We start from the raw sequence: 57,671 nt of genomic DNA, 5'->3' as shown, positions 1-57,671 counted from the left end.
GTTACTCAAACGAACAGATATCCAAGTGTTTGGAAGAGACGGTAAATTAAAGATGATTATCGAGTGCAAAGCGCCCTATATTCCGCTTAGTCAACAAGTTTTTAGTCAGGTAGCGCAGTATAACCAAGTATTAAAAGCAGAGTTTTTAACAATTACTAACGGAATGGTATATCATTGTTGTAAAACAGATTGGGAAAATATGAATCTTGAGTTTCTAAAAGATTTACCCTTATTTGTCTAAAATTTCATGTTTCTATAATTTCATTCATCATTCACATCATTACCTTTGTGAAAAAAACCTTCATCATGGCATCAAAAAATATCTTGTCCATTGTACTTTTCTTCGCTCTGACAGCTTCTTTTGCTCAGAAACCAAAAACTCAAACAACGTCAGTAACTTTAGCAAAACCCAAATTAGTAGTAGGTATTGTAGTAGACCAGATGCGTTATGACTATTTATATCGCTATTATGATAAATATTCTGCGGGTGGTTTCAAAAGATTAATGAATGAAGGGTTTAACTGTCGAAACAACCATTACGACTATGCTCCGACCGTTACAGCGGCAGGTCATGCAGCTATTTTTACAGGTTCTGTTCCAGCAGTTGATGGTATCGTAGGGAATGAATGGTATGACCAAAAATATAATCGTACAGTATATTGCGTGGAGGACTCAACGGTAAAAACAGTAGGAGCGGACTCTAAAGCAGGATTGATGTCTCCGAAAAACTTATTAGTTTCAACCATTACCGACCAATTAAAAATTGCCAATGCATATCAATCAAAAACGATAGGTGTTTCATTGAAAGACAGAGGGGCAATCTTACCAGCTGGACATACAGCCAATGCTGCTTATTGGTTTGATTCTAAAGACGGTTCATGGATTACATCTACCTTCTATATGAATGATTTACCACAATGGGCGAAAGATTTTAATGCTAAAAAAATGCCATTAAAATACATGGCCGAGGGCTGGAAAACACTTTTGCCAATTGAACAATATACAGAGAGTTCAATCGATAATCAGCCTTTTGAAAGTAAATTGGCTGGTGAAACTAGTCCAGTTTTCCCACATGAATTAGTAGGTAGAGCAGGTGTAAATCTATTAGAAGTGCTTAGATCAACGCCTTTTGGAAATACCCTGACGAAAGATTTTGCTTTGGCAGCGTTAGCAAACGAAAACCTAGGGAAAGGTGCTAAAACCGACTTCTTAACAGTTAGTTTTTCGTCAACAGATTACGTAGGGCATTCATTCGGACCCAATTCGATAGAAGCAGAAGATACTTATTTGAGATTAGACAAGGATATTGCTGAAATCTTAACGACTTTAGATAAAACACTTGGTAAGAACAATTATTTAGTATTTTTAAGTGCAGATCATGGTGTAGCAGATATTCCGGGGTTTTGGCAAGCCAATAAATTACCTGCGGGGATATATGAGCGTTCAAAAGCAACAACTGAAATAAAAGCGGCATTGAAAGTGGCTTTTGGCGAAGGCGATTTTATAAAAGCAGAGGACAATTCTCAATTATATTTGAATCATGCTTTATTAAGCGAAAAGAAATTATCATTTTCACAAGTATATGAAGTAGTAAGAGAAACTTTGTTGAAGCATGATGAAGTAGCTGATGTTGTTGACTTCCATAACATCGGGAATAGCACATTGCCAGACTATCAGCTGAAATTCATCAAGAATGGCTACAATACCAAACGTAGTGGTGATATTTCAGTCGTGTTAAACCCAAGTTGGTTTAGTGGCTATAAAACAGGCACGACACACGGCACCCCTTATCGATACGATACACACGTACCATTATTGTTTTTTGGCTGGGGTGTAAAGGCTGGAGAAACCACTACAAGAACCAATATTTCTGATATTGCACCAACCGTAGCAGATATACTAAGCATTCTTGAACCTAATGGCAGTGTTGGAGGTGTAATTTTGGGTGTAAAACAATAAAAAATGTTTTTGAACAAAAATGGCACACTTTTAGTTAGTTTAGTTTGTAGAATTTGATGAAAATAAACTAAATTACCAATCTAAATAAAAAATACAAAAACGTATGAAGATAGCAGTAGTCGGAACTGGATATGTAGGCTTAGTAACAGGCACTTGTTTTGCAGAGACAGGAAATCAGGTTGTTTGCGTAGACATAGATGCAAAGAAAATTGAAAAGATGAAAAATGGTATCATTCCTATTTATGAGCCAGGTCTTGATGTTTTGTTTAATAGGAATACAGCAGAAGGTCGTTTGAAATTCACGACTGATTTAGCCGAAGGAATCAAAGATGCCAAAGTGATTTTCTTAGCATTACCAACACCTCCAGGTGAAGATGGTTCTGCCGATTTAAAGTACATTTTAAAAGTTGCTAATGATTTAGGTCCGATTTTAGACCAATACGTAGTTGTAATTGATAAAAGTACAGTACCTGTAGGAACAGCAGAGAAAGTACATGCTGCTATTGCTAAAAATGCTTCAGTAGATTTGTTTGATGTAGTATCAAATCCAGAATTCTTACGTGAAGGTGTTGCTGTAGAAGACTTTATGAAACCCGACCGTGTAGTAATCGGTACGAGTTCAGAAAAGGCTAAAGCAGTAATGACAAAATTATATGCTCCGTTAGTACGCCAAGGTAACCCTGTTATTTTCATGGACGAACGTTCAGCAGAGATGACTAAATATGCAGCTAATGCATTCTTGGCAACTAAGATTACGTTTATGAACGAAATTGCTAACCTATGCGAAATGGTAGGAGCAAACGTAGATGATATTCGTAGAGGAATCGGTACGGATTCAAGAATTGGTAAGCGTTTCTTATTCGCAGGAATTGGTTATGGCGGAAGCTGTTTTCCTAAAGATGTTCAGGCTTTAGAGAAAACTTCAAAAGACTCGGGTTATGACTTCCAAATCTTAAAAGCCGTAATGACCGTAAATGAAGACCAAAAGACAAGGTTGATACCGCATATCAAAGCACATTTTGGTGGAGATTTGAAAGGAAAAGTATTTGGGATGTGGGGCTTAGCCTTTAAACCATATACTGATGATATTCGTGAAGCACCAGCTTTATACAACATCAAAGAATTGTTAGCAGAAGGAGCCATTATCAAAGCTTTTGACCCAGAAGCAATGGAGAACGTGAAGGGAGTAATTGGTGATACGATTACTTACACCAAAGGTCCTTATGAAGCGATCAAAGATGTAGATGCGTTATTGATTATGACAGAATGGCCACAGTTCCGTACGCCAGAATTTGAGATTATGGAAGTGTTGTTGAAGGATAAAGTAATCTTCGATGGTCGTAATTTGTATGAATTAGACCAGATGAAAGAATTAGGATATACTTACTATTCAATTGGTAGAGATACAGTAAAATAATTGTGATTGAGTGAGTTGTGATTGAGTGATTTTTTAGAAAATTAATGCTTTGTATAAAATCACTCAATCACTAATTCACAAATCACTAACTATATAAAAATATGAAACGAGTATTAATAACAGGTGGAGCAGGGTTTTTGGGTTCACACCTTTGTGATAGATTTATCAAAGAAGGATTCCATGTAATAGCCATGGATAATTTGATTACAGGTGATTTGAAGAATATCGAGCACTTGTTCAAATTGCCGAATTTTGAATTTTATCACCATGATGTTTCTAAATTTATCCATGTTCCGGGTGAATTAGATTATATCCTTCACTTTGCTTCTCCAGCCTCTCCGATTGACTATTTGAAAATCCCTATCCAAACATTAAAGGTTGGTTCATTGGGTATTCATAATTGTTTAGGATTAGCCAGAGTAAAGAATGCAAGAGTCTTGATTGCTTCTACTTCTGAAGTATACGGCGACCCTACAGTTCACCCACAACCAGAAGAATACTGGGGAAATGTGAATCCAGTAGGCCCTCGTGGTGTTTATGACGAAGCTAAGCGTTTCCAAGAAGCAATGACGATGGCATACCATACTTTTCATGGTTTAGAAACCAGAATTGTACGTATATTCAATACTTATGGGCCAAGAATGCGTCTGAATGATGGACGTGTATTGCCTGCATTCATTGGACAAGCTTTAAGAGGAGAAGATTTGACAATGTTTGGAGATGGTTCGCAAACTAGAGCATTCTGTTACGTAGATGATTTAGTAGAAGGAATTTACCGTTTGTTGCTAAGCAGTTATGCACAGCCAGTAAACATCGGTAATCCTGATGAAATCACTATCAAAGAATTTGGTGAAGAAATCATCAAATTGACAGGTACTGAACAGAAATTAATCTCGTTACCATTACCAACTGATGACCCTAAGCAACGTAAACCAGATATTACAAAAGCAAAGGCTATCTTAGGTTGGGAACCAAAAGTGAGTCGTTCAGAGGGCTTGAAGATTACCTATGAATATTTCAAATCTTTATCTAAAGAGGATTTATTCAAAATGGCAAATCACAGAGAATTCGAAAAGAAATAAACATAAAAAAGCCTCAAACGTTAGTTTGAGGCTTTTTATTACCATCTGATTAAAGCTGAACCCCAAGTAAAGCCACTACCAAAGGCAGCCAGACAAATTAAGTCTCCATCCTTTACTCGCCCAGTTTCCCATGCCTCGCAAAGGGCTATTGGAATAGAAGCTGCCGTAGTATTGCCATATTTTTGGATATTGTTCATTACTTTATCTTCCGAAAGACCCATCTGTTGACGGACGTATTCTGAAATTCTTAAATTAGCTTGATGCGGTACTAATAAATCTATCTCGTTTGGTTGAAGTCCGTTTTTATCTAAGGCCTCACGAATTACTTCTGGAAAACGCACAATGGCGTGCTTGAAAACAGCATTGCCGTTCATGATAACATCACCTGAGTTTTTATCATTTATTAGATTGTCAAAGAATCTGCCACCACTGCTACTACTGCTTGGTTCTTTTACATATAAATCCTCGGCATATCTGCCATCAGCGTGTAAATGCGTTGAAAGTATTCTATGGTTTTCATCCTCTGTGGCTTGTAATACTACCGCACCCGCTCCATCACCAAAAATTACTGCCACACCTCTGCCTTCGTTAGTTGGGTTCAAGAAAGTAGATTGTACCTCAGCACCAATCACTAAGATGTTTTTATACATCCCCGAGCGAATGAATTGATCAGCAGTCGATAAGGCATAAATAAAACCAGAACATTGGTCGCGTATATCTAATACCCCCACACTTTGTATCCCTAATTCTCTTTGCATCACAAATCCAGGGCCTGGGAAATAATAATCGGGCGTGATGGTAGCATACACGATAAAATCAATCTCTTCTGGCGTAATTCCAGCCCGTTCTATGGCTATTTTGGCCGCTTCAGTGGCCATTGAAGCATTGGTATCTTTGCCAGCTGTAAAATATCTACGTTCTTTAATGCCAGTACGTTCGGTAATCCAAGCGTCGGAAGTATCCATTAAAGTTTCTAAATATTGATTGCTGATAATATTTTCAGGTACGTAATGTCCGATACCTACGATTCTTGAGTAAATCATAAACAAATTTTTAAATGCAAGGCAAAATTATGAATTTTCGTGAAAATGTTAGATTATTTCCAGAAAATGAATTGATGTTTTAATAAAAGCAAATATGATGCCCAACAAAAAAGTGTCACCTAAGTTTTCCTTAAATGACACTCTGTTATAAAAGTCTAAACAAGAATTATACTGAAAAACTTTCGCCACATCCACAAGTACGGGTAGCATTCGGGTTTTTGAATTGAAAACCTTTACCGTTCAAGCCGTCTGAAAAGTCAAGTTCTGTACCTGCTAAGTATAAAATCGATTTTTTATCAACCATAATTTTTACTCCTTTGTCTTCAAACACCATATCAGTTGTTTGTGGTTGAGATGCAAAATCAAGATTATACATTAATCCAGAACACCCTCCGCCTTCCACAGCAACTCTAACGTTAAAGTCGCTCGTAAGTCCTTCTTTCTGACGCAATTCTATGATTTTGTTGGCTGCTATTTCTGTGATGGTTACCATATCTTTATGAAAATTATATCCTATTTTAATCTTTATAACGGCAAAGTTAATCGGAAAGTTCATAGAAAGCATGCTGTATTGAATCCAATATTGAGATAAAATACAATTTATTTCAAAGGCAAATGTACTTCTGCCATCATACAACGAGCAGACCCTCCGCCATTTCCTTCTATCATCGATAAGTCAAAATGGTGAATGGTGGTGTAATCTTCGAGTGTAGCAATTTGCTTAGGCGTTAATGAATAATAAGCTGCGTCAGACATTACTAAGATTTTATCACCTTGTACGCTCCTTATTTCCAACATATTACCAGCGAAGTTGTTCATCTGTTCCAACGATATTTCTATGATTCTTTTACCATGTTGCTCCAAGGCATTTCGTAAAGTAAGTCGTTCATCTAAATTTTTGACAGCATCTAAACACACCACCGAAAACATATCGCCTACGCACATCAATACATTGGTATGATAAATCTGTTTTCCATTTCCATCTACTGCTTCAAAAGCTACTACTTGATAATTCGTTTTAACACTAAATTCTGATAATACATCCTGATTGGTTCTCGGTGAAATACAGGCATAAGCAATCTTATTCTTGCGGTCGAGTACCATTGAACCTGTTCCCTCTAAGAATTTATCGTCCTCTTCAAAAGAAGATAAATCGATTCTTTTGTTTACATAAAATTTCTCTTGAAGGCTATCAATAATATCGTCTCTGCGTTCTAAACGCCTGTTTTCAGCCTGCATGGGATACAAAATAACCGTACCGTCGCTATGAAATGAAATCCAATTATTAGGAAAAATAGAATCAGGCGTATGCGGGGTTGTGGTATCCTCCACAACAATGATATCTACACCAGCTTTTCGGAGCTGTGCCACCATTTCGTCAAATTCTTTCAGGGCAATTGCTTGTGAAGTTGCTTGTGTTTCTTTGCCAAAAGCTTGGTTTTGAAAAGCATTGGATGTGGCAGTTTGTTCATTAAAACCAAAACGAACAGGACGAATCATTAAAATATGAGCAGTAGTCTGATTTTGCATGGCTTAATAAATTTACGATGATAGTTCACTTCTTAAAATAGGCATCGACATACAATGCGAGCCACCCCTTGCTCTAGATAACTCAGCCGATGGAAGCATAATAAAGGTATTTTGAACCGTTTCGGGCAAACGCTTTCCTGATTCAAAATCATTTAATAAATCCTCCATTTTGATGGTTTCAAACCCCATTTCTCTGAAAGCCTCAAGGGTTTTATCATTCCTATCATAGCCAATGACTACCCCTTCTTTCACAGCAAGTAAATTACAAGAGTCTGTCCATTGTTCTCGGGCACCAAAAGGAAATTCATTATTACCAGAATAGATAAACTTCACATCTAATGGCTGAACACCAAGGTCGTAAATAGAAATTTCGGTTAATAATTCCTCTAAGCTAGCTATTTCACGAGGTTCATGTGCCTCTCCACGACGGAACTGAACAATATGTACTTGTTCAGCTTTTTTTGAGGGTAGTAAACCTGCTTTAATCAACACCTCATCTTCTGCTTGAAGTTGTGGTTTTGCCAACGAACCCAACAATACCCACATATTGCGTTTTACTTGCGTAAAAACCGTATCAATGTGCATATAATCACGTTTGTTCGGAATCTTTACCAACGTGATTTTATCTACTATTTTCTTTTCAAACAGAATTTTAATGACTTGTTTGGCTGCATTTACAGTCGTTCTTTCTGAGATACCAATCAATAAATGGTTTTTTGCGACCATCATTACATCGCCACCTTCTAGCGTCGTTTGGGCTTCGTTGGCTTCGTATTCTGGTAACAAGAAAAGCGTTTCGTTATCGGGTATTTCGATAAGATTTTTACGAACATTTTCAAAAATAGGATGATTGAAAAAGATATATTGAACCAGTAAGGCCTCGCGGGTACGCGCTTGTTTTTTAGGACGATTCAGTAAAATATGATTGTTGATGGTAATGCCAATATCACGTGTAAAAATAAAATTAGGAATAGGTGGGAAAAGCATTTCTCCAGATGGCGTACTACCCGAAATCAACGTTTTTGCTAATTCGATAGGAGGGAGGTTGTAAAGCTCATCATGCGTACTATACCATTCTTTCTCTATCGCACAGGCCGCCGCTACCAGTTTCATCCTTACTAAATTGTCCTCTAAAATATCCGATAATAATTTTTGAAGTTCTATTACTTTATCTGAATTGAAATAATCGGGATGGTCGGGTTTGAAGAAATTACGGTCTTTATCTGCATCAATAGTAGCTAACTTTCCTTTGATTTTATCAGGGTCAAGAAAATAGAGGAGGGTTTTTACATAAAAATCATATTCCTGACGACGCATCGTATCTAAATGCACAATGTCTTCAAAAAGCCAGTCTTGTGCTTTTGAAGGGACAACTTTCCCTAAACCGCTGTCTGGACTATGAATGAGCAATCGCCTAAGTGTGCCTACTTCAGAAGAAACTTGGATGAGATTTTCCATAAAAAAATGATTAATAAAATCTGATTTCTCGCAAGTACTTATAATTTTTCAGCAATGTCAAGCCTGTTTTGAAAGGTAATTTTGAAAACATACCCTATTGAATTTAAACCCTGTTTTTAATCAATAATTTTTTTAGAAAATAATATGGGTTTTGAAGCCTTCATCTTGATTTTAAAGTTCATCTTGAGATTTTATTCTTAATAAGAGGCTAAAAATATAGTATTAACCAAACTTTTTTCAATTACTTAGAGTTGTTCTAAATAAAGTGTAGTATTTAAAAAATACAATATTTAATTTTGTATCGTGATTGGGAAAATTGTGTTTGATTTCTCCATTTAGGAATTATTCAACTAACTAAACAATTGTATCCCATCAATCAAGGTTTAGAAATTAATAGATAAAATGCTCAAAATAGACAATTTACAGGCGAAAATTGGGGAAAAGCAAATCCTCAGAGGAATTAATCTTGAAGTTAAAGCGGGAGAAGTACACGCAATCATGGGACCAAACGGTTCTGGTAAAAGTACTTTAGCTTCAGTATTAGCAGGACGCGAAGATTACGAAGTAACTGCTGGAAGCGTAGATTTTAACGGAACAGATTTATTAGAATTAGCAGCTGAAGAACGTGCAGCAGAAGGTGTTTTCTTGGCTTTCCAATATCCAGTTGAAATCCCTGGGGTTTCAACAACCAACTTTTTGAAAACGGCTGTTAACGAAATTCGTAAATATCGTGGTGAAGAACCAATGGATGCCGTGCAGTTTTTAAAGATGTTCAAACAGAAAATGGCTTATGTAAATATTGACCAATCTTTGTTGAACCGTGCTTTGAACGAAGGTTTTTCAGGTGGTGAGAAAAAGAAAAATGAAATTTTCCAAATGGCGGTACTTGAACCTAAATTAGCCATTTTGGATGAAACAGATTCAGGACTTGATATTGATGCACTTCGTATCGTAGCAGAAGGAGTAAACAAATTGAAATCTCCAGACAATGCTGTTATCGTAGTTACACACTATCAGCGTTTGTTAGATTATATCGTTCCTGATTTTGTTCACGTATTATACAAAGGACGTATCGTGAAGTCTGGTACTAAAGAATTAGCTTTAGAACTAGAAGAAAGAGGTTACGACTGGATTAAGGCAGAAGTAGATGCTGAAGAATTGGGTGAAACAATCGCTTAATTGAGTAGAGATTTTTATTGCGTATTGGGCAACTGATACTGCATCAATATCAATTATTAACATGGATAATAAAGATTCATTAAAGGCTCAATTGATTTCAGACTTTCAGACTATTGAAGGACGCATGAATGGAGAAGCAAAATCTCCTGTTCATCAAGTTCGTCAAGAAGCTTTGAAAACGTTTGAAACCTTGGGTTTTCCGACGATAAAACACGAAGAATGGAAGTATTCTAATGTCAAAAACTTGATTAACCAAGTGTTTGAATTTAATGCTCCTTCTGATTTTTCAGCGCAAGATGTAGCGGATTCTTCTATTCCTAATCTTGAAGGTAATATACTTTATTTTGTAAATGGTGTTTACAATGCCGAACTTTCGTCAATTGTAAGTCCAAGTTCAGAATTACAAATTTTAACTTTTGCAGAAGCTGTTAAACAAGAGCCTGCATTAGTAGAACAGTATTTTAATAAATATTCTGACTCAGCAAGCAATGCTTTCACGGCATTGAATACTGCCTTTGCTCACAACGGAATTTTTGTGCATGTTCCTGCTAATAAAGTAGTAGAACAACCAGTCATTTTAAGATTCATTGCTGATGCTCGCAATGTAAATGTAGCATCACAACCAAGAAATTTGATTGTTGTTGGCAAACGTTCACAAGTACAAATTGCAGAGGCTTATCGTTCATTGGGTGATAATTCTTCGTTTACAAATGCTGTAACTGAATTTGTGGTAGAAGAAGAAGCAAACGTTCATTACTACAAAGTTCAGAACGAATCTGATAAAGCTTATCACATCGGTACTACATCGGTACTTCAAGCCGGTAAATCAGTTTTTACAGCCAATACAGTAACTGCCAATGGTGGTTTTGTACGTAATAACTTGAATATTAAAATTGATGGTGAATACGCTGAAGCAAATATGTTTGGCTTATACATTCCAAACAAAAAACAGCATATTGATAATCATACTGTTGTAGACCACGCTAAGCCAAATTCAGAATCGCACGAATTGTATAAAGGTATTTTGAAAGACAATTCAGTGGGCGTTTTCAATGGTAAAATATTTGTTCGAGAAGACGCACAGAAAACAAACGCTTTTCAATCTTGTAAAAACGTATTGATGTCTGAAAATGCTTCGATGAATACTAAGCCACAATTGGAAATCTGGGCTGATGATGTAAAATGTTCACATGGTACTACCACTGGTCAATTGAACGAAGATGCTTTGTTCTATATGCAAGCACGTGGTATTTCAAAAGATTCAGCAAGAGCATTATTGATGTTGGCTTTTGCTCAGGAAGTGATTGATAAAATGCAAATTCCTGCGATTAAAGAGTATTTACAGGAATTGATTATTGATAAGATTTATCAGGGATAATATACGCAGTAGAGCAGTATTTTACGACAACCTTGTTGATGTAAAATGCTAGAAAGATGATTTGCTAAAGCAAAAAAAGCACCATTGAAACCATGATAACGACCGATATTTTAGATATACAAAAAATAAGAGCTGATTTCCCTATTCTTGAACAAGAAATTAACGGAAAAAAATTGGTTTATTTTGATAACGCCGCTACTACGCAAAAGCCAACAGCCGTTATTGATGCCATTGCTCATTATTATAATTTTGATAATGCCAATATTCACAGAGGAATTCACACACTGGCGGAAAGAGCCACGCGTGACTTTGAAGCTTCTAGAGAAGCCGTTCGTGAATTTTTGGGTGCGTCTTCTACCGAAGAGATTATTTTTACGTCTGGTACTACCCAAGGAATCAATTTGGTAGCAAGTACTTTTGGTAGGAAATTTATCAAAGAAGGCGATGAAATTATTGTGTCGGGCATGGAACATCATTCCAACATTGTGCCTTGGCAGATGCTTTGTGAAGAAAAAGGAATAACGCTAAAAGTAATTCCTGTGACTGAACAAGGTGAATTGGATATGGAAGCCTATGAAAACTTACTTTCTGAGAAAGTAAAATTAGTAGCGGTAAACCATGTGTCTAATTCATTGGGAACAATCAATCCTGTAAAAGAAATTATTGCTTTAGCCCATGAATATGGTGCTAAAGTATTAATTGATGGCGCTCAGGCTACTTCACATTTTAACATAGATATGCAAGATTTGGATGCTGATTTTTATGCGTTTTCAGCGCATAAATTATACGGGCCAACTGGTATGGGCGCTTTATATGGCAAAAAAGAACTCTTGAATGCTATGCCTCCATACATGGGTGGTGGTGAAATGATAAAAGACGTTACCTTCGAAAAAACTACTTATAACGAATTGCCTTATAAGTTTGAAGCTGGTACGCCTAATATTGCGGATGTAGTAGCGTTAAAAACAGCATTAGAATATGCTAATGCGCTTGGAAGAGAGAACATCGCCGCACATGAAGATATGCTGTTGAGCTATGCTACTGAGCAATTATCTGAGATTGAAGGATTGAGAATCATTGGTCAAGCTAAGAAAAAAGTATCTGTATTGAGTTTTGTGATTGATGGAATACATCACCAAGACATCGGTGTATTGCTTGATAACCAAGGAATAGCCGTAAGAACGGGACATCACTGTACACAACCTTTGATGCAAAGATTTAATTTACTTGGAACTTCAAGAGCCTCTTTTGCCGTTTATAACACGATAGAGGAGATTGATAGACTAGTGGCAGGTATTCATCGAGTAAAGAAAATGTTATTGTAGTTTGTAAACGAGGATTAGCTGATTTACAAATTATTCAAAATAATTTATGACTATCAACGAAACACAAGAAGAAATCATTGATGAGTTTGCACTTTTTGACGATTGGGCAGATAAATACGAATACATCATTGATTTGGGTAAAAAGTTAAAAGGTTTGCCAGAAGAGCAAAAAACAGAAGATAATATCATCAAGGGTTGCCAAAGTAGGGTTTGGCTGAATGCTAAACTTGAAGATAATAAATTATTGTTTGAAGCAGATTCTGAAGCAATTATCGTAAAAGGGTTGGTGAATATGTTAATCAGAGTATTATCTGGCCATACTCCCGAAGAAATTACTGCTGCTAATTTGTATTTTATTGATAAAATTGGAATGACTTCGCATTTAGCTCAAACCCGTTCAAATGGGTTGGCTTCAATGGTAAAGCAAATGAAAAATTATGCTATTGCCTACGGATTGAAGGCTTAGTTTTTCAGAAAATAAATAGTAGAAATTCATAATCATTGATAGAAATCATGTCGGAAGTAGATTTAAAAGAAGAGGTAATCAGAGCATTAAAGGGCGTATATGACCCAGAAATTCCTGTGGATGTATATGAACTAGGATTGATTTACGATATTAAAATTTTTCCAGTAAACAATATTTATATTTTGATGACTTTAACATCACCTTCATGCCCATCGGCTGAAGCGATTCCTGTTGAAATCGAGCAGAAAATTCGTGAGATTGAAGGGGTAACAGATGTAAGTGTTGAATTAACTTTTGACCCCCCATATTCACAAGACATGATGTCTGAGTCGGCCAAATTGGAACTCGGTTTTATGTAATTGTGTTTTGAATCAGATTGCCCACTAATGATTAACAATCATTAGGTATATATTTTTATTACAAGACAAAATCATATTTGAAGTGTTTCTTTGAAGGACAATTTTCAAATTGACTATTTTTCAAATTTTCAAACTTTATATTATGTACCCAGAACATTTAGTAGCTCCAATGCGTGCTGACATCGTTGAAGGAGGATTCACAGAATTAAAATCAGCTACAGAAGTTGATCAAGTATTGGCTGAAAAAGGAACGACTTTGGTGTTTATCAATTCAGTTTGTGGTTGTTCAGCTCGTACTGCTCGTCCAGGTGTAAAAGAAGCTGTTTGGAACTCTGCTAAAAAACCAGAACATTTAGTGACTGTTTTTGCAGGTGTTGACCAAGAAGCAACTCAAAAAGTTCGTGAGTATCATTTACCTTATCCTCCATCTTCTCCATCAGTAGCATTGTTTAAAGATGGCGAATTGGTTCATTTTGTAGAACGTCATCACATCGAAGGTCGTTCAGCTGAAATGATTGCAGGACATTTGGAAATGGTTTTTGACGAATTTTGTGCATAGTATCAGATACTTTCCAACAAAAAAGCAGGCTTTCAACTATTGAAAGCCTGCTTTTTTGTTGATTAGCTGTTTATTTTTTGTATTGCTCAATAATCCTGAATATTGTTTTTTGCGTTTCTAAACTTTTGAAATATTCAAACATTAATTCATGCCCTTCATAGCTAAGTACCAAAGCTGTTTCTAAATAATTAAAGGCTTCTTGATATTTTCCGGCCTTAATTAAATAGATGGATGCTCTATAATACAATTCGGCTTCTTCGGGCATAATATCAATAGCAGATACCATTAGTTCAGCCGCTAAATCAAAATCACCTTGTTCATGAACCAATGCCGACCATTTAATCCATGCTTCTGGATTAATAGGCTCTAATTCAGCTGATTTTTGATAGGCTTCCATGCCAGAAGTGATATTCCCTAAGTTTGTTTCAGCATCAGCCAAAGCTAACCAGTAATAAGCGTTTTGGTCATCAAGGCTCAATGCTTTTTTGATAAAATGAATAGCCTCTATCCATCTCTTCATCTCGCACAAGCAAATGCCTACACCAAAATACCCATCATCCCATTCAGCATCAAGCTGGATAGCATATTTGTAATAGTGTATGGCTTCTGAAAATCGTTCTTGACGTTCAATACTAGCCCCTAAGCAACAATACACTTCGGGACTGATGTCTTCGTGTTCCAGACAATAACGATAATTCTCTTCTGCTTTTTGCCAATTGCTCAAATTCATGTACGAATTTCCTAGATTGAAATAAGCAGATGAAAATTTGTCATTGATTGCAATAGCATATTCATAAGCATCGGCTGCTTCTTCAAACTTTGCAAGCTTAGAATAAGCGATTCCGATATTGTACCAAGCATTTTCAGAGAATGGATCTGTATCAATAAACTGCTGATAGTAAGGTAGCGATTCTTCTAATTTACCAATCTCGTCCAAACTATTGGCTAGTTCATATAGCGCATTTTCATTCTTGATGTTGGCTTCAATAGCTTGCTTAAAAGCAGCTACAGCATTATGGTGTTTGCCCCAACTTTGATAAGCCAAGCCGATATGGAAATATACTTCGTCTCGCTCTTCGGCAATGTCCAAAATCTCAGTTAAGAGTTCTATGGCAGTTTGGTAATCACCTTTCAGGTTATAAATAGTACTCTTCAGGTAAATGGTATCGCTATCCGAAGGATTGAAAATCTCAGCTTGCGTTACTACTTCCAAGGCTTCATCATGCTTGCCTTGGTTGGCTAGTAATTCTGCCTTACAGAGCATCAATTCTAAGGAATATGGATATTGTTCAAGGGCAATGTCACAGGCTTGCATGGCATCTTCTATCTTACCTTCTTCCATATAATGCTCTACGATTTGCTCGTAAGTATCAAGGTCAAAGAAAGAATTCTCCCTACGTTTGAGCATAGACTCAAAACGCCTCACTGAATGCAGTGTCTCTTCTTGGCGGTCTTCAAAATCTTGTTCCATCATTTGATTGCAGGGGGTGAGGTGATGTTTATCAGTGGCTGGAAAAATATTTATCAACATTATTGATAAATGTTTTAGGTTATGCCAAACTCTCTTTATTGCTAAGATAATAAAAAAACTTTTAATTTACCAAAATTGAAATAGTAACATTCATCTCAGTTTCAATATTTAGCCAGCACGTATCCTAGGATAAATTTAGCTTTTTATAAAACATTTTTATGATACTTTCTAGCATTGTTACTACACTATTAATTAAACAACTATTTAGTATTATCTATGTATTTAGCTTTTAAAACAAAACAAATACGGTTTAAGGTTTCATCCAAGTCATTGAATTTCAAACCTAATTGATTTTTTACTTTATCATTGGCATAATAAAAGTGATGACTTGACGTCAAAACCGTTTCTTTCGTAATTAACGGAGCCTTTCCTGTAAAATAGCTTCTTACAGCTTCTACCCGCCAAATAATAGCAGTTAAAAATTTACTTATTAACTTTCTAGGAGGCTTTTTATTGAGTAATGTGGCTACTTTTTCAAAGAAATCTTTGTAGGAAACATAACCACTGTTTAAAATAAACCTTTCTCCAGAAACATCTGAAGTCATTAACTGAAAAATACTTTCTGTTACATCTACGATATCTACGTAATTGAGGGTACCTTTAGGATAAAAAGAATGTTCCTCATGCGCATATTTGAATAATTGCGTACTACTTTTACCCCAGTCGGCTTCTCCTAAAATCAGTGAAGGATTTACAATCACTGATGCCAAACCTTCCGAAAAACCACGCCAGACTTCCATCTCAGCCAAGTATTTAGATTTAGCATAATTAGAATTCAGCGGACTTTCTTCCCAAGTTGCTTTTTCATCAATCGTGATGATAGACTCATGCTTCGCTTCAACGGGTATTTTTCTGCCTAAAGCTGCTACTGAACTAACGAAACATATTTTTGCTACACCATGCGTAATACAACTATTCACAATATTGGCCGTACCTTCAATATTGGTTTTAAACATAATGTCGCGGTCTTTGGGTGCAAAAGATACAATAGCCGCCGCGTGTACAACCAAATCAACCTCTCGCATTAATTCATCCAAAAACATTACATCCAAAATATCACCATCTTTCCAAGTGATTTTAGAAGCTATTTCTTTGATGAGTGATAAGTCGCTTGTACTTCTTTTTAAGCCAATTACTTGATAGCCAGCTTCTAAGAATCGCTTAGCTACAAAACTACCCACCAAGCCAGTAATGCCAGTGATTAGGATATTTTTAGGTTCTTGAATCACAATAATTTTAACATAAAAACATTCATGTACATTTGTGTTACAAAGGTAAATCCAAATCATCAGAATCAATTACAAAGTGAAAAAGAAAGCGTTTATAGATTTAGGGACAAATACTTTTCAGCTACTGATTGTAGCCCAAGAAGGCAGTTCATACCAAAAAATACATGAAGATAGTTATGCTGCTAAAATTGGATTAGGAGGTATTTCATCAGGTATCATTACACCAGAAGGTATTGAAAGAGCCATCGTAGCGCTAAAGTACTTTCAAGAAAAACTAACACATGAAGAAGTAACGACTGAAAATATTTTTGCTACGGCTACTAGCGCAGTTCGTAATGCTAGGAATGGAGATGAATTTTGTAAAGAAATATTTACAGAAACTGGCATCAGCATCAATGTGATTTCTGGAGAAGAAGAGGCCGCCTTGATTTATGAAGGAGTAAAGTTAGGGACTCAAATTGGGAAGGAAACTTCCTTGATTATGGATATTGGCGGCGGTTCGGTTGAATTTATTATCTGTAACCATGATAGAGTTTTTTGGAAACAGAGTTTTGAAATAGGCGGACAAAGATTGATGGATAAGTTTTTCCTTTCAGACCCTATTACACCGCGTTCAGTACAATTATTGAAGCAATATTTAGAAGAAAAATTATTGCCATTAACCAATGCTGTGCATCAATACGCTCCGATTTGTGTCATTGGTTCAGCAGGGTCGTTTGAAACCCTCGTTGACTTATATTTTATGAAGACCTTTGGGCATTTGCCACCCCCAGAACAGGTTTCTTTTGAATTGCCTATTGCCGAATTTTACGATTCATTCTTGAAAATAGTTTCGGCTAATCATGCCGAAAGATTGGCGCTGCCTGGAATGATTGAGCTTCGCGTAGATATGATTGTCGTGGCAGTTTGTTTGATAGAGTTTGTATTAAAACGTTATGATATTCATCAAATAAAAGTATCGAACTTTGCGTTAAAGGAGGGAATACTGAGCAAACAGCTTGCACTTCACTAATTTTAAAGAAAAAATCTGAGACAGCTACCAGCTAATATACAGTTGTATAATGTTTTAATACTGAGAATTTTAGGTTTTTATAAGCTATCGAACAGCCAATAATTTTCAGATAAGGCATATCACATAAATCATTTTTTTTCGTTAAACTTGTTAAAAATTAATTAATCTCCAACATTTTTTTTCAACGATTCAAGCTCAAATTTTAAACTTGACTCTTCGTAATCCGTAAAAGCTATGCAGATCTTTCTAAGTATCCTATTACAAACTAACGTTATTTCTCCAGACTCTGTAACTACTTCGCTTGCTAATGGAGCGACAAAAGCTGACCAAGAAATGAATATTTTGAACCTCTTGGAAAAAGGAGGTTGGGTAATGATTCCAATTTTTATATTGTTTGCTATTGCCTTATTTTTATTTTTGGAAAGATATTTCTATATCCGTAAAACTGCCAAGCTTGATAATAACTTTTTGTTTTCAATCCGCGAAATGTTGTATGTAGGCAATGTACAAGGGGCTATTGCTTATTGTAAAAACTCACAATTCCCAATTGCAAGATTATTAGAAAAAGGATTGAACCGTTTAGGCTCGCCTATTCGTGATATAGAAACAGCCATTGAAAATACGGCAAGAGTAGAGATTTATAACATGGAAAAAAACCTTGGTTTTCTTTCAGCCATTGCTAAAATCGCTCCTATGTTTGGTTTCTTAGGTACTGTTTCAGGGATGATTCGTACTTTCCATAATATTTCAGTAGCCAACAAAATTGACATTAGCACGATTGCAAGTGGTATTTACGAGAAAATGGTTACTTCGGCAACAGGTTTGATGGTGGGTATTATCGCTTACTTTTTCTATACCATTCTTACTACGATGATTGATCGTGCTGTGAATAAAATGGAAGTTACAGCGATTGATTTCTTAGACATTTTGCATAAACCAGCATCAACTAAATAATTTTTAATGGCTGATTGCAAAAATTAAGCATTCATTCTTCATTGTTGAAAATATATGAATATAAGAAAACGTACTCGTGAACAATCTGAAGTAGAAACTGGCGCATTAGCAGATATACTTTTTTTCTTGATGATGTTCTTCTTGATGATTTCAACCTTGGCTAGTCCAGATGCCATCAAGTTGTTATTGCCAGAATCGTCAACCGCCCAACAAACGGCAACGAAAGAAAATATCAGATTGACAGTTGATGAAAACAACAATTATTTTGTAGATGATAACCCCGTTCCTTTTGAAGAACTGGAAACATACCTTGGTGACGAAGCCAAAAAGAAAGGCTCTGAAACCGTAATTTTAAGGATTGCCAAAGATAGAACAGTTCAGGATTTGACAAAAATCCATGATATTGTAGCACGCTTGAACCTTGGAATGGTAATGGCAACCGATAAGTTATAAATTAACCAACTTATTAAGAGACATTTATTGTACTAGATGATATTAATTAAAGGCTCAAAGCTGACAGCTTGCCCTATTTCACAATGAATTTTCTTATTATTTCCTTAAAATCAATAGCCGTTTACGTGTTTATCGTAGCGGCTATTCGTTTGTTTGGTAAAAAAGAACTTTCTCAATTATCCGTAATTGATTTAGTCTTTATCTTGCTAATTTCTAATGCCGTTCAAAATGCGATGGTCGGGGATGATACCTCGCTTTTAGGAGGCTTTGCCGCAGCAGGTGGCTTGTTTGTGATGAACTTTGTCTTGAAAAAAGTAATGTTCAAACACGAGGCTATCAGCAGATTAATTCAGGGTGAACCACTAATGTTAGTTTATCAGGGAAAGATAAAAGAAGAGTCTTTAGATAAGTCGGGGCTGTCTTTAGATGAACTGAATGCTGCTATTCGTGAACATGGTGTCGAACATATAGACAAGGTAGATTTAGCCATTTTAGAAGTAGATGGCAATATCAGTGTGTTATCAAACGACTATAAACATAAGACCTCTAAAAAAAGGAAAGGGCATAAAATGTTATCAAAAAATGAATGATATAGAGATTTTACTTCAACACATTTTTTACAATGATGATTTCATTAAGATATTAGCCTCTACTGGGGTAGGAGCTTTGATTGGTCTTGAACGAGAATATAGAAGTAAATCTGCTGGACTAAGAACTTTTACCTTGATTTCGGTAGGCTGTACCATTTTTACCATTTTATCGGAGAAAATGGGTATGGAAGCTTCACCCGACCGTATTGCGGCCAATGTGGTGACCGGGATAGGTTTTTTGGGAGCGGGAGTGATTTTTAAAATGGACGACCGTGTAAAAGGACTTACCACAGCAACAATTATCTGGGTAACGGCCTCTTTAGGCATGGCTATTGGTGACGGACATATCTTGTTGTCTTTTTTAGGAACGAGTGTCGTGTATGTGGTACTTGGACTTTTCGTGAAGTTAGAAGTCATCATGGAAAGATATGGTCGCACACACGCTTATCGAATCATTTGCGATTATACCCCTGATGCTTTTAATAGATTAGAAACTATTTTTGAAGATTGCGACCTTACCGCCAAAAGAGAAAAACAGATTATTCGGAACAATATTTTAATCAGTAATTGGTCTGTCAGAGGGCGTTCTACTAAGCACGCTAAGTTGGTAAAAAGGTTGATGGCTGATGCTTCGATTAAAGAACTGGAATTTTAATGTTACTGGTATCAACAAGTTTTATTGTTAATACCAGTAAGGAGATAATTAAATGATAGCATTGAGAATTAATACACCCACCAAGCCTACAACGGCAACGATACTTTCCATCATCGACCAAGACTTAATTGTATTTTTAATGCTCAAGTTGAAATATTCTTTAAATAGCCAGAAGCCAGGGTCATTAACGTGCGAGAACATCAAACTACCCACACCAATTGATAACACCATTAGATTAGGGTTTACACCTGATTGAGCCACCAAAGGGGCCATAATTCCCGCAGTTGTTAGTCCTGCTACGGTTGCAGAACCCAAACAAACCCTAATGATAGCTGCTACTAGCCAACCTAAAATCAATGGATTCAATGGCAATGTTTTTAGAATAATGGCAATTTCATTACTTACCCCACCATCTATCAAAATTTGCTTTAAAGCACCAGCTCCGCCAATAATCAGTACAATCATCGATACATCTTTTACGGCTTCTGTATAGATAAACATAATGGTCTTCATAGAAGTCCCCATTTTTCTACCCAAGGTAAAAGTGGCTACCAAAACCGAAATAAGCATTACGATAGAAGGGTCGGCAATAAATACACCGAATGCTTTCATTGATTCACTGCCTTGCCAGAAGGTAGATAGCAATGTTGTAGAGGCTAATAAGATTACTGGTAAAAGTGAAGTCAAAAAGCTATTCAAAGTACTTGGTAATTGATCTTCAGGAAGGGTTTTGCTTTGGAAAGTCTCTAAAGGTGTTGAAGGGATTTTTTTCAATGTCAAAGAGAAAATAGGCCCTGCAATAATAATCGTTGGAATGGCGATGATGATACCGTAAACCAAGGTAAGCCCCATATCTGCATTAAACTGAGCAACCAAGGCAGCAGGAGAGGGGTGTGGAGGTAAAAAGCCATGAGCAACCGATAATGAAGCTAACATCGGTAAACCAATATACACCGCAGGTAACTTATATTGATTAACCACAGAAAAGATTAAGGGAATCATCAATACAAAGCCTACATTATAAAATAGTGGAATCCCGATAATGAAGCCTGTACAAACCAACCCCCACTGAATATATTTTCTTCCGAAAATATTCATCATTACGGAAGCAATTTTCTGAGCGGCGCCACTTTCGGCAACAATTTTTCCTAACATTGCCCCTAAAGCAATGACCATAATCAATGAGCCTAGCATATCGCCCACACCTTTTTGTAAAGATTTTCCGATACTACTTAGTGGAATACCAGTTGTGATGCCTGCAATAATAGAAACAATTAAGAAAGCGAGAAAGGGGTTGAGTTTTCCCCAAGTAATGAGAAGTACCAAAAGTCCGATACACAAGAAAATAATAAATAATGTCATAGTTTGATTAATTGGATAAGATAAATAATAGTTTAAACCTAAACATTTGCCATGTATGGTTTATCCTTTTTTGAGATAATTTTTTTTAAATCAGTATTTGGTTATATTCTCACTTAGAAAATTAAAACTAAGACTCTTTTTTCCTTAAACGCCCTATGTAAGTAGGCTAAAACATTTTTATTAAAAAGGATATTTGCTGTTTTCTATACTTAGTGTTTTAAAGATATAACCTTTATGAATAAGGTAAATATAATTAAAACAAAATAATGAATTGTGAAAATTTTAAGATTGAGTAGTATTTTGAGTATAAAAAGGGTATTCAACTATTCGTTAATCAGGCAATTATTGCTTAAATAACTTGACATTTAAAGAAGTAAGTTTTATCTTTGCACCTCTATTACAAAAAAAGATTTTAAACAAACAAATAATATGCTGATTATCAATATTAAAGAAAACGAGTCAATCGACAAAGCGTTAAAAAGATTCAAGAAAAAATTTGAAAAAACTGGCGTTGTAAAGCAACTTCGTAAACGTGCGGCATTCGAAAAACCATCAGTTGGTCGTCGTACTGAAATCATTCGTGCTTCATACAAACAAAGAATGTACGGTAACGAAGAAGCATAGTTCATAGATTGATTTATTTCCAAATAACAGAAGTATTTTGTTATCAATTTAATCGTGAATTAAGCCGATAACCGTCAGCATTATAAAAAAGCGTCTGAATAAACAATGTTTATTCAGACGCTTTTGTTTTTAGGCTAGCTTTGTTGTAAATTATTCACTCAAAGTAGTCACTGACAAAGGATTGTTGTTAATCTATTAACCTCCCAAAAAATCGATGCCAGAAATTATAGATTTTTTCATTAAATACATTCAGTTTGAAAAACGCAGTAGCGAACATACAGTTACGGCTTATAGAACAGATATGAAGCAGTTTACTGAATATTTAAGTAAATCTTATGATTTTCAGCATCCTCAATTGGCAGATTTTCAGATGATTCGCTCGTGGATTGTTTCATTGGCGGAGGCAAAAGTGGAGAACCGTTCAATCAATAGAAAGATAGCTACACTCAGAACATTCTACAAATTTCTTTTGCAGAAGAAAGTCATCGAAAAAGACCCCATGTTTAAGGTTTCAGCCATGAAAACCCAGAAAACAATTCCTTCTTTTGTCCGTGAAACAGAATTAGATACATTGCTGGATGATGTGGACTTTACAGAAGATTTTGCTGGTGTACGTGATAAACTGGTTTTAGAGCTATTGTATGGCACAGGAATGCGTTTGTCAGAAATGATTGATTTAAAAGAGCGAGATATTGATTTTTATAATCGAACCCTAACAGTATTGGGAAAGCGGAACAAGCAAAGGATAATACCGATTAATCAGCAATTGGTATCGTTGATACAAGCTTATCAATCGTATAAAAATTCAGAATGTTTAGGCAATGATTTTTTGATTGTAACCGATAAAGGGGAACAGAGTTATCCTGTGATGATTCAGCGGATTACAAAGAAGTATTTGTCATTAGTAACAACACTTGCCAAGAAGTCACCACACATTTTACGACATTCCTATGCTACGCACCTGTTGAATAATGGTGCAGATTTGAATGCTATTAAGGATTTATTGGGACATTCGTCACTTTCAGCTACGCAAGTGTATACACATAATTCAATGGAGAAAATCAAGAAGATTTACGAGCAAGCACATCCAAAGGCATAATGGAGTGATTAGATAATAAGTGATTGATGATTAGTAAAAATCAATCTTTTATAATGTTACCCCTTGTTCTTTAAGGTAATTTCCGATGTTGAAAAGGTGTCCGTCTAATAATTCAACGTCTTTATTCCAATCTCTAACAATCCAATCTTCATCTTTGGTAGCGATAACTACTTTCTGTGTTTTGGTAAAAATCCAGATTACTTTTTCTGTGCCAAACTCTAAAAGTTTATTGGTTTTTGTAAAAGTATAATCAAAGTCTTTTTCATCAGAAAGGTCAATTCTGATATCTATTTCCAATACGACTTTAGGACATACATCAGCATATTTTAAATTTATTTCTTTAGATGTTAAAACATCCTTTTCAAAAATACTGATATCGGTAGAAAGGTTATTAGATTTTTCGAGATGTAAGCCTGACTCATTTGTTAAGAATATATATTGATTATCGTCTAAAAAACGATAACATATTTTTAATAAGTAAAAGATAATAAAACCTTGTAGAGTACTACTGCCCATAATATCTTCAATTTTTTTCTTTTTGGATAGAACTTCTTTGTAGCCTTTATAATAGAGTTTTCGCCCGTCTATAATTTCATAAACGAGTGCTTCTGGAATCTCTTTAGGCTTGCGTACGCGCGCTATTTTTTGAGGGATTTTATCTGCTATGACCATAAATAGCAATTTGTTTAATTAATGCAATTTAAAAAGACTTAACAATTTTGCCAAGTCTTTTTATCGTTACTTATTTATAATCTTCTTCGTCATCATCAAATTTGAACTTGTCCAAATCGAATAGAGAATCTGTCAAATCTTTAAATTGAAGTCCTTTTTCAAGGTTCTTTTTAGAAATAATAGAAAACTCTGATAGTCCGTGGAGTACAAATTCCATCATGAATAGTTTTTCTCTGCCTTGCATGGCTGGATATACTTTTTCGATAAGTTCATCCAAACCTTCTATCGTGCGTAAACGAGCTGAATAGTCTTTGTCAGAGCAATCGTTTAAAATATCCATGACATTGCCATCCATAAACCAATCAATAATTGGTTTATAAGGGTTTTTGCCAGCTTTATCTTTAGCGGCTTTCTTGATTTTCTCAGGGTCGGGGAAAAAATTTAGGAATTGTGTTCTGATAGCTTTTCCAATCAGGTTTTGTGCTACAATTACTGGTCCTTCTACTTCGCCTTCATATACCAATTCAACTTTACCACAAACAGCTGGAATAACACCAACCAAATCGGCTACACGTACATAAGTTTTGTCTTCATCATTCAGCAATGCACGTCTTTCGGCAGCAGAAATCAAGTTTTCATAAGCAGAAATCGTCATACGTGCTGAAACCCCTGATTTAGCATCAACGAATTCAGACGAACGAGCTTCAATGGCAATTTGCTCAATCAAATCGTCCATGATATGATTAGTCGTTACTAATTCCTCTTGCTCGCCTTTTAATTTTGCTTCTTGTAACGTAATCTTTTTGCCAATTTCCAACGTTTTTGGATAATGGGTAACAATCTGAGAGTCAATACGGTCTTTCAGTGGCGTTACAATCGAACCACGGTTGGTATAATCTTCTGGATTAGCCGTAAATACAAACTGTAAATCAAGTGGTAACCGAATTTTGAAACCACGGATTTGAATATCACCTTCTTGTAAAATATTAAAAAGCGATACCTGAATACGAGGTTGTAAATCAGGCAATTCGTTAATTACAAAAATACAACGATGTGAACGTGGAATTAGCCCAAAATGGACTACTCTTTCATCAGAATAAGGCAAACGCAACGTTGCGGCTTTGATTGGGTCGGCATCTCCAATCAAATCGGCCACCGATACATCTGGCGTAGCTAATTTTTCTGTATAACGGTCACTTCTGTGCATCCAAGAAACAGGTGTTAAATCACCATGTTCTTCGATTAAATCTTTCGCAAAACGAGAAAGTGGCTGTAAAGGGTCGTCATTTAGCTCCGAACCTTTTACTACAGGAATATACTCGTCTAATAAATTCACCATCAATCTAGCAATACGTGTTTTGGCTTGTCCACGTAAACCCAATAAATTAATATGGTGTTGTGAAAGTATAGCTCTTTCAATATCAGGAATCACGGTATCTTCATAGCCCCAGATTCCTTCAAAAACATTCTCTTTATTTTTAATTTTAACGATTAAGTTATCCCTTAATTCATCTTTTATTGATTTTGGTTGGTAGCCTGATGCTTTTAATTGACCGAGTGTGTGGATATTTAACAGTGCTGTTGATTCGATTGTTTTGTATGACATTATGCTATTGTATCTTATGAAAAATGAGATTTATTTTAAGTGAGAAAGGTTCTTTTTATTTAAAATTGCTGAACCATAACTGCGATTAGCAATAAAACCCAGCACATCTCTATTTTGTATATTTTGTCCTTTCAATTTTAATTTAATTACTTCTGAATATGCTTCTGCATAATTCTCGTCATCATAGGATTTAACGACAGACGATTCTCTTGAAAAAGCTTCTCCTTGTGCCCTATAGGGCAAAATTTTAGCTTTCGCCTCATGGTCTATGCATTGAAGGTATGATTCATGCTTTTCAGCGGCTATATAAATAGGTTTTAAATTCATGATTTCTGAAGTTTTGGGGTTTAAGGACGTGTTAGTGATTTGAAAATTTGAAGGTATGCTAATTTGAAAATACTTCTCTTCCAAACTAGTTGACAACAAATCTCAAAGCTTACCGCTCAAAGCTAATAGCTAAATTACCTCACATCTTTCTTTCTGTTTTTTTCATAATCTTCAAAAATAAACTCTCCGAGTCCTTTTAATGAAGAATAATACGCCCGTCCGTTATTAATCTTGGTGAATTCTTGCACGAATTCCTTTAGATATTGGTCACGAGCAATCATAAAAGTTGTTACTGGAATTTTTAAACGACGACACTGTGCCGCTAAGGTTAATGTTTTATTTAGTATTTTTTTATCCAAGCCAAATGAATTTTTATAATAACGAATCCCTTCTTTTAAACAAGTAGGTTTGCCGTCGGTTATCATAAAAATCTGTTTGTTTTTATTCTTTCTTCTTCTCAATAAATCCATGGCAAGTTCCAAGCCTGCTACGGTATTGGTATGATATGGGCCAACTTCTAAATAAGGTAAATCTCTTACTTGAATCTGCCAAGCATCATTCCCAAAAACAATAACATCCAAAGTATCTTTTGGATATTTTGTCATAATCAACTCCGCCATTGCCATCGCAACTTTTTTGGCAGGAGTAATCCTATCTTCGCCATATAAAATCATCGAATGTGAAATATCAATCATCAAAACGGTAGAAGTCTGGGCTTTATATTCCTTATCAACGATTTCTAGGTCGTTTTCCGTCAACATAAAGTTTTCTACACCATTATTGATTTGTGCATTTCTGATAGATTCCGTCATTGCAATTTGGTCCATCGCATCTCCAAATTGAAACTCTCGGCGGTCGGTATTGTTTTCGTCTCCAGTGCCTTGATAGGGCGTTCTATGGTTGCCGTTTGAGCCTGTTTTCTTTAATTTACCAAAAATCTCATCCAGCGACTGCTTTCTGATACTTTGCTCCCCCTTTGACGTAAGGATTGGTTCTTCCTCACCTTCTTCATTTTTTTCTTCTTTGATATAGCCTTTTGATTTCAAGTCATCTATAAAATCGGCTATTCCGTATGAATTATCAGTAAGGTTATATTGTTTATCTAACGAAGTTAGCCATGTTAAAGCCTCCGAAACATTGCCGGCAGTCATGGTAACCAGTTGATTAAAAATGTCTAAAAGTTGGTCGAATTTGGCTTTTTTGCCGTCTTCGGCTTCCTGAGGAATATATTCTGAAAAACGATAGCCAAGCATATTTATATATAGGATTGATGAAAATGGAGTGCTATTTTTTTTGCACAGTATAAATATAAAACAAAAACTTTAGCGAATGGGTTTAATTATCGTTGATATTAATGATAATAAATAAAAAAAACCATACTATTAGCCTTGACTAAATGTATGGTTTTAATAAAAAATATTTAGAGACTCAGTAAAATTATAGGGTATTTGGCTTATAAACCTTAATTACACCATCGTTTTCGCTACTTACAACTAACAAACTTTTTTGGGTAGGGCTATTCTTCGCAGGAATAAATAATACGCCTTCTGGAGCATCTCCACATTTCAAAATTTGTAAAAATACAGGACTTGTTGGAATCGTAACATCATAAACCGCTACTGCATCAACACGTTCCATCCCTACAAAGGCAACTTTTTTGTTACCAACAGTTCCCACTCTAATGCCTTCTGGCTCTACAGATTTATCGTCACTTCTGGTATCATCATATAGATTAGGAACAGCAATTACTTTAGTATCAAGTTCGTTTTTGCTATCAAACACCAAGGTTCCGTCATTACCATTCCAAACACTGAAAGAACGAGCGCCTAAAGAATAAAGAAAATCGTAGTCGCCATCGCCATCTGTATCACCTAAAGTAGTTGTTACATTTAATCTACCCGCTTTTTCTGCTTTAATAAGGTCAGCAGCATTTGGGAAAGCAGTAGCATCCAACTTTAAAGCACTTACTCTTTTGATTTCAGAAAAAGCATCATACTCTCTAGCATCACCTTCGTTGGCAGTAAATAAATAAGGAATTCCTGCATGTTGCATAAAAGCGATAGCATCAGGCTGATACATTCCTTTTATATTAGTCCATTTACTAAGTGCTACGGCATTATCTTTATCACTAACGTCAATAGCATTAGCATCCACACCATAGTCTTTGAAACCTAAAGGAAGGATAGTAGTAATCGTTTTAGTTTCAAGATTCAGTTTTGCAATTGCATTATTTTCTTGAAGCGTCACCCAAGCCGTTTTTGAATCGTCAGCTACTGCGATATATTCAGGCTCGATGTCTTTCGCAAAAGTAGCATTTAAGCCAAATATTCTAAGGCCTTTAGTCATTAAAGTAGCTTGCTGACTTGCAAAACCAGAAAAATCTAATGTCGTTACCGAATAATTATCGTTTACCGAAATAATTGAAATAGAACCAACAGGGTCATTTTTATAAGTAGCATCTGGTTCCCCTTCGTTGGCTGTAAGGATAAGGTTACCATCTGGTGAATAAGTAATCATATCTGGCAAAGCACCTACCGTAATTACTTTTACTTCTTTATAGTCAGCAGTATTGAATACCGCTACTTTACCATTTTCTTGCTTATTCAACGACTCAATCGCTGCTGCTAATTTACCGTTTGAAACCGCAACGCTATTTACTGCTCCACCATAAGGTGCCATGCTAATTGAGCTGATGACTTTCATGTTGGTTGGGTCAGCAAAATCAATCACATCAATTTTATTGACTGTACCATTATTTACTACAAATAAACGTTTGGTCTGAGGGTCATATGCTGAAATTTCAGCCGCACCAACATCACCAATATCGATGCTTCCTATTTCTGCAAAAGTAGCAGCGTCTTCATTTACAAAAAACTCTGCTTCATCTTTGCTGCAACTTATCAATAGGGTTGTTAGTAAAAGGGAAAGGGATAGGAATGTTCTTTTCATTTCTTTTTTTTCTGCAAAACTATGTAGGACAGCAAAGAGGCTTGTTAATAAATGGTTAACTCTGGGTTAATTTATCTGTTCCTGCTAACCGAAAAAAGCATTGTAGCATCACTTATACGAAGGCTTTCTGAGGGATAAGTAAAAATAATTATGTGTTTTAGCAATAAATCTAAGTAAGAATCTATCCTTTATTCTTTAAAACTAGTAGAGTATTGGTATATTTGTCGCTCATAAAATTATCAAATAAAAAACCTGCTGTTGTAAAGCAGTCGGAGTGATTATAGGAGAAAAATATTCAACCCAATATCACTCAATCAATTAAATCATTATGAAAGTTTTAAAATTTGGAGGAACTTCTTGCGGTACTACTGAAAGCATCCAAGCAGTATTAGGGATTATTAAAAGCAAGCAAGCTAAAGAGGAAAGAATTGCAGCCGTATTTTCGGCAATGGGAGGGGTAACCAACCAATTGTTGAAAGCGGGAGACTTAGCTTCTACGAATGATACATCTTACTTCGACATTGTAAAGGGAATTGAAGACCGTCATTTCACAGTTGTACGTGCATTAATTGACGTAAAATCTCAGTCGAAAGTATTTGCTAACATTCGTACCATTATTAATGAATTAGAAGATTTACTGAAAGGTGTTTCTTTGATTCGTGAAATCTCTACCCGAACATCCGACTTGATTGTAAGTTTTGGAGAGCGACTTTCAACCACATTAATTCATGAAATTCTTCATGCTCAAGGTGTTGACTGTCAGTTTTTAGATGCCCGTAAGGTAATAAGAACTGATGCCAATTTTGGCATGGCAACTGTGAATTTTGAAGTTACCAATCGCCTAATTCAGGAACATTTTTCAAAAACAAGGTCTCTTCAGTTGATTACTGGCTTTATTGGTTCAACCGAAAAAGGAGAAACCACGACATTAGGTCGTGGAGGTTCTGATTATACGGGTTCTATCTTCGGGGCGGCCTTGAATGCTTCAGAAATTGAAATTTGGACGGATGTAGATGGAATGATGACTGCTGACCCAAGAAAGGTGAAAAATGCCTTTACCATTCCAACGATTACTTACGCGGAGGCAATGGAATTGACCCACTTTGGGGCAAAAGTTATTTATCCACCATCATTACAACCAGCTTTTACAAAAAATATCCCAATTAGGGTTTTAAATACATTTAATACAGACTTTATCGGAACGGTTGTTAACCGTACTGCCGAATCGTCTGAATACATCATTACAGGTATCAGTTCAATTGATAATCTGGCATTAGTCAACCTACAAGGTTCGGGTATGATTGGTGTTGCTGGGGTTTCTGCTAAACTATTTACAGTATTAGCAAAACACAAAATTTCGGTTATCCTGATTTCTCAAGCATCTTCTGAACACTCTATTTGTTTTGCCATAGAACCATCTGCGTCAGTAGCAGTAAAAGCTTTATTAGAAGATGAATTCAAAACAGAAATTGCTGATGGCGATGTAGAAGGAATTGATATTCAAGAAAACCTTTCCGTAATAGCGGTAGTAGGAGAGGGGATGCGTCGTCATACGGGCGTAAGCGGTAAACTATTTTCGGTATTAGGAAAGAACGGTATTAATATCGTGGCTACTGCACAAGGGTCTTCAGAATTAAATATTTCAGTAGTAATTGAGAAGAAAGACATTTCAAAAGCACTGAATGTTATCCATGATTCTTTCTTCTTCTCGCAAGCAAAAACGTTGAACCTTTTCTTAGTAGGAACAGGTTTGATAGGAAAAGCACTCTTGGAACAAATACAAGGACAAGAAAATTATCTTTCTAAATACAAAGCCTTGAAGGTTAATTTAGTAGGAGTAATGAATTCTAAGAAAATGCTGATTGATGCACAAGGAATTCCGATGGAAAACTGGGAAGAAGAACGAGATGGAAAAGGAAAACCAGCCGAGATTTGGGCATTTGTCGAAGAAGCAAAAAGATTAAATTTACCTAATTCAATCTTTGCAGATTGTACAGCCAATAAAGAGATTCATAATTATTATTTAGGCTTATTCGAAGCCAATATTTCAGTAGTAACGCCTAATAAAGTAGCTAATTCTGGTCGTTATGAAGACTATGCATTATTGCATAGAACAGCCTTGAAAAAAGGAGTGAAGTTCTTATATGAAACTAACGTAGGGGCAGGCTTACCCGTTATCAATACTTTACAAGGCTTGATTTCGTCGGGAGATAGATTTGAGAAAATAGAAGGCGTATTGTCGGGTACTTTATCTTATATCTTCAATAATTTTAAAGCAGGCGTAAAATTTGCAGACATCGTTCGCGAGGCTAAAGTAAAAGGTTATACAGAACCAGACCCACGTGAAGATTTAAGTGGAATGGACGTAGCCCGTAAGATTTTGATTTTAGGTAGAGAAATAGGTTTACGTCTTGAACCAGAAGATGTTGAAATCTTGAAATTATTACCAGAGAACTGTGAAACGGCACCTACCGTAGAGGATTTCTTCAAACAGCTAGAAGTATCTAATAGCTATTTTGAAGGAATGGTAAACGAAGCGGAAGCAAAAGGAGAAGTATTGAGATTTATTGCTACTTTGGAAAACAATAAGATTACGATTGGTGTAAGAAGTATCGGAAAAACACATCCATTTTATATGATGGATGGTGCTGACAATGTGATTTCATTCACTACAAAACGTTATCATGACCGCCCATTGGTTATTAAAGGGCCAGGAGCAGGAGCAGAAGTAACGGCATCAGGCGTATTTGCAGATATTGTTGCGATTGGGAGTTATTTAGCTTAATTACAGTTAAAATTTTACGATTATGAACCTTATTTTAGAAAATGTTCAGCCCAAACATATTTCGTTAATTCAGGAATTAGCGAAGACTTTGCACTTCCAAGTAAAGGAAGATAGTAGTACTAAGAAAACCAAAAAGCGACTTACTGCTGAACAAAGAGAATTTGTTGAAGACTTAAAAGAGGCATTAGTACAAGTAGATTTGCATCAGCAGGGTAAGATTGAGTTGCAGTCTGCGCGAGATTTTTTAAGTGAAATTAGAAATGAAGCCTAATGAAAGTCGTTATTCTACCCTCGTTTAAAAAAGCATTTAAGTCTCTTTTCAAAAAGTACAAATCAATTGATATGGACTTTGAAAAACTGTTAGACTCTTTAGAAGAGAATGCTTTTCAAGGTGTTTCAATAGGTAAAGATTGCCATAAAGTAAGAATGGCAATTACAGCCAAAGGTAAAGGCAAATCAGGTGGCGCAAGAGTAATTACTTGTGTGAAAATTGTAAATGAAACTATTTATCTCTTGACTATTTATGACAAAAGTGAGCAAGAGAATATTAATGAAAAAGAATTAGATCAACTTTTAACACAAGTAGGTCTTTGATTATATGACAAATTCAATAAAAGTTTTTGCCCCAGCTACGGTGGCGAATGTGGCCTGTGGTTTTGATATTTTCGGTTTTGCCGTAGATAATCCGGGCGACGAAATTATATTAAGAAAATCAGATACAAAGGGTGTCAAAATTTTAAAAATTGAAGGTGATGATGGGCGTTTGCCTTTAACGGCTGAAAAAAATACAGCTGGTATTGCTATTATTAAATTCTTAGAAGCAATTGGTGAAGAAGGGCAGGGTTTTGAAATGGAGCTTAAAAAATTAATGCCTCTTGGTTCTGGCTTGGGGTCTTCTGCAGCTTCGGCTGTAGCTGGCGTTTTTGCGGCAAACGAACTACTTGGTAAGCCTTTAGCTCAAAAAGATTTGTTACCCTTCGCCATGGAAGGTGAATTCATTGCCTGTGGGTCTGCTCATGCTGATAATGTTGGACCAAGTTTGATGGGTGGTTTTGTTGTTATTCGCTCTTATGACCCACTGGATATTATCCAATTGCGTACGCCAAAAGAATTATACGCTACCATTGTTCATCCGCACATAGAGGTTAATACAAAAGATGCCCGTAATATTTTAAAACGCGAGATTTCTCTGAAAAATACGATTACACAAATGGGAAATGTAGCAGGTTTGGTAGCAGGTTTTATGTTACCAGATTATGATTTAATTTCGAGAAGTTTGGTAGATGTTATTATTGAACCAATTCGTTCTATCTTGATTCCTCAGTTTGACGACGTGAAGAATGCAGCTTTAGAAAACGGAGCATTAGGCTGTTCTATTTCTGGTTCGGGACCTTCGATGTTTGCTTTATCGAAAGATTTATTTACGGCAAACAGAGTAGGAAAAGCCATGCAAGATGGGTTTGCTAAAGTAGGTATTGGCTCTGAATGTTATGTGTCGGGCATTAATCAAGCTGGCCCAGTGGTTTTAGGTTGATATTGACTTTATAGATAAAAAGTATTAATTTAGTTTATGAGTGATAAGTTTTGAGGTAATTTCACTCATTCTTATTATTCATAAACTTTTTATGTTTTAAAAACATTAATTAACATCTACAATGAGCGATTTAATAGAAGTTTCAGCACGAATATATAGCGTTGAAGAGTATTTCGAAATCGAAAATCACTCAGAAATCCGTCATGAATATGAAGATGGAATATTAATACCTATGCCTGGAGAAACCTTAGATGCCAATGAAATTGCTGGAAACATTTCAGCAACTCTACGAAAAGAGTTACGAAAAAAGGGTTTTCGTATCTTTACTCATGATGTTCGGACAATTGTTCATGAAAGAAGAATTTACCGTTATCCTGATTTAGTGATTACAGCTTCTGACACTATCAAAGATATTCGACATGTAACAAAACCCGTACTGATTGTTGAAGTACTTTCTGAAATTACAGAGGAGGTAGATAGAAATAAAAAATTCAGACAATATACTGCTTTGCCTTCGCTACAATATTATTTAATGGTGCATCAAAATACTGCTTTGGTAGAATGCTATCAACGAAAAGAAAATTCCCAAACGTTTGAATTTAACTTTTTTGATAAATTGACAGATGCAATTCAATTCCCAACATTAGAAATGTCAATTACTTTAGATGATATATATGATGGTATTCAGTTTGTTAGTGAGGAAGAGAATGTCCCTCAAGCATAGATTGAAATCAATTTTAAAGGTAAAATATTTGTTTGAAGAATACAAAAAATGCCCTTATCAATTAAGATAAGGGCATTTTTGTGTTAATATTTTTGATAATAATTATTTCCCTGTCATAAAGGTTACTTCCTTAAATGATTGATTACCCAAATAATCAGTACCTGTTATCTTAACAGTGTATTTAGTATTGGCTTTGAAACCACCAATCGTATTAAGATAGATTTTTGGCGCTTGTCCGTTAATACTATAAGTAATCGATTTTAACCCTGCGAGTACGTCGGTTCCTGCTAGTGTAAAGCCCACTGTTGATGGATAAATATCAAGGCCTTGTTTAGTAGTATTAATACTACCAACTGTCCAGAAGGTGAAAAGCTCTGGGCCTTCAATATCACTTACAAAGACAAATGAAGCAGAATTTCTATTGTTTACATTATCATAGCCATAGTACTCAAATTTATGAACACCTTTTTCAGTCATTTTGATTGGCTTGATATAATCATTTTCAATTAACTTGCCATCAAAATTATACGTGATTTTTTGTAAACCAGACTCAGGGTCATTAGCTTTCAACTGGATAAAATTATTAGGACCAAGTAACATCGTATCTCTTCTTGTAACAATATCACCAATGACTTCATGTTGAAGATTTGGCCCCGTTAAATCTACATACACTTTGCTGATATTATGCTTGAATTCTTCATAGCCAGCTCCGTTTAGGCTTGTAGTTTGATTGTTTAAATTATCAACAGAATAATACCTGATATTGTGCATACCAGAGATACTTGGTAAATAGAATGGATTAGTATAATTAACAAATGGCTGATTATCAATTGAATATTTTACTTCCTTAATACCTACTTTGTTATCTATAGCTGTTAATTTCAGTTTTGTTTTTCCAGAGAAATAAACAGTATTGTTAGCAATAAATCTATCTCCTAATATATCTGTAGCCATCAAAGGAGAGCTTTTATCTAGGAAAAATTCGAATTTTCTTTCTTTCTCTTGATTATTTACATTATCTGTTGAGTAGTAATATAAAGTATGTTTTCCTTCAGATAGAACTGAAAAAGGAATACTTTTTCCATCATAAGGCTGGATGGCACCATCATCGAATTTGTAATAAGTACCTTTTAGCCCCGAAATACTATCTTCAGTATTGAAATATAGTCTACTGGTGAATGAAATTACTTTATCATCAGTAACACCGTTTACCGTCAAATTTGTAAAAGGAGGCGTATTATCAACCGTAAACGTTTCCTGCTGCATTGTACTAGCATTTCCTACATTATCGGTTGCGTAGTATTTCAACACATAGTTGCCTTGTGTAGCTATCTTTTTTTCAGATTTATACGCTTCAAAGGAAGTATTGTTGATGGCATAAAAAACTGTTTCTACACCGCTTGTTTTATCATTAGCTGATAAGCTAAAGTTTACAAATGGCCCATAAAAAATCTTTCCTTCGGCATTAACATATTTCTTAGACCCATTGAATAAAGAAATACCCGTTTCAGGTGCAATTCCATCAGCATAGATTTCTAATCTTACTTCTTGTGGTGGCTCAACAACTGCTCTTGTTTCTGGATCAATGGCATTTTTTGAACGAATATAATTTACCCCTTCGGTATCCAAATAAAAAGGAAATGAATATTTTTGATTTGGAGATTTGTTTAATAACTTCTCTGCATGGTCAGGGGTGGTGGATACCCAGATATAAACGGGTAACTTCTTGTTCCAATACAATTTACCTGAAGTACTATCAGTATAATGTTTAGGCTTGCTTGTCTGAGCAACGGCACCAAAAGCCATCACTATCAAAATAATTGTGTTTAGTATGTGTTTACGCATTTTTTGTTTTATTCAAGGTTACGGTAATAGTAGTGCCTACATTTAATTCACTTTCAACTTTAAGTTTACCTCCACAAATCTTAATAAAGTCATTACAAAGTACTAACCCTAAGCCAGTACCTTTTTCTTTATTAGTTCCATAGGTTGATTTATTACTTTTAAGATTAAATAATGTTTTTAGTTTATCTTCATTCATTCCAACGCCGCTGTCAATCACTACTATTTCTACATGTTCACCACTATCCTTTGCTTGTAATTTAATAGTTCCTTTTGCTTTTGTGAATTTGATGGCATTTTGAATCAGGTTGCGAAGGACAATCTTGGTCATTTCAATATCTGAACTAGCCTCTAATTCAGCGGGTACTTCATTAATAAGGGTTATCTCTTTTACTTCAGCAATGCGTTGAAGCAAATTAATATTTTCTTCAACTATATCATGAATATTTACTGTCTGAATCTTTGGTTTAAGTTCAGCCATTTGTGTTTTTGCCCAGTTCAAAAGATTGTCTAAGATGGTTGAAACCTGTGCATTATCGGTTTTTAACTGATTCAAAATCTCTCTTAAATCTTCAGGGATATCGTCATAATAATCCTCTTCTATAATCACAAAGAAGCTTTGTAAAGAAGCAATCGGTCCACGAAGGTCATGCGCGATGATAGAGAAAATCTTGTTCTTTACATCGTTTGAAATCGTCAATTGCTCTTTTTGTTCAGCTATTTCTTGATTTTGCTGAGAGAGCTGTTCATTTTGCTTTTGAATTTTTACACTATTCAAATACACAATTGTAGCGATAGCGAGCACAAATAAAATAATAATACTGGTAATAATAAAAATGTATTTATTCTCTTTTTCCAGTACTGTATTTTGGGCTTGTGCTACTTCGGCATTCGCTTGTTCGGCTTTCAAACGTTGTTTTTGTAATTCAACTACAATTTCTGCACGGGTAAGGTTTTGATAAAGATTATTATTTTTTGTCTTTACATTCTGAAGTTGCTCTCCGCTTTCTTTGAGCTTAATCTCGTTTTTTTCTAATTCTAGTTCTTTGGTTTTAGCCATAGACTCGGCTAATTGTTTTTTCAAACTTTCGGCTTCTAAATCACTAGCTAATTTTGTTACTTCCTTTTTTTGTAATTGGTCATGAAAGGATTTATAGAGACTGAAATATTTAAGCGATTCATCTACATTACCTGCTTTTTCATAAGTCTCGCTCAGCATGGCATAAGTGCTTGCCATTTGTTTAATATCGTTCAATTCCCTCGCTAAATTCAGTGCTTCGTCTAGGTCATTTAGGGCAAGATTATATTTTTTTATATTATTATAAACAACTGAGCGATTGATTAATGACGAGATAATACTGAAAGGTTCTTTCTGAACTCTTCTAGCAGCCAGTGTTTGGGTAAAATGGTACAACGCTTTGTCATATTCTTCGGCATCTGCATACAGCATTCCCAAGTTGTTATGAATCATAGCACTACCATTTTTGTTTTCAATTTTTATATTTAGATTTAAGCTTTTTTCATAGAAAGGAATGGCTCTTTTGTATTGGTTATAATTCCAATAAATGAACCCTATTTCATTCATCATTCTTGATGCTTCTTTGTAATTATTTACATCAATAAAATTTTCGTATTGAGCTTGGAATTGTATAACACGTCCAGAATCTGAACGACTTAAAGGCAATACTTGCGCCTTCGATTGAAAACCAAAAGAAAGAAGTATAATTGAAAGGAGGCAATAATATATTTTTAGTGGATACATACTCGAACAATAGTCATTAATGGGAAGTTGAAATAAACAACGCCCTTTCAATACAGCAAAAAAAAGAGTAGTAAGTCATTCAATTTTTATTAGTTTAAATGGATTATATTTTAGGTTATTATTATAAAAATAAACGTTGTAAATATTGATTAGACTGTACTTAATCTCTTGAAAATCAAAGTGTAAAACCCTTATAGTGGCTAGTTTGTAAAATATTTGATAACTGCAAAGATAATGTAAATTAATTCAAATAATTATCCTGTTTTTTTGAATTAAAAATAACATGAGTTAACGATGATACTATAATTGTTTATACGTTGAAATAAGTAGCAAATTTTATGCCATAAGTACTAGCGATAGCAATTATAATAAAAATAGAGGAGCGTTTGAAAGGATACCTATTATTGTTTAAAATGGCTGTTCTAAACAATAATAGGTACTAAAGAAGGGTATTATTTTTCAATGATTTCTAGAATCATCGGACTGTTCGGGGCAATACTTAAGCTATTATTTACTTTAATAGTTTGATTATTAAGAACATCTTTTGCTTGGAATGTAGGCTGAATAATTTCTTTGAATTTACTCATGTCTAATGTCTTGGCTTCATTATTTTTATTCAGAATAATCATGATTTTTTGCTTATCATTATACCTGAATTGCACATAAAATCCATTTTCAGGAGCGAAATGTTTCAATTTCCCTGAATGTATCACGGGTGTATTTTTACGCCATTTTAATAAAGTGCTGACAAAGTTTTTCGCATTTGTTTCAGCAACACTCATATTCGTATTAGTGAATACATTTTTTTTGTCGCCATCCCAACCACCAGGCATATCACTTCTGATTTCTCCGTGTTCATCGCTTTTTGGATTAGTCATTAAGATTTCTGTGCCATAATAAATCTGAGGGATTCCTCTAGTAGTCAGCAGAAATACCATTCCATTTTTGAATTTATTATAATCTTCGTGAAGTTGGGTGAAGAAACGACTCATGTCATGATTATCAGGGAAAATTACTAAATCATTCGGGTTAGCGTATACAAAATCGTTAGCAACGGTTTGATAGAGCCTCACCAAACCTTGATTCCAAACTTTTTCGTCAGTATTCAAGGCTTCAATCAAAGCCGCATTCGTCGGGAAGTCCATCAAACTTCTTAGATACGATACATATCCATTTTTGTTGACTTTACCTTTTTGCCATGCTGATACAATACTTGGATTCAATGACCATTCTTCACCCAAAATATTGAAATTTGGATATTCTTCGCCCATTCTTTTGCTCCAAACACTCATAAAATTCTTGTTTGGATAAGGCCAAGTATCCATTCTGATACCGCCCAAGTCGGCATATTCTACCCACCAAATTGAGTTTTGGATTAAGTAATTTGCCATAAAAGGATTTCGTTGATTCAAATCTGGCATGGTTGAGTCAAACCAACCATCACTGTGCGAGGTGATGTCGTATTGAGCAGCATAGGGGTCATGAAGACTTTCACGTCGGTGACTAGAATAGATGACCTTTGGTGAGTCTTGAAAATTTACCCAATCTTTCGCAGGAAAATCTTTCATCCACCAATGCTCAGACCCACAATGATTCAGCACCATATCCATTACTAACTTAATGCCATGTTTTTTAGCTTCTTTTGATAGACGAACATAATCCTCATTTGTTCCGAATCGGGCATCTATTTTGCTGAAATTGGTGATGGCATAGCCATGATATGAGGTTTTTGGCTGATTGTTTTCAACCAATGGATTTATCCAAAGGGCGGTCATGCCTAAGTTTTGAATATAGTCTAAATGCTGAATGATTCCCTCAATATCACCACCATGTCTGCCTGTTAAATTTTTGCGATTTAGGCTATCTTTGAATAAAGGCATATTGTCGTTCAGCGGATTTCCATTAGCAAACCTATCAGGGGTAATCATGTACATCACATCACTACTATTAAACCCAATTCTTTCTGCAGACTTACTCTGTCTCTTCAACAATTGATAGTTATACGTAAATGATTCTTTTTTACTGGTTTTAAAAACGATTTTCACGTTGCCTGCTACTGTCTCAGGAGCAATCAAAAGGTCAATAAATAGATAATTTGGGTTTTCTACTTTATTTACTTTTTTGATAGTTACCCCTTTATAGTTGATGTGAGGCGTAAATTCAGCTATGTTTTTTCCATGAACTAATAATTGTAAAGCAGGATTTTTCATGCCTACCCACCAGTTCAAGGGTTCGATATGTTGAATTTTTTCTTGAGCAAAAACTCCGTTTTGCATCAAGCATAAACAGATAAATAGTTGAAATGTCTTTTTCATAGTATTTGTATGATTTAATAGCTAAAAAAAATCTGCATGAGCAAAGCTATGCAGATTTAAGTATTAAATTTATTATGAATTATTTTACTTTAGTTGCCTTATAAGTAGGATTTGAAGCATCTTTCAGATTAAGCTCAAAATCATACGTACCAGCCACTGCAATGAAGTTCTCTCCACCCAATTTTAAAGCACCACTAGTGCCAATTAATTGAGCTGCCGCCGCTGTGGTACCATAATTTGTACCCCAATCATCATTTAATCTGAATTTGAATTGGTCTGCTTTCAACACTACGCCTTTCAATACCCAAGTTTCAGTACTTAAATCATACGTGAATTTCTGGTCTGGTTTATCACCCCAGCCAGTAGCCGTAGCAGCACCCACAATTCCCCAAGGAGCATATTTCGTAATAGTATAGGTTAATTTTTTGAAATCAACCGTAATGAGGTAAGTACCTTTTTTCACTGCGATGTTATCACCACCTTCTTTCAATACACCACCTGCACCACCGTAATTTGTTCCCCAGTCACTGTCTTTACGGATTTTAATTTCTCCGTCAATTAGATTCACAACGCCCCTCCATAGGTCAACGGTTGGGTCATAACTTAAAGGTAAATCTGGTGTTGCCCCCCAATCATTAGCCGCACTTCCTACAATACCCCAAGAATATTTCTCGATTTTATAAGTAAGTGCTGTTGGGTTCAACGTTATTTTATAAGTACCTGCTTTTACGGCAATATTGTCGCCACCAGTACTTAATACACCAGCACTTCCACCTAAGTTAACAGTCCAATCATTATTCTGGCGGAACTTAATTTCTCCATCAATCAACGTAACATACGCTACTAATACGTTGGCAACATCCGTTTTATAGAAAGGCAAATCTGGAGTTGCTCCCCAATTGTTAGCAGCACTACCTACAACGCCCCAAGTAGTAGTTAAGTCAAGTTTAGCAGAATAAGGAGTAGCTTTCAAGCTACCTGTAGTAGAGCTCAATACTGTAGATGCTCCTAAAGACGACTGTACTTTAATGTCAATATCACTAGCCGCTCCTGGCAAAAAGCCAAAGCCCAATAATATGGCATTTAATTCAGAAGCTTTGAACACTTTTTTCAAATCAGACCCTGTTACCACAGAAACCGCCTTTGTGAAGTCACCACCTTTTTTATCAATTAATATGGTATAAGATGGCGCCGCTTTAAAACCATAGTTGGGATTAGCCCATGAAACAGTTAATACTTCGGTATCTGCTTTATCTTTATCCAAGACAAGATTGCTTGATGATAAAGTGACAACAGGAATAGCATTGGCATCTAATACCGCTATTTCTTCGTCTTTTTTACATCCCCAAGCCAGTATAAAAACAAGGCTCATTAGGAATAATTTTTGTATCGTTTTCATCGTTTGATGTTATTTGTCTAAATGTTGTGCTGTAGGCTATAAGCTTTAGGCTGTATGCTAGTACTGTAAAAAGCCTACAGCCTATAGCCTACTGCTTATAGCTTTTTAATATCCAGTATTTTGCTTTAAAGTTGGGTTAGCAATAATATCACCCGAAGCCAAAGGGAATAGCGTACGGAAAGCTTCTACATCTTTACCTTCTTTTACGCCACCTTTCCATGCCCAGTTATACCCAGAAGTAAATTTGCCGAAACGAATTAAATCTGTACGACGATGTCCTTCCCAGAATAATTCACGACCTCTTTCATTCAATAAGTCATTTACTGTCAATGTTGAAAGATTCCCAGCACCAGCACGTTTACGAAGTTCGTTCACTAAGTTCAATGCCAATGAGTTATCGCCAGTTCCTCCACGCGTAACAGCCTCTGCATAGATTAAATAGGCATCTGCCAAGCGGAACAATGGAAAATCAGTATCTGCATATAGTGCATTTTTACCTTTTACCCCTGTACTTGTTAAATTTGAAAACTTCACTACCGCATAACCATTTTCAAAAGTACTGAACTCATCAATTTCTAATTGTTGACCATTTGTATAGAAAAGCGCTCTCTTATCGGCTTTGTCATCAAATAGATTCACCAATTGTTTGGTAGTACGGAAACCAGCCCATTTTTGCTCAGTACCATAGTCAGCAGGATTCATACCTCCACCTATCGAGCCATTAATCGCCAAAGTAGTTACGCCATACGTTTGGGTTTCGTTACCATCAAAATTGATACTGAAAATAATCTCTTTAGACGTATTATTATCTGCCAAGAAATTAGTTCTGTAATTACTAGCAAGCGTATAACCAGCATCAATTACTTTTTTGGCAACAGCAGCCGCCTCTGTATATTTCTTTTGACCGATATATACGTCAGCATTCAAATATAATTTTGCTAGGGTCATCCATGCAGCAGCTTTGTCGGCTCTACCATATTCATTGGTTTTTGGAGCAGGCAATTCGCTATCCAAAGCCAATAATTCTGATTCTAGGTAAGCAAATAATTCAGCACGGGTAGCTTGTTTTGGTAACGTAGCACCCACTTGCTCATTTTCGGTAATCAATGGAACATTACCGTATAAATCAATCGCATGTGAATAAGCCAATGCACGAAGGAAACGAGCTTCAGCACGATAGTTCTTAATATCTTGTGTATTGGTTACGCCACGGCTACTCAATTTAGCATCAGTAGTTTCACGCAAGAATTCATTAGAAACGGCTACCTGAAACAAAATACGAGAATAGAATGCAGCCGAAAAAGAATTGGCTGCCGTCCAGTTCATAGCATGTAAATCAGGTACCCCAGGGTCATTCCATCTACAAACCAATTCGTCAGTCGTAAACTCCTGTAAATACCAATAGGCACGCATATAACTTTGAGAACCACCGTCATATCCTTTTAAATCAACATCGTTATCGCCATTTTTCAACCCTGATGCCGCTAAGCCAGCGTACATTTTAGCTAAGATAAGTTTATAGTTGGCAGGGTCTTTATATACTAATTCTGATACCTGTCCTACATACGGAACAGTATCCAACTCTTTGCAAGAATTCAATGAAAAACAAAGAATTGCTGCGGTTAATACGTTTTTAAATATATGTTTCATGATGATTTTCTAATTAAAAATTAACATTTAAGCCCAAAGAATAAGTACGCGGTCTTGGATATACTTGGTTGCCAATTCCGTCTCTTAATTCTGGATCCAATCCTTTGTAATTTGTAATAACAAATACATTTTGTACGATAAATGATAATTGCGCTCTTACATTTTTGATTTTGATAATATCACTTAAATTGTAGCCCAAGTTGATATTATCCATTCTCAAGAATGAAGCATTTTGAATGTAATAATCAGACATACGGGTTTCTACCGTACCAGTCTTGAAGCCAGTTTCTAACACATTGGTAGATAGATTGCTATTGAAACCAGTGTTGAAAAGGTTAGAATAGATACCTCTGTTTGAAAAAATGTTATTATAAGCATAATTGCCCACATTTGAACGTAACACAAAACCAAAGCTTGCTTTTTTGTAGGTCATCTGCGATGTAAAACCAAATAAGTAATTTGGTGCAGCTCCTTTATAACGATAACGGTCTAAATCAGTGATTTTACCATCTCCGTTTAAATCTTCAAAAACGCCTTCTAATGGTTTGCCACTAGCATCATATACTTGTTTGTAAACAAAGAAAGCATTAGGCACATAACCAGTAGAATGTACCTGTATGGTATTTCCCGTACCGCCTTCAATACCACCCACTAATACACCTACATAACTAGGGTTATCTACTTTAGTCAAAGCGGTGATTTTTCTCTGATTATAAGTAAAGTTGGCGCTAATATCCCAGTTGAAATTCTCAGTCAACACAGGCGTATAGTTTAAAATTACTTCAATCCCTTTGGTTTCTAGTGACCCTACGTTGGTCACTACTTTATTACTAAAGTTGGTTCCAGCCGCTACATCAATTTCATTAATCAAATCTGAAGTAACTTTTTTGTACAAATCAATGCTACCAGAAAGACGTGATTTTTTCAAACCAAAATCTAACCCAATGTTAGTAGATTCTGTTTGTTCCCATTTGATATTAGGGTCATAAGCATTCGGGCGTAGTAATGTATAAAAAGTATTACCCAATTGATATTGAATACCCTGACTTGGCGTATAGGCATTTAAGTACGGATAGTCGCCAGAAGAAATATCTTGCTGACCAGTAATACCCCAACCTAAACGAAGCTTCAAGTCTGTGAAAGTCTGACTGTCTTTAAATTCGTTATTAATTTTCCAAGCCAAAGCAGCCGACGGGAATGTACCCCAACGGTTATTTTCTGCAAAACGAGAGGAGCCATCACGACGAAGTGTAAACGTTGCTAAATACTTGTTAGCCAAAGCATAATTCAGACGACCGAAATATGATAACAAAGCATAGTCTGTTTTGAAGTATGATTTAGTACTGGTTACATCAGGGTTTCCGAATGTTGTGCCATTTTCCTCTTCTCTTACAAAACCTTGGTTTTCAACCCCCGCCATTACGTTGACAGTCTGGTCTGTAAACTCTTTCACATAGTTCAAATAAAACTGGTTAGTAAAGTTATTACGGCTTTGGGTATAATAACCCGTTGAACCTTTATTGGTATATAAGTTAGCAGATACCAAGTTTGACGCTGATTCTTTCCCATCCGTATTAGAGCGGTCTAAACCTAAGTTCCAATTGGCTTTTAATTCAGGCAAGAATGGGAATTTGTAGTCAAACTGGATATTGGCAATAATACGATTTACCGTAGCTTTATTACTTTTTAAATTTAATAAAGACAATGGGTTAGAGGGTGCTAACGACACAATATTGCCATTGCTTTCCAACCAGTTAAAATAGCCACCATATTTCTGATTTTCTACGTAAGCAGGTTGAGTTGGGTCAAAGCCAATGGCTGAACCAATGGCGCCTTCGTCAGCGAAATTACTTTTTGTTGACGAAGCCTTTACGTTTACATCAATCTTCAAGCTGTTATTAAACAACATCGGACTGATACCAAATGAACCTGATGTTCTTTCCAACCCAGAGGTCAATAAAATACCATTTTGATTGGTATGCCCCACTGATACTCGGTAAGGAATATCCTTCAAAACCCCCGTAATACTTAAATTATTATCGTTGCTTAAAGCAGTACGATAGATTAAATCTTGCCAGTTAGTATTGGCTGTTCCCAATAAAGCTTTCTGAGATTCTGTACCTCTTGCATTCACCACTTCTCTGAATTGGTCGCCTGTAAGTACGTCTACATTTTTAGTTTTTATCCCTGCCGAGAACATCGAACTGAAATTCACATTGAATTTATCTTTCTTCGTTCCCTTTTTGGTTGTAATGATAATTACACCGTTTGAAGCACGTGAACCATAAATAGCAGTAGCTGACGCATCCTTCAATACGTTGAATGATTCAATATCATTTGGATTGATAAAACTCAATGGATTGGCTGAACCTTTTACTTCCGCGTTGTCTAATGGTACGCCATCAATTACAATTAATGGGTCGTTACTAGCACTTAAAGACGAACCTCCACGAATACGAATCTGACTAGCTGAACCTGGCGCTCCACCGTTGGATGTAATCTGCACACCTGCTAATTTACCTGTAATTAATTGTTCAGGGGTGGCAATGTTTCCTTTTACAAAATCAGCAGAAGTGATGCTGGTGATTGAACCTGTTAAATCCTTTTTCTTTTGACTACCATAACCTACTACCACTACTTCTGTCAATGTTTTTAAGTCTTCTTTCAAGGTAACATTGATAGCCGTTTTGTTGCCAACTGTAATTTCTTGGGGTAAAAAACCGATAAAGCTTACTACTAAAACAGCTTGGTCGTTCGGAACGGTGATACTAAACTCGCCATTGGTATTGGTTGTCACACCTCTGGTTGTACCTTTAATGGCTACAGATGCTCCTGGAAGCGGACTACCTTTGTCATCTACTACTTTACCCGTAACTGTTTGTTCGGCCGTAGCAGATAGATTTACTTCTGAAATGGAGGTATTCTCTTTCAAATCATTCCCTTCCATATTGGAAGGTAGATTTTTTTCATTTGAAGCGATTTTTGTCTGCGTACTGCCCTCTGACTTTTTTCCAAAAATCAAGTAAGTATTTTTGCGAACTTTTTTGAACGCTAAACCATTGGGAGCTAATAAAGCTTCTAATGATTTCTCCAGACTTTTACTGGCACGTACATTTTCTTGCAAAACCGAAATGCCCGAAAGTGTTTTTTCTTCAAAAAGAATATCAACATTAAATTGATTCTTTAGAGAAAGAATAGCATCACGTAATTTCATGGTTGACGAAGTCTCAGGGCTTCTTTCAACTTTAGGCTTGTTTTGGGCGTATGCCAAAGCTTGCGCAGATAATGGATGGGGTAGGTAACTAAATGCAGTTACCATTCCTCCGATTATCACTAATCGAAATACTCGTTTTTTCATGTGTTTTTAAAAATGTTGGTTAATGGAAATTACTTTTGTAAGACTGTTTTTTAGTTGTGATTTAGTGAGTTGGGAATTGTGATTTAGTGATTGTTTTTTTATCTAATCCACAATTCAATAGTTTTGATTTTTGTTTATGTTCTTTTAAAATTCTTTTAAATCTTTTGTCTTTTTTACCCGCTGATTTATGCAGATTTAATACGCTGATTTTCGCTGATTTTTATATTTTAAAGCCTTTCAATCCTTAAGTCCTCAAGTCTAAAATCCTCCAGTCCTAAATCTAGCGTCTAAAGTCTAAAAATCTTGTGTCTTAAAGTCCTAAAGTCCCCCTTCACTCATCAATCTCAGAAAGCACCACCGTTCCGTCGCTATTTTTCTGATATTGTAAATTGAGTAATTCTTGTAGAATAGAGATTAAATCATCAGCCTTGTCCGCACTAAAAGTGCCTGTTACCGTACGATTCGCCAACTCCTGCGAGTTCATTTTAATTTGTACACCAAACATTTCAGCGATTTGATAAGAGATTTCTTCCAGAGAAGTATCATCAAAAACAAAGCGGTGAACTTTCCAAGCAGTATAAGAATTTACATTTTTTACAGCCTTTATTTCCGACTTCCCCATTTTATCCAATGACACCAAGTCACCGGGCTTCATCATGATATAACGTTTTTCAGTGCCATTCAAAAAGTTCACTTTTACTTTACCTTTGCTCAAAACTACTTTTGAACCACGATTTCTAGCAAAAACACTAAATTCTGTTCCTAGTACCTCTACTTCTAATTTCTGAGAAGTCTTTACGATAAACTTTTGATTATTGATGGTATGTTTTACCGAAAACTCAGCTTCTCCATCTAAAAACACTTCCCTGATGGCCTCATTTTCAAAACTAAATCGTTTTAGTTTTAAGGTTGAATTCGCATTCAATGTAACATTACTGCCATCAGGCAAGCTAATAGATTGCGTTTCGCCATAAGCAGTTTGATACACTTGGTAAATCAGATGGTCACGTTGAAAATACAAAGCCAAACCCGAAAACATTAGAATCACGGCAGCACTTGCCCATTTAAACCAAGCCATTTGCCAAATACTTTTTTCTGCTATCGCATCATATTCGCTTTCTAAGGCTTCTTGAACATCAATGTCTGAGTCACTGTATATTTTTTGAAAAAAAAATGCCTTAGCCTTGTCTTTATCAGCCAGTATTTGTGGGTATTCGTTTTCGTATTCTTCTAACCATTTATAATACACCTCTTTATTTTCAGGGTTGCTAAGCCAATCTGCAATCATTTTCTTTTGCAAAGGACTCGTTCTTCCTGCGAAGTGTTCAAATAAAATATTTTTGCTAAGCGTTGTCATATCGTTGATGATTTGTAAGGTAGTGTTTGAGGCTCTTAGATAAAAAATGTCAGAATCAGTCCGAATAATGAAGGATTATTCAGTACGACATCTCTTAAATGTACAAGTGCTTTGTTGATATGTGCCTCAATGGTCTTCGTTGCCAATTGTAGTTCATCAGCAATTTCTTTGTACTTTTTGCCTTCAAAACGGTTCATCAAAAATACTTTTTGGCATTGTGGCGGTAATTGTGCGATGGCTTGCTCGATTTGTTTTTGCAAGTCATCATAAAAGAGCATTTGGTCTGGCGAGACGTTCGACTCTGGAAATTGTAAATCGGAATTATCAAAGGCAAAAGATTTATTGCCTTGTTCTTGTTGTAAATATAAAAAACAGCGATTTCTAACGGCCGTAAACAAATAGGCACGAAAAGAAGTGCTGATGTGTAAGAAAACTTGGTTTTTCCAGATGTTGTAAAAGATTTCTGCAATAATATCTTCCGCCACATCTTTTGAATAAACAAACCTTACTGCATGGCTACAAAGCGGTTTGTAATAACGATTGTATAACAACTCAAACCCCTTTTTAGGGTCTTGGTTGAAGGCTTGTTTGATAAAGAATTCATCATCCATAATTTTCCCAGTCTCAGGTGCTTGAAAAGCCTGAGTTTTGAGAAAATTATTTGTTGATTCAGATGATATATTTTCTAGCATAATTTTAAAAGGAAATTTCCTTGAGATTGTTGATGAAGTGTATTTTAAATGTATAATATTCTATCAGAATAATTCAATTTAAGAGCATAGACAAAAAAAAGGGTAGATACCCTTAGTTAAATTCAAAAAAAAATTAATATTCTGCAAATAAATTATTTTATTGAGCTTAATTTCTTGAAAATCAGCCAAATAAAATATCCAATAATTCCGCCAATTCCATCAGCTACTACATCGTACCAATCAAAACTTCTATTAAATTCTTTTGGTAAAATAGCTTGCCAAAACTCAATGATAATTCCATAAGCAATGGCTACAAGAATTATTTTCCAAGATTGTTTAGTAGGAAAAATCCAGAAAAAAGTAAAACCTGCAAAAGCGATAAAATGATTGGCTTTATCGTTTACCATTACAACATCTGTCGGAATGTTTTTACTTGGTAACGAGCAAAGTATTAAAATGATGATTGTCCAGATAATGGGCAAAGCTTTATGATTCAGGAGTGTTGTGATAGTTTTCATGCACAAATTTACAAAAACTATCGTTTGTGGTCTTTTAGGAGAATTATTAATTGTTAATAAAAAGGATAGGAGGGCATAAAGCTATTAAGTCCTTCATCCCTAGCGAGGGACTTAAGTCCCTCGCTAGGGATAAGAAATTTACGTATTCAGGCTGTGACATGAGGAGACCAAAGCTCGGTTTGAAAGGCGATTTAAGCCTATTTGAACCAATTTTATTAATAATTACATGTTCATTTTAACTCTTTTAAAAGATGTGGGTAATCAATAGAACTTAAGTCTCTCGCTAAGGATGAAGGGATTTTTTCAGGTGAATCGGAAATATATTACTTTTTTAATAAAATAATTAACCAATTAGCCTATAGATACTTTTATTTTTGTCATTTTTTACTTTACTTTTGAAAAGAAATAAGATTTTAAAATTTACTCATAAAATTTAATGATGAAAAAGCTCTTTATTTACTTGTCGCTTTTGACTTTCTCATTGACGACTTTTGCCCAAAATCAGTACAATATCATTCCTATTCCTCAAAAGCTAACTCCTCAAACAGGAGAGTTTGTCGTAGGCAAAAATACAAGTATTGTTTCAACTACGGAATTCAAAGATGTTGCTAATTTCTTGAATGAGCAATTGAATTTGGTAGTTGGTTCTAATAAGAAAGTAGTTATTAAAGAAAATGGGTTAGCTAGCTCAGCTATTCAATTTGTAAAAAATGCCCAATTAGGAGATGAAGCATATACTTTAAAGGCTAGTGCTAAACAAGTAATCATTGCAGCAAAAACGGCTAAAGGTGCCTTCTATGGTGTACAAACTTTATTACAATTATTACCCACACAAGTTTTCAGTGAAGCAAAGGTTGAAGGAATAAAATTAGCGGTGCCTAATTGTACTATTGAAGATGCGCCACGTTATGTTTACCGTGGATTGCATTTAGATGTAGGTCGCCATTTTTTCCCTGTTTCTTTTGTGAAGAAATATATTGATTTAATTGCTTTGCACAAGTTCAATACATTCCACTGGCACTTAACAGAAGACCAAGGTTGGAGAATTGAAATAAAAAAATACCCTAAACTAACACAAATTGGTTCGGTTAGAAAACAAACGTTAGTAGGTCGTTATGGATCAGGTAAATACGATGGTAAATCTTATGGAGGATTTTACACACAAGATGAAATAAAAGAAGTTGTAGCTTACGCTAAAACCAAGTTTGTTAACATTGTGCCTGAAATTGAAATGCCGGGCCATGCACAAGCTGCTTTGGCTGCTTATCCAGAATTAGGCTGTAATCCAGATAAAATTTATCAAGTACACACTACTTGGGGTGTTTCTGAAGATGTTTTTGCACCAAGAGAAGAAACATTTACTTTCTTAGAGAACGTGCTTACAGAAGTAATGGCATTATTTCCTGGTCAGTATATTCACATCGGGGGTGATGAATGCCCGAAAGAACAATGGAAAGTAAGTCGTTTTTGTCAGGATTTAATGAAACGTGAAGGCTTGAAAGATGAGCATGAACTACAAAGCTATTTCATCCGTAGAATTGACAAATTCATTACTTCAAAAGGTAGAAAGATGATTGGTTGGGATGAAATTCTGGAAGGTGGTTTGTCGCCAAATGCTACGGTAATGTCTTGGAGAGGCGAAGAAGGTGGGATTGCTGCTGCCAAAGAAAATCACGATGTAATTATGACCCCAGGCTCTTATTTATACTTAGATCATTATCAGGCTGACCCTAAAACAGAGCCTTTAGCGATTGGTGGTTTCTTGCCATTAGAAAAAGTATATAGCTACGAGCCAGCACCAAAAGAACTAACAGCTGAACAGCAAAAGTTTATTTTGGGTATTCAGGCAAATGTTTGGACGGAGTACATGGAAACATCTAATTATATTGAATATATGGTTTTCCCAAGAGCTTGTGCAGTAGCAGAAGTAGCATGGTCGCCAAGTGCTTCAAAAAATTATGCTGACTTTACAAAACGTTTGAAAATTCACGTTGAACGTCTTGGTAAACTAAAAGTGAATTACGCTAAAGGGTTCTTGAGTGTAAAATAGCTTTCGGACATCGGATTTAAGATGTCGGATTTGACGTTTAGATTTTTGATTAGAAAACTATAATAGAGAGTATATTATCCAATTTTATTTATCATAGATTATTACTAATCCGATTGTTATTAGCCTTGGCTAATAACAATCGGATTTATTTTTGTAAATCGATTTGAAATGATAGCCGACAGCTGAAGTCCGAAAGCTATTACTCACATCCAAAATCCGCTTACTAAAATTAGTACGCCCATTGCTATTTTTATAACTTTGCGATTGCAAACAAGAAATGTTAGTATATTAATATAAGTTTCAGCAGATACAATGAAACTTCAAAGAGCGATTTCGTTCACCTGATACAAATTTTATGAGCAAACCATTCAAAAGAACCACCGTTACAGCAGCGTTGATTTATGCTAACGGCCCTATTCATATCGGACACATCGCTGGTTGTTATCTGCCAGCAGATATTTATGTGCGTTACTTGCGTGCTACAGGACAAGACGTAAAGTTTATCTCAGGAACAGATGAGCATGGAGTACCTATTACAATTAAAGCCAAAAAAGAAGGCGTTACTCCGCAGGAAGTAGTAGATAAATACTATGGAATCATCAAAGATTCATTTGAAGAGTTTGGGATTTCGTTCGATATTTATTCTAGGACTTCCAACAAAGTACACCATGATATGTCACAAGATATTTTTAAAAATATCTATGATAAAGGGCAGTTCGTGGAGGAAACTACCGAACAATATTATGATGAAAAGGCACAGACTTTTTTAGCTGACCGTTATATCATTGGTACTTGCCCTAAATGTGGGAACGAAAATGCTTATGGCGACCAGTGCGAACGTTGCGGTTCGACGCTTTCGCCTACAGAATTAATCAATCCTCGTTCGGCATTAAGTGGTGAAAAGCCAGTCATGAAAGAAACTAAAAACTGGTATTTGCCTTTGGATGTGATGCAACCTGCTTTAGAAAAGTACGTTGAAAGCCATCCAGAATGGAAAACAAACGTAATGGGACAAGTAAAGTCGTGGTTGAATGATGGATTGAAACCACGTGCGATGACTCGTGACTTGGATTGGGGTATCAAAGTACCATTGCCAGATACGGAAGGAAAAGTAATGTACGTTTGGTTTGATGCCCCGATTGGCTATATTTCCATGACCAAGGAATTAACAGAAGATTGGGAGAAATATTGGAAAGAAGAAGATACTCGTCTGGTGCATTTTATCGGGAAAGATAATATCGTATTCCACTGTTTGATTTTCCCTGCTATGTGTATGGCTGATGGTAGATTTATTTTAGCAGACAATGTTCCTGCGAATGAATTTATGAATCTAGAAGGCGATAAAATCTCGACATCACGCAACTGGGCAGTTTGGTTACATGAATATTTGCGTGAGTTTGAAGGCAAACAAGATATTCTTCGTTATGTTTTGGCAGCGTCTGCACCCGAAACCAAAGATTCAGATTTTACTTGGAGCGATTTCCAAATTCGTAATAATTCTGAATTAGTGGGTATTTTTGGGAACTTCATCAACCGTGCGGTAGTGCTTACTGAAAAGAATTTTGAAGGTAAAGTACCTAAGCAAGGAGCGTTGAATGATTACGATAAGCAAGTCTTAGCTACTTTAGCGGATATGCCTGCAAAGATTGGTGATTCTATTGCTAATTATCGTTTCCGTGAGGCTTTGGCTTTGATGATGGATGTAGCGCGCTTAGGAAACAAATACTTGGCAGATACAGAACCTTGGAAAGTAATTAAAACAGATGTTGAACGTACAGGTACGATATTGAATATTGGTTTACAGATTGCTGCCAACCTTTCTATTGTAGCTGAACCTTTCTTACCATTCACTGCTGAGAAAATTCGTACAATTTTAAATACCGAAGCCTTTGCTTGGAGTGAAGCAGGTCGTGCAGATTTACTGGCGGAAGGACAAACTGTAACTAACGTAGGACTTTTGTTTGAAAAAGTAGAAGATGCTACGGTAGCCGCACAAGTACAAAAATTAGAAGATGCCAAACAACAGAATCTTTTAGCAGGCAAAGAAGTAACTGCTTTGAAAGAGGAAATTCAATACGATGATTTTGCCAAAATGGATATTCGTATCGGTACCATCATTGAAGCAGAGAAAGTAGCTAAAAGTAAAAAGTTATTGAAATTGAAAATCGAAGATGGTATCAAACAAAGAACTATATTGAGCGGTATCGGCGAACATTTCCAACCAGAGAACATCATTGGTCAACAAGTAAGCTTTTTGGCAAACCTTGCGCCTAGAAAAATGATGGGGATGGAATCGGAAGGAATGATTCTGATGGCAGAAGACAAAGATGGTTCTTTGGCTTTTGTACAACCAAGTAAAAAAGTTTGGGATGGAGGAACAGTAGCCTAACCCCAAATTTATACCTTAATATTACTCAGCCTCGATTCTTGAATCGGGGCTATTTTTTTGAAGAGTTATTAAGTATGCTATAGCAACTTGATAGAGAAATATACTCACTTAATCTTTCTTAAATTTAAAATAAATTTAGGAAATACTTAAAAATAAAATAAGGACAGGAGAAACCCCCGCCCTTATCTGTTTAACCTCTAAACCTATTTAACTATGAAAATTAATACAAATATAAGCTAAATTCTGGTTATTTAAACATTAAATGTCCCATGAATTTTTACTATTTTTTGACAAAAAAGCATTTTAAGTGATAAAACTTGAAAATCGATGTACATACAGACATTTTTAAGTTTTAAGTATTCACTTTTTAATGTATCAGAATGATAATTTCTATTTTAAAGCCTCACGATTGATGACCGTAGCGGATGCTTGCGCTACTGGAAATAAGGTAATGTCTGCCATTACTACATGCGGAGGTCGAGTGACTGCAAAGGCAATAATATCTGCGATGTCTTCGGCCTTCAAGGGTTCAAACCCTTTATAAATAGCATCTGCTTTTTGTTCATCTCCTTTAAAACGAACCATTGAAAATTCAGTTTCAACTGCTCCCGGTGCTACATTGGTTACTTTGATACCAAATGGATTTAAGTCCAGCCGCATCCCTTCAGAGATAGCCTCTACTGCTGCTTTAGAAGCACAATATACGTTTCCGTTTGGATAAGTACTTTTGCCTGCAATAGAACTTAGGTTGACGATGTGACCTTGCTTTCTAGCTTTCATCCAAGGCATAATTACCCTCGAGACGTATAGTAAGCCTTTTACATTACCATCAATCATGGCATCCCAGTCGTCTGTTGAACCATCTTGAATAGGCCCCATCCCATGTGCATTACCCGCATTGTTCACAAGAATATCTATATTCTTTGCTGATTCAGAAAGCGAGTTCAACGCATTTTCTACTTGTTCTTTATTTCTTACATCAAAAGTTAGTATTTGTACGTCAACTTTTCCTGAAAGACTTTCTTTTAAAGCTTCAAGCTTTTCAATACGTCTTCCACATACGATTAAATTGATTCCTAATTCAGCAAATGCCTCGGCAGTTGCTTTACCAATTCCAGAGCTTGCGCCAGTAATAAGGGCTAATTTTGACATTTTTATTTATTTGAATGAAGTAAAGTCGCTGATTATTTTAGCGGAGAAAAGTCTACAGGCGTTAAATATTCAGAGGTGACTGTTAACGTTAGTGAACTTCCAGCTTTCTCCTCGGAAGCCTTTCTAACAGCTTGCCACTCTGGGTCTGCTCCAAACGATTTGAATGAAGCCAAGCCTGCCTCTTTGGTTTTATGGGCTAAGAAGTAAATTAAAATATCATCAGCACCTTGTTCTTTGTCTGTAGGCGTCCAATAAATGATATTAGTCATGCCATGCTTTTCAAATAATTTCAAGGTATGGTTTCTGAATCTTTCTAACAAACCCGATAAATTATTGGGAGTAGTTTTGTAGGTTCTCAATTCAAACACTCTGTCACCCACACTTTTTAAATTATTGGGTGAAAAATCAGTAGTTTTCAAAAAGGTGCTTTCTACTTTGGCTACTATTTCACCATTGGCATTGGTTTCTTTCGCTACTTTTATCCAACCTTTATCATTAGAAAAGTCTTTCCATGATTTCTCACGGGCTTCACGTGATGGATATGATAGCACATACACCATTTTATTGTCTTTGTTATCCAAAGGCAACCAAAAACCTTCTAAGCGCATTTTATGTTTTTTAAAATAGTGTAAAGTATGTTCCTTAAACCTATTCATCAACACATCAAATTTGCCCTCGCTTGCATAATATACTCTTAATTCATACACACGGGTATTGGCATCATCACCTTTGTTGGCAGCTAATATCGAAAAACTTGTCAACAAACACACAAGGAAGGCTAAAATTGGGCTTTTCATAGTTTTTTAAATGGTTAATTTTTGAGTCCTGTAATTTATGATTTTTAACGATAAGTAAGATACTAAAACTTATAAAATTGTTAGTTCTACTCGTCTATTTTTCTTTTTATTTTCTTCTGAATCATTCGGGAAAAGCGGTCTGTTGCTTCCATAACCTTTGTAATGCAATCTCCTTTCTTCAATTCCTTTGCTTACTAAATAATTATAAACAACGCGTGCTCGGTTTTCTGAAAGAGCAAGGTTTAGCCTTGTATCTCCAATATTATCAGTATGTCCACTAATTTCAATCTTGACTTGTGGGGCACTCTTCAAGAGTTCCGCCATTTTATTAAGCTCTTCATACGAAATTGATTGCAACACAAAACTACTTTGTTCAAAATACACATTATCAAGGGTAATTGCTTGCCCAGTTTCTATATTAGCCAAATCTTTAATTTTTGAACTTTCAATAGGAGCTTTCGTGGTAGCTACGCTAGAAGGAGGGGTATTCTTTGTATTATTTAGCGAAGGTATCTTTTTCAATAAAACAGTATAGAAAACAGCTTTTTTAGAAGACGCATATTTTACCTGTTCTACTTTCAGCTCATAGTCTTTCGCAAAGGTCTCAATCTGATACAGGTCTTTGTCTGCTAACGCTAAGTAATATTCGGTAATGTCATCTGAAGTATTGACAGTAAATGATTTTTTACTTTTGTTAGCAGTTACCTTAAAAGTAGCACGCAATACTTTCCCACTTGTAGAATCAATTGCCGATAACACCAAACCTTTGATTTTTTGTTTAGGCATTAAAAAACACTCTAAGTCAGTTTGTTTAATTTTTGATAACTCCTGTTGATACCTTTCAAACCCATTCGTATTGATTTCTAACTGATAAGTATCGTCAGGAGCCAAGCTTACTAAAGCATCGCCATTTTTCAGTCGTTCTATTTTCGGGTGATTTGCTTTATTACTAAGATTTACAACTTCTACTTTGTCAGCAATAACTACTTCTCCGTTGAGCTTATTTTTTGCCTTGATAGTTAAGTGTACCAAGTTTTTCTCTAACCGAATGGTGTAATTATACTTTTTGGTAGGGTTAAAATCTGCCATGTTAAAAGTACTTTGCTTAGAAATATAATGTTCGGCAGCAGTTTCAATCGTAAAAATCTCTTGAGTTGTTACCCTCACACTTGCTTTGGATTCATTTCTAAACACTATATTCCTTTTTAATCGCTCAAGTTTAATATTGATAAGCGATTTAATGGGCTTTTCTGTTTCGGCATCTACTACCTCAAAATTTACAGGAAGGCTATTTTTATACAGTAAAAAGTTGACAGAATTTCCCTGAGGGGCTTTTACTACTTTCTCTTTTAGTTCAATATAATCTTCGGCATTGATGATAAACTCATATTTGCTTGAAAGTTTCAAATTGGCGGCATATTCTTCTGAATTTGCTTTTTTTGAAGCATTTTTAATTTCAGAGGCATTCAAATCAACAATTTTTACCTGAGCATTTTTGATAGATTCCTTAGTATCTGCATCCAGTACTTTGATGGATAGTGGATAACGTTCAAAGACTAGGGGTATCGCAAAATCATGATGCGTTGTAGAGGTTAAATCCTTAATAGAGATATTAGAATGAGCATCTGCATAGCCGTCTGCACGCACCAATACTGCCAAATTGTCTTGTTGTGATAAAGAAAATGAGAAAAAAGTGTTCTTATTGTCAGTGCTACCTTTGAATACTTCTCCCGTTCTTTCAGAAGTAACTGTAAAGTCTGCTAGAATGCTTTCTTTAGTATTTTTATTGATAGCCGTAAAATTTATAGTAATATTTTTAAGCTGAATATTTGATTTATTTATCTGATTTTGAGGTACTTGTGTTTTTTGTTGATTATTTTTTAAAGTATCTGTCAACTTTTTTTCAATAAAAGTCGTAGATATTATAGAATAGGCACGATTTTTATTACTTAATAAATTAGGTAAATTGTTCTTTGAAATTGAGTGTTTATAATTAATTCCATTTATATCTGTCGATGTCAATAAATTAGTTGAATTTAACAGGGTAGGATAAGTACTTGGATTTTTCGAAAAGGCGGCTTCCTTTATCAAGCATAATGTTAATGCGAGGATGGCTGGACTTATCCTAATAGTAGCTTTGTTTTTCATGATTGGATACATACTATACAAAATTACTTAATTTTGATGATTGATTCATGAAAAAAAGAATACAAAGTTAATTTCAAATATATTTTACAGATGAAATACCTAATTGTTGGTCTCGGAAATATTGGACCAGAATATTTGCTTACAAGACATAATGTTGGTTTTATGGTGTTAGATAAGCTTGCAGCGAGTGTAGAAGCGAAATTTTCGATGGAGCGATTGGCCTATCACACCGAAATAAAACATAAAGGAAAACAAATTCATTTAATAAAACCTACCACCTACATGAATTTAAGCGGAAAGGCTGTTAACTATTGGATGAAGGAGTTGAAAATTGAAAAAGAGAATGTTTTAATCATTACTGATGATATAGCTTTACCTTAC

The 57,671-nt window shown here is 35.5% G+C and carries 48 protein-coding genes and 1 pseudogene (2 of these 49 cut by a window edge); 25 read left to right on the top strand and 24 right to left on the bottom strand.

Annotated features, from left to right (window positions below):
* The 4 genes from AC07N0_RS11905 to AC07N0_RS11890 all read left to right on the top strand — a co-directional run.
* Positions 1 to 241: the 3' portion of a type I restriction enzyme HsdR N-terminal domain-containing protein gene (locus tag AC07N0_RS11905; RefSeq protein WP_494589336.1), read on the top strand. It extends 203 nt beyond the left edge of the window; 241 of the gene's 444 nt are visible here — the last part of the coding sequence; its start codon lies beyond the left edge, outside the window; the stop codon is at positions 239 to 241.
* Between the two features lie 65 nt (positions 242 to 306).
* Positions 307 to 1,959, top strand: a complete 1,653-nt coding sequence (gene pafA, locus AC07N0_RS11900; protein WP_494589335.1) for an alkaline phosphatase PafA — start codon at positions 307 to 309, stop codon at positions 1,957 to 1,959.
* A gap of 103 nt (positions 1,960 to 2,062) precedes the next feature.
* Entirely contained in the window at positions 2,063 to 3,376 is a 1,314-nt protein-coding gene (locus tag AC07N0_RS11895; RefSeq protein WP_494589334.1) for a UDP-glucose dehydrogenase family protein, read from the top strand.
* Positions 3,377 to 3,477: 101 nt separating this feature from the next.
* Positions 3,478 to 4,458 carry a UDP-glucuronic acid decarboxylase family protein gene (locus AC07N0_RS11890; protein ID WP_492799940.1) on the top strand — a complete coding sequence of 327 codons (981 nt, stop codon included), beginning with the start codon at positions 3,478 to 3,480 and terminating at the stop codon, positions 4,456 to 4,458.
* 38 nt (positions 4,459 to 4,496) lie between these two features.
* On the opposite strand, the gene AC07N0_RS11885 is transcribed toward AC07N0_RS11890, so the two are convergent.
* The 4 genes from AC07N0_RS11885 to AC07N0_RS11870 all read right to left on the bottom strand — a co-directional run bounded on the left by AC07N0_RS11885 (position 4,497) and on the right by AC07N0_RS11870 (position 8,489).
* Positions 4,497 to 5,501, bottom strand: a complete 1,005-nt coding sequence (locus AC07N0_RS11885; protein WP_494589333.1) for a beta-ketoacyl-ACP synthase III — start codon at positions 5,499 to 5,501, stop codon at positions 4,497 to 4,499.
* Between the two features lie 166 nt (positions 5,502 to 5,667).
* Positions 5,668 to 5,994, bottom strand: coding sequence for a HesB/IscA family protein (locus AC07N0_RS11880; RefSeq protein ID WP_184131079.1), 327 nt, complete (start codon positions 5,992 to 5,994; stop codon positions 5,668 to 5,670).
* Between the two features lie 107 nt (positions 5,995 to 6,101).
* The gene (ctlX, locus tag AC07N0_RS11875; RefSeq protein WP_494589332.1) at positions 6,102 to 7,031 is read right to left on the bottom strand and encodes a citrulline utilization hydrolase CtlX; all 930 of its coding nucleotides are present in this window, start codon (positions 7,029 to 7,031) and stop codon (positions 6,102 to 6,104) included.
* Between the two features lie 12 nt (positions 7,032 to 7,043).
* Positions 7,044 to 8,489 (bottom strand): arginine deiminase family protein, encoded by a 1,446-nt coding sequence (locus tag AC07N0_RS11870; protein ID WP_494589331.1) that lies wholly within the window; start codon positions 8,487 to 8,489, stop codon positions 7,044 to 7,046.
* A 402-nt stretch (positions 8,490 to 8,891) separates the two neighbouring features.
* On the opposite strand from AC07N0_RS11870, the gene sufC reads away from it, so the two are divergent.
* The 6 genes from sufC to AC07N0_RS11840 all read left to right on the top strand — a co-directional run bounded on the left by sufC (position 8,892) and on the right by AC07N0_RS11840 (position 13,755).
* Positions 8,892 to 9,668, top strand: coding sequence for a Fe-S cluster assembly ATPase SufC (sufC, locus tag AC07N0_RS11865; protein WP_309920269.1), 777 nt, complete (start codon positions 8,892 to 8,894; stop codon positions 9,666 to 9,668).
* A gap of 61 nt (positions 9,669 to 9,729) precedes the next feature.
* Complete coding sequence (gene sufD / locus AC07N0_RS11860; RefSeq protein WP_494589330.1) at positions 9,730 to 11,046, top strand: Fe-S cluster assembly protein SufD; 1,317 nt, start codon at positions 9,730 to 9,732, stop codon at positions 11,044 to 11,046.
* Positions 11,047 to 11,138: 92 nt separating this feature from the next.
* Positions 11,139 to 12,371: a SufS family cysteine desulfurase gene (locus AC07N0_RS11855; protein WP_494589329.1), complete on the top strand. Its 1,233-nt coding sequence runs from the start codon at positions 11,139 to 11,141 to the stop codon at positions 12,369 to 12,371.
* A 46-nt stretch (positions 12,372 to 12,417) separates the two neighbouring features.
* Positions 12,418 to 12,837, top strand: a complete 420-nt coding sequence (locus AC07N0_RS11850; RefSeq protein ID WP_494589328.1) for a SufE family protein — start codon at positions 12,418 to 12,420, stop codon at positions 12,835 to 12,837.
* Between the two features lie 47 nt (positions 12,838 to 12,884).
* Positions 12,885 to 13,196: a DUF59 domain-containing protein gene (locus AC07N0_RS11845; protein ID WP_309920258.1), complete on the top strand. Its 312-nt coding sequence runs from the start codon at positions 12,885 to 12,887 to the stop codon at positions 13,194 to 13,196.
* Positions 13,197 to 13,338: 142 nt separating this feature from the next.
* The gene (locus AC07N0_RS11840) at positions 13,339 to 13,755 is read left to right on the top strand and encodes a BrxA/BrxB family bacilliredoxin (RefSeq protein ID WP_309920256.1); all 417 of its coding nucleotides are present in this window, start codon (positions 13,339 to 13,341) and stop codon (positions 13,753 to 13,755) included.
* 70 nt (positions 13,756 to 13,825) lie between these two features.
* On the opposite strand, the gene AC07N0_RS11835 is transcribed toward AC07N0_RS11840, so the two are convergent.
* A complete protein-coding gene (locus AC07N0_RS11835) occupies positions 13,826 to 15,229 on the bottom strand; it encodes a tetratricopeptide repeat protein (RefSeq protein ID WP_309994609.1) in 1,404 nt (467 codons plus the stop codon).
* 257 nt (positions 15,230 to 15,486) lie between these two features.
* Positions 15,487 to 16,515 carry an SDR family NAD(P)-dependent oxidoreductase gene (locus AC07N0_RS11830; protein ID WP_494589327.1) on the bottom strand — a complete coding sequence of 343 codons (1,029 nt, stop codon included), beginning with the start codon at positions 16,513 to 16,515 and terminating at the stop codon, positions 15,487 to 15,489.
* A gap of 76 nt (positions 16,516 to 16,591) precedes the next feature.
* On the opposite strand from AC07N0_RS11830, the gene AC07N0_RS11825 reads away from it, so the two are divergent.
* The 5 genes from AC07N0_RS11825 to AC07N0_RS11805 all read left to right on the top strand — a co-directional run bounded on the left by AC07N0_RS11825 (position 16,592) and on the right by AC07N0_RS11805 (position 20,179).
* Positions 16,592 to 17,527 carry a Ppx/GppA phosphatase family protein gene (locus tag AC07N0_RS11825; protein ID WP_494589326.1) on the top strand — a complete coding sequence of 312 codons (936 nt, stop codon included), beginning with the start codon at positions 16,592 to 16,594 and terminating at the stop codon, positions 17,525 to 17,527.
* Between the two features lie 234 nt (positions 17,528 to 17,761).
* Positions 17,762 to 18,481 (top strand): MotA/TolQ/ExbB proton channel family protein, encoded by a 720-nt coding sequence (locus tag AC07N0_RS11820; protein WP_309920246.1) that lies wholly within the window; start codon positions 17,762 to 17,764, stop codon positions 18,479 to 18,481.
* A 54-nt stretch (positions 18,482 to 18,535) separates the two neighbouring features.
* Complete coding sequence (locus AC07N0_RS11815) at positions 18,536 to 18,934, top strand: ExbD/TolR family protein (RefSeq protein ID WP_309920244.1); 399 nt, start codon at positions 18,536 to 18,538, stop codon at positions 18,932 to 18,934.
* An 83-nt stretch (positions 18,935 to 19,017) separates the two neighbouring features.
* Positions 19,018 to 19,524: a DUF421 domain-containing protein gene (locus tag AC07N0_RS11810; RefSeq protein WP_494589325.1), complete on the top strand. Its 507-nt coding sequence runs from the start codon at positions 19,018 to 19,020 to the stop codon at positions 19,522 to 19,524.
* Positions 19,517 to 20,179, top strand: a complete 663-nt coding sequence (locus AC07N0_RS11805; RefSeq protein ID WP_494589324.1) for an MgtC/SapB family protein — start codon at positions 19,517 to 19,519, stop codon at positions 20,177 to 20,179. Before AC07N0_RS11810 ends, AC07N0_RS11805 begins: the two co-directional genes overlap by 8 nt.
* Positions 20,180 to 20,227: 48 nt before the next feature.
* Here AC07N0_RS11805 and AC07N0_RS11800 read toward each other — a convergent pair whose 3' ends face one another.
* Positions 20,228 to 21,541, bottom strand: coding sequence for a gluconate:H+ symporter (locus AC07N0_RS11800; RefSeq protein WP_494589323.1), 1,314 nt, complete (start codon positions 21,539 to 21,541; stop codon positions 20,228 to 20,230).
* A gap of 429 nt (positions 21,542 to 21,970) precedes the next feature.
* Between AC07N0_RS11800 and rpsU the strand changes: the two genes are divergently transcribed.
* Both rpsU and AC07N0_RS11790 read left to right on the top strand, forming a co-directional pair.
* A complete protein-coding gene (rpsU, locus tag AC07N0_RS11795; RefSeq protein WP_309920232.1) occupies positions 21,971 to 22,165 on the top strand; it encodes a 30S ribosomal protein S21 in 195 nt (64 codons plus the stop codon).
* A 214-nt stretch (positions 22,166 to 22,379) separates the two neighbouring features.
* A complete protein-coding gene (locus AC07N0_RS11790; RefSeq protein WP_494589322.1) occupies positions 22,380 to 23,264 on the top strand; it encodes a phage lytic cycle repressor MrpR family protein in 885 nt (294 codons plus the stop codon).
* A gap of 48 nt (positions 23,265 to 23,312) precedes the next feature.
* Here the strand turns inward: AC07N0_RS11790 and AC07N0_RS11785 are convergent, their stop codons facing one another.
* The 5 genes from AC07N0_RS11785 to AC07N0_RS11765 all read right to left on the bottom strand — a co-directional run bounded on the left by AC07N0_RS11785 (position 23,313) and on the right by AC07N0_RS11765 (position 28,818).
* Positions 23,313 to 23,936: a Uma2 family endonuclease gene (locus AC07N0_RS11785; RefSeq protein WP_494589321.1), complete on the bottom strand. Its 624-nt coding sequence runs from the start codon at positions 23,934 to 23,936 to the stop codon at positions 23,313 to 23,315.
* A gap of 70 nt (positions 23,937 to 24,006) precedes the next feature.
* Positions 24,007 to 25,542, bottom strand: coding sequence for a P-loop NTPase family protein (locus AC07N0_RS11780; RefSeq protein ID WP_494589320.1), 1,536 nt, complete (start codon positions 25,540 to 25,542; stop codon positions 24,007 to 24,009).
* A 30-nt stretch (positions 25,543 to 25,572) separates the two neighbouring features.
* Positions 25,573 to 25,869 (bottom strand): hypothetical protein, encoded by a 297-nt coding sequence (locus tag AC07N0_RS11775; protein ID WP_494589319.1) that lies wholly within the window; start codon positions 25,867 to 25,869, stop codon positions 25,573 to 25,575.
* 134 nt (positions 25,870 to 26,003) lie between these two features.
* Positions 26,004 to 27,122 carry a vWA domain-containing protein gene (locus AC07N0_RS11770; protein ID WP_323248223.1) on the bottom strand — a complete coding sequence of 373 codons (1,119 nt, stop codon included), beginning with the start codon at positions 27,120 to 27,122 and terminating at the stop codon, positions 26,004 to 26,006.
* A 184-nt stretch (positions 27,123 to 27,306) separates the two neighbouring features.
* The gene (locus AC07N0_RS11765) at positions 27,307 to 28,818 is read right to left on the bottom strand and encodes a choice-of-anchor I family protein (RefSeq protein WP_494589318.1); all 1,512 of its coding nucleotides are present in this window, start codon (positions 28,816 to 28,818) and stop codon (positions 27,307 to 27,309) included.
* A 328-nt stretch (positions 28,819 to 29,146) separates the two neighbouring features.
* On the opposite strand from AC07N0_RS11765, the gene thrA reads away from it, so the two are divergent.
* The 5 genes from thrA (at position 29,147) to AC07N0_RS11740 (ending at position 33,861) form a co-directional block, all read left to right on the top strand.
* A complete protein-coding gene (thrA, locus tag AC07N0_RS11760) occupies positions 29,147 to 31,603 on the top strand; it encodes a bifunctional aspartate kinase/homoserine dehydrogenase I (RefSeq protein WP_492799922.1) in 2,457 nt (818 codons plus the stop codon).
* A 22-nt stretch (positions 31,604 to 31,625) separates the two neighbouring features.
* Positions 31,626 to 31,874 (top strand): hypothetical protein, encoded by a 249-nt coding sequence (locus AC07N0_RS11755; protein WP_494589317.1) that lies wholly within the window; start codon positions 31,626 to 31,628, stop codon positions 31,872 to 31,874.
* The gene (locus AC07N0_RS11750; protein WP_494589316.1) at positions 31,874 to 32,197 is read left to right on the top strand and encodes a type II toxin-antitoxin system RelE/ParE family toxin; all 324 of its coding nucleotides are present in this window, start codon (positions 31,874 to 31,876) and stop codon (positions 32,195 to 32,197) included. Before AC07N0_RS11755 ends, AC07N0_RS11750 begins: the two co-directional genes overlap by 1 nt.
* Before the next feature lie 4 nt (positions 32,198 to 32,201).
* Entirely contained in the window at positions 32,202 to 33,137 is a 936-nt protein-coding gene (locus tag AC07N0_RS11745; RefSeq protein WP_494589315.1) for a homoserine kinase, read from the top strand.
* Between the two features lie 121 nt (positions 33,138 to 33,258).
* Entirely contained in the window at positions 33,259 to 33,861 is a 603-nt protein-coding gene (locus tag AC07N0_RS11740) for a Uma2 family endonuclease (RefSeq protein ID WP_494589314.1), read from the top strand.
* 102 nt (positions 33,862 to 33,963) lie between these two features.
* Here AC07N0_RS11740 and AC07N0_RS11735 read toward each other — a convergent pair whose 3' ends face one another.
* The 9 genes and pseudogenes from AC07N0_RS11735 to AC07N0_RS11695 form a co-directional block, all read right to left on the bottom strand.
* Positions 33,964 to 35,706 (bottom strand): OmpL47-type beta-barrel domain-containing protein, encoded by a 1,743-nt coding sequence (locus tag AC07N0_RS11735; RefSeq protein ID WP_492799917.1) that lies wholly within the window; start codon positions 35,704 to 35,706, stop codon positions 33,964 to 33,966.
* Positions 35,699 to 37,465 (bottom strand): tetratricopeptide repeat-containing sensor histidine kinase, encoded by a 1,767-nt coding sequence (locus tag AC07N0_RS11730; RefSeq protein WP_494589313.1) that lies wholly within the window; start codon positions 37,463 to 37,465, stop codon positions 35,699 to 35,701. The genes AC07N0_RS11735 and AC07N0_RS11730 overlap by 8 nt, the downstream gene beginning before the upstream one ends.
* Positions 37,466 to 37,917: 452 nt before the next feature.
* On the bottom strand, positions 37,918 to 39,780 hold the full coding sequence (locus tag AC07N0_RS11725) for a glycoside hydrolase family 13 protein (protein ID WP_494589312.1): 1,863 nt from the start codon (positions 39,778 to 39,780) through the stop codon (positions 37,918 to 37,920).
* A gap of 79 nt (positions 39,781 to 39,859) precedes the next feature.
* The gene (locus tag AC07N0_RS11720; RefSeq protein WP_494589311.1) at positions 39,860 to 41,179 is read right to left on the bottom strand and encodes a SusE domain-containing protein; all 1,320 of its coding nucleotides are present in this window, start codon (positions 41,177 to 41,179) and stop codon (positions 39,860 to 39,862) included.
* Positions 41,180 to 41,284: 105 nt separating this feature from the next.
* Positions 41,285 to 42,829 carry a RagB/SusD family nutrient uptake outer membrane protein gene (locus tag AC07N0_RS11715; protein WP_492799913.1) on the bottom strand — a complete coding sequence of 515 codons (1,545 nt, stop codon included), beginning with the start codon at positions 42,827 to 42,829 and terminating at the stop codon, positions 41,285 to 41,287.
* 13 nt (positions 42,830 to 42,842) lie between these two features.
* Positions 42,843 to 46,187: a SusC/RagA family TonB-linked outer membrane protein gene (locus tag AC07N0_RS11710; protein ID WP_494589310.1), complete on the bottom strand. Its 3,345-nt coding sequence runs from the start codon at positions 46,185 to 46,187 to the stop codon at positions 42,843 to 42,845.
* 331 nt (positions 46,188 to 46,518) lie between these two features.
* Positions 46,519 to 47,544 (bottom strand): FecR family protein, encoded by a 1,026-nt coding sequence (locus AC07N0_RS11705; protein WP_494589309.1) that lies wholly within the window; start codon positions 47,542 to 47,544, stop codon positions 46,519 to 46,521.
* Between the two features lie 35 nt (positions 47,545 to 47,579).
* The gene (locus AC07N0_RS11700) at positions 47,580 to 48,236 is read right to left on the bottom strand and encodes an RNA polymerase sigma-70 factor (RefSeq protein ID WP_492799910.1); all 657 of its coding nucleotides are present in this window, start codon (positions 48,234 to 48,236) and stop codon (positions 47,580 to 47,582) included.
* 152 nt (positions 48,237 to 48,388) lie between these two features.
* A pseudogene (locus tag AC07N0_RS11695) lies at positions 48,389 to 48,823 on the bottom strand (VanZ family protein); the annotation flags it as partial.
* A 367-nt stretch (positions 48,824 to 49,190) separates the two neighbouring features.
* On the opposite strand from AC07N0_RS11695, the gene AC07N0_RS11690 reads away from it, so the two are divergent.
* Together AC07N0_RS11690 and metG are read left to right on the top strand one after the other, a co-directional pair.
* Positions 49,191 to 50,804 carry a beta-N-acetylhexosaminidase gene (locus AC07N0_RS11690; RefSeq protein ID WP_494589308.1) on the top strand — a complete coding sequence of 538 codons (1,614 nt, stop codon included), beginning with the start codon at positions 49,191 to 49,193 and terminating at the stop codon, positions 50,802 to 50,804.
* 355 nt (positions 50,805 to 51,159) lie between these two features.
* Positions 51,160 to 53,193 (top strand): methionine--tRNA ligase, encoded by a 2,034-nt coding sequence (metG, locus tag AC07N0_RS11685; RefSeq protein WP_494589307.1) that lies wholly within the window; start codon positions 51,160 to 51,162, stop codon positions 53,191 to 53,193.
* 390 nt (positions 53,194 to 53,583) lie between these two features.
* On the opposite strand, the gene AC07N0_RS11680 is transcribed toward metG, so the two are convergent.
* The 3 genes from AC07N0_RS11680 to AC07N0_RS11670 form a co-directional block, all read right to left on the bottom strand.
* Positions 53,584 to 54,345, bottom strand: a complete 762-nt coding sequence (locus tag AC07N0_RS11680; protein WP_494589306.1) for an SDR family NAD(P)-dependent oxidoreductase — start codon at positions 54,343 to 54,345, stop codon at positions 53,584 to 53,586.
* Between the two features lie 32 nt (positions 54,346 to 54,377).
* Positions 54,378 to 55,142 carry an NIPSNAP family protein gene (locus AC07N0_RS11675; RefSeq protein ID WP_492799905.1) on the bottom strand — a complete coding sequence of 255 codons (765 nt, stop codon included), beginning with the start codon at positions 55,140 to 55,142 and terminating at the stop codon, positions 54,378 to 54,380.
* Positions 55,143 to 55,211: 69 nt separating this feature from the next.
* On the bottom strand, positions 55,212 to 57,290 hold the full coding sequence (locus tag AC07N0_RS11670) for an OmpA family protein (RefSeq protein WP_494589305.1): 2,079 nt from the start codon (positions 57,288 to 57,290) through the stop codon (positions 55,212 to 55,214).
* A gap of 90 nt (positions 57,291 to 57,380) precedes the next feature.
* On the opposite strand from AC07N0_RS11670, the gene pth reads away from it, so the two are divergent.
* Positions 57,381 to 57,671: the 5' portion of an aminoacyl-tRNA hydrolase gene (gene pth / locus AC07N0_RS11665; protein WP_494589304.1), read on the top strand. The gene runs 270 nt beyond the window's last position; 291 of the gene's 561 nt are visible here — the first part of the coding sequence; it begins with the start codon at positions 57,381 to 57,383; its stop codon lies beyond the right edge, outside the window.

Source organism: Arcicella sp. GW821-FHT09D11 (genome assembly GCF_059416265.1).
This window is presented reverse-complemented; position numbering and strand designations above follow the sequence as displayed.

Coding starts and splice junctions, on each gene's coding strand:
- pafA (WP_494589335.1), top strand. CDS start 307: ATGGCATCAAAAAATATCTTGTCCATTGTACTTTTCTTCGCTCTGACA.
- AC07N0_RS11895 (WP_494589334.1), top strand. CDS start 2,063: ATGAAGATAGCAGTAGTCGGAACTGGATATGTAGGCTTAGTAACAGGC.
- AC07N0_RS11890 (WP_492799940.1), top strand. CDS start 3,478: ATGAAACGAGTATTAATAACAGGTGGAGCAGGGTTTTTGGGTTCACAC.
- AC07N0_RS11885 (WP_494589333.1), bottom strand. CDS start 5,501: ATGATTTACTCAAGAATCGTAGGTATCGGACATTACGTACCTGAAAAT.
- AC07N0_RS11880 (WP_184131079.1), bottom strand. CDS start 5,994: ATGGTAACCATCACAGAAATAGCAGCCAACAAAATCATAGAATTGCGT.
- ctlX (WP_494589332.1), bottom strand. CDS start 7,031: ATGCAAAATCAGACTACTGCTCATATTTTAATGATTCGTCCTGTTCGT.
- AC07N0_RS11870 (WP_494589331.1), bottom strand. CDS start 8,489: ATGGAAAATCTCATCCAAGTTTCTTCTGAAGTAGGCACACTTAGGCGA.
- sufC (WP_309920269.1), top strand. CDS start 8,892: ATGCTCAAAATAGACAATTTACAGGCGAAAATTGGGGAAAAGCAAATC.
- sufD (WP_494589330.1), top strand. CDS start 9,730: ATGGATAATAAAGATTCATTAAAGGCTCAATTGATTTCAGACTTTCAG.
- AC07N0_RS11855 (WP_494589329.1), top strand. CDS start 11,139: ATGATAACGACCGATATTTTAGATATACAAAAAATAAGAGCTGATTTC.
- AC07N0_RS11850 (WP_494589328.1), top strand. CDS start 12,418: ATGACTATCAACGAAACACAAGAAGAAATCATTGATGAGTTTGCACTT.
- AC07N0_RS11845 (WP_309920258.1), top strand. CDS start 12,885: ATGTCGGAAGTAGATTTAAAAGAAGAGGTAATCAGAGCATTAAAGGGC.
- AC07N0_RS11840 (WP_309920256.1), top strand. CDS start 13,339: ATGTACCCAGAACATTTAGTAGCTCCAATGCGTGCTGACATCGTTGAA.
- AC07N0_RS11835 (WP_309994609.1), bottom strand. CDS start 15,229: ATGATGGAACAAGATTTTGAAGACCGCCAAGAAGAGACACTGCATTCA.
- AC07N0_RS11820 (WP_309920246.1), top strand. CDS start 17,762: ATGCAGATCTTTCTAAGTATCCTATTACAAACTAACGTTATTTCTCCA.
- AC07N0_RS11815 (WP_309920244.1), top strand. CDS start 18,536: ATGAATATAAGAAAACGTACTCGTGAACAATCTGAAGTAGAAACTGGC.
- AC07N0_RS11810 (WP_494589325.1), top strand. CDS start 19,018: ATGAATTTTCTTATTATTTCCTTAAAATCAATAGCCGTTTACGTGTTT.
- AC07N0_RS11805 (WP_494589324.1), top strand. CDS start 19,517: ATGAATGATATAGAGATTTTACTTCAACACATTTTTTACAATGATGAT.
- AC07N0_RS11800 (WP_494589323.1), bottom strand. CDS start 21,541: ATGACATTATTTATTATTTTCTTGTGTATCGGACTTTTGGTACTTCTC.
- rpsU (WP_309920232.1), top strand. CDS start 21,971: ATGCTGATTATCAATATTAAAGAAAACGAGTCAATCGACAAAGCGTTA.
- AC07N0_RS11790 (WP_494589322.1), top strand. CDS start 22,380: ATGCCAGAAATTATAGATTTTTTCATTAAATACATTCAGTTTGAAAAA.
- AC07N0_RS11785 (WP_494589321.1), bottom strand. CDS start 23,936: ATGGTCATAGCAGATAAAATCCCTCAAAAAATAGCGCGCGTACGCAAG.
- AC07N0_RS11780 (WP_494589320.1), bottom strand. CDS start 25,542: ATGTCATACAAAACAATCGAATCAACAGCACTGTTAAATATCCACACA.
- AC07N0_RS11775 (WP_494589319.1), bottom strand. CDS start 25,869: ATGAATTTAAAACCTATTTATATAGCCGCTGAAAAGCATGAATCATAC.
- AC07N0_RS11770 (WP_323248223.1), bottom strand. CDS start 27,122: ATGCTTGGCTATCGTTTTTCAGAATATATTCCTCAGGAAGCCGAAGAC.
- AC07N0_RS11765 (WP_494589318.1), bottom strand. CDS start 28,818: ATGAAAAGAACATTCCTATCCCTTTCCCTTTTACTAACAACCCTATTG.
- thrA (WP_492799922.1), top strand. CDS start 29,147: ATGAAAGTTTTAAAATTTGGAGGAACTTCTTGCGGTACTACTGAAAGC.
- AC07N0_RS11755 (WP_494589317.1), top strand. CDS start 31,626: ATGAACCTTATTTTAGAAAATGTTCAGCCCAAACATATTTCGTTAATT.
- AC07N0_RS11750 (WP_494589316.1), top strand. CDS start 31,874: ATGAAAGTCGTTATTCTACCCTCGTTTAAAAAAGCATTTAAGTCTCTT.
- AC07N0_RS11745 (WP_494589315.1), top strand. CDS start 32,202: ATGACAAATTCAATAAAAGTTTTTGCCCCAGCTACGGTGGCGAATGTG.
- AC07N0_RS11740 (WP_494589314.1), top strand. CDS start 33,259: ATGAGCGATTTAATAGAAGTTTCAGCACGAATATATAGCGTTGAAGAG.
- AC07N0_RS11735 (WP_492799917.1), bottom strand. CDS start 35,706: ATGCGTAAACACATACTAAACACAATTATTTTGATAGTGATGGCTTTT.
- AC07N0_RS11730 (WP_494589313.1), bottom strand. CDS start 37,465: ATGTATCCACTAAAAATATATTATTGCCTCCTTTCAATTATACTTCTT.
- AC07N0_RS11725 (WP_494589312.1), bottom strand. CDS start 39,780: ATGAAAAAGACATTTCAACTATTTATCTGTTTATGCTTGATGCAAAAC.
- AC07N0_RS11720 (WP_494589311.1), bottom strand. CDS start 41,179: ATGAAAACGATACAAAAATTATTCCTAATGAGCCTTGTTTTTATACTG.
- AC07N0_RS11715 (WP_492799913.1), bottom strand. CDS start 42,829: ATGAAACATATATTTAAAAACGTATTAACCGCAGCAATTCTTTGTTTT.
- AC07N0_RS11710 (WP_494589310.1), bottom strand. CDS start 46,187: ATGAAAAAACGAGTATTTCGATTAGTGATAATCGGAGGAATGGTAACT.
- AC07N0_RS11705 (WP_494589309.1), bottom strand. CDS start 47,544: ATGACAACGCTTAGCAAAAATATTTTATTTGAACACTTCGCAGGAAGA.
- AC07N0_RS11700 (WP_492799910.1), bottom strand. CDS start 48,236: ATGCTAGAAAATATATCATCTGAATCAACAAATAATTTTCTCAAAACT.
- AC07N0_RS11690 (WP_494589308.1), top strand. CDS start 49,191: ATGATGAAAAAGCTCTTTATTTACTTGTCGCTTTTGACTTTCTCATTG.
- metG (WP_494589307.1), top strand. CDS start 51,160: ATGAGCAAACCATTCAAAAGAACCACCGTTACAGCAGCGTTGATTTAT.
- AC07N0_RS11680 (WP_494589306.1), bottom strand. CDS start 54,345: ATGTCAAAATTAGCCCTTATTACTGGCGCAAGCTCTGGAATTGGTAAA.
- AC07N0_RS11675 (WP_492799905.1), bottom strand. CDS start 55,142: ATGAAAAGCCCAATTTTAGCCTTCCTTGTGTGTTTGTTGACAAGTTTT.
- AC07N0_RS11670 (WP_494589305.1), bottom strand. CDS start 57,290: ATGAAAAACAAAGCTACTATTAGGATAAGTCCAGCCATCCTCGCATTA.